The sequence below is a fragment of the Mesorhizobium sp. M0437 genome (assembly GCF_040321335.1).
Lineage (GTDB): Bacteria > Pseudomonadota > Alphaproteobacteria > Rhizobiales > Rhizobiaceae > Mesorhizobium.
In genome coordinates this window covers 1-44719 of the sequence record NZ_JAMYRK010000050.1, presented here as the reverse complement: position 1 = coordinate 44719, position 44719 = coordinate 1, and the positions used below count along the sequence as shown (strand labels likewise).

The window sequence follows — 44719 nt, the reverse complement described above, 5'->3', positions numbered from 1 at the left end:
GCCCCAAAAGTCTTGCCGGACAGCAAGCTCGGCGACGCCGTCTCCTACACCCTGAACCAATGGGGATATCTGACTCGTTACACCGAGGACGGCAGCATGCCGATCGACAACAATCTTCTCGAGCGTGACATCAGAATCTTTGCCACTGGCCGGAAAAGTTGGCTGTTCAGCGATACCGTCGACGGAGCCAGGGCCAGCGCCGTCATCTACAGCCTGATGTTGACCTGCCGCGCCTGTGGCGTCGAGCCGTTAGCGTGGCTGCGCCACATCCTCACTGAACTACCTCAGCGCCCCGAGAACGCAGCCATCGAGGATCTGCTGCCCTTCAACTTCGCCAAAGTAACAGCAGCCTGATCAGACCAGATACCGTTCCCGATTCGAAGGCCATCCGTCGAAAGCCCCCGCGTCAACGTGCAGCGAAAATAGCGCTTACGATTGAGAACGCCTTCGCCAAACTCAAGGCGCTGCTGCGAGCAAAGGCCGAGAGAACCATCAAGGCTCTGTGGGACGCGGTCGGCGCGGTCGTCGACCTCTTCACCCCAGCCGAATGTGCCAACTACTTCAAAGCCGCAGGATATGAACCGGATTAATACAGGACGTGCTCTAGGCATGCCCCCGGGAACCGGCCCGCTGTGGGTGCGCCTGAAGCTGCGGGACCGCGCTCGCAATACTGATCGTTCGGGGTTCGTGATACCCCGCAGTTGAAAAGCGCACCGGATGCTTTGGTGTGCAAAACGGCTGGATGCGATTCGGCCCTATTGCTGACTCTTCGATACTGATCTCAGTTTGTCATCACCCTATATCAATTCGCTGTTGGACAAGCATCATAACGCTCGTGAAATTGCGCCATCCTAATTTCCAAAAGGCGTGATTTCGATGGATGTAAGCCGGCTGAACGTAGATGAACTCTTTCAAAACAGTATCGTTTGGGATGCACATTGCGGAATGGACCCGCAGGTGCCGATCGACGTCAACTCCCTAGAACGTATCCGGAAGGCAGGGTTTACATATGTCAGCACCAACGTCGGTTACGACGTGTTGCCATGGCAAGAGACATTCCCGGTGATCGCCGGCTATCGTCGTTTCCTGAGCGAGAACACTGACAAGTACACCTTCGTCTCCAGCATCGCAGACGTCCTCGCCGCCAAACGAGATGGGAAGCTTGCGGTGTCCATGGATATCGAAGGCGTGTCCGCGCTAAACGGCACGACGGATCTCGTCGAAACCTACCACCGATTGGGCGTGCGCCAAATCAGCTTTGTCTACAACAAAGACAATGCCGGCGGCGGCGGCTGCCATGGCGAAAACACCGGAATTACTCATTTCGGTCGAGCGGTAATCAAAGAGATGAACCGTGTTGGCATGCTGGTAGATGGGACGCATTGCAGCGCTAGAATGTCGATCGACATGGCCGAAGCTTCATCGAAGCCGATCGTCATCAGTCACTCAAACAGCCGGGTACTACACGATCATCCACGAAATCTGTGGGACGAACAAGCGATTGCTTGCGCAAACACAGGCGGCGTGATCGGGATTACTGGAATTCGGCTATTCCTGGCAAAAGCAGGCGACAATACGTCTGACGTGGATCTTCTTGTGCGTAATATTGACTATTATTGCGAGCTAGTCGGCCCTCAACATGTAGGCATTGGAACCGATTTCGCAGAAGTCACGAATGCATTGGAAATTCGGTTCGAGAACGCCAAAGATTACTGGCCGCCGGAACACTACTCGAACGCATCTGGCCTTGGCTTCGTCGACATTGAAGTGTTCCCGAAACTCACTGCCGCCTTGTCGGCTCGCGGCTACTCGAACAAGGACATCAGTGGAATCCTTGGTGCCAATTTCCTGCGGGTCGCGGCGATGAATTGGCAATAGTGGGTTGGAATTCGACGGTCGCTGCAGAGACTATCACTCTGGCAATGTGGCGGCCGGAACAGATGAACTCCCACCGGTGGCCGGACAAACTCACCATGGCCAAATGAATGAGATACGCTGAGGACTCCGATCCCAAATGGCGAAAACTGCACCGGTCAAGAGCTACGATGTCGTGATAATCGGCGCCGGGATCGTTGGCTGTTCAACCGCGGCCTACCTGGCGAGGCGGGGCATCCGGGTAGCGGTTTTTGACCGAGGGCCAGTTGCCGGGGAACAATCCAGCCGGGCTTGGGGATTCATCCGCAAGCAAGGACGACACCCGGCTGAAATCCCGCTCGCCGCTGAGGCATCCGTGCTCTGGGACGAGATTACGGACGAATTCGGGTTTGATTCAACGCAGCGCGTCAAATCGGGCATCCTCATGCCCGCAGAAACGACCGAAGACGAAGCCTTATTAGAAGCAAGCTACCTGGACGCCCAGAAACACAACCTCACTTCAGAAATCCTGGATAGCAAGAGACTGGCGCAAAAGCTGCCCGAACTTTCCGGCAATTGGCGAAGCGCGCTCTACACACCCGATGACGGACATGGTGATCCCGAGGCATCGACGCGCACTTTCGCCCGCGCGGCACAGGCGGCGGGGGCGGAGTTTTTCAGCGATCAGGTAGTCACTGGCTTTGTCAGAGTGAACGGCAGAGTGTCTGGCATTCGAACTGAGAGGGGCGAGCAGTATTGTGACAAAGTGGTTGTAGCCAGCGGGATCGGCTCGCGAAAGCTTCTGATCAAACTAGGCTACAATCTTCCAATTCAGATCATCAGATCATCGGTAGGTCGAACTTCGACGATCAAGCCCTTTACCGAGATAGCTATGTGGGCGCCGACGGCTGCCTATCGACCCAGGCCGGACGGCTCCTTCATCATCGGCAACGGCTATCGGAACGCCGGAACTGACTACGATTTGACGCTCGAAGCGTTCACGAATCTCCGTTACTTCCTTCCTGCGCTTCGACAGAACCAAGGCCTCCTACGATTGGGTCTGGGACAAGATACGATCAGAAGCTTCAAAGATCTCTTGCCTGGCATTGGGAAATACAAGCCGCTTGCGGAGCCAGCAACGAACGTCAGAAAAGTGAAACAAAACTTCGCCGAGTTCCGAGCCCTTTTTCCGCATATTAGCGACTTGGTCCTGGTAGAAAGCTGGGCTGGGAGGATCGATCTTACGCCGGACTTGATACCCGTTATCGACCGCTTGCCAGGAAATGAGAACGTCTTCGCAGCTTGTGGCTTTAGCGGTCATGGCTTTGCGCTCGGACCGATTGTGGGCAAGCAAGTCAGTCAATGGATTATCGACGGAGCGCCATCTTTGGACTTAACGAGGTTCAAGTATTCTAGGTTTGCTGACGGCGATTTTGAATTGATCAAGGCGGCCTGAGGAATAAACGGGTAGGCACATCATTTGGCCCACCAAGTGTGGCTTAAAACTCGACTAGCAGGCAATGGCCTCGAGTGTTCGGACATTCGGCAATTGGTCGTGGGCCGGTATTTGGAGATGGAATCGACGCGGATTATCGCCGCAGAGGAGGCCGATGAGTATCGAGGGTTGCTTGGCAGATCTGCTGTCGTATAATCGTAAAGTTCAATTGACTCTCTGCCCAGCGCCTTGTGAAACGCTGAGCTTTTGGCAGGCGGATTTCGTGGTGCGATTTTCGTCGCGTACCCCCGCTGATCACGGGAATTAACAAATGCAGCAGGGGATCGAAGAGGGACACCCGATTAGGGTCGGGTTTCTCCTCCTCCCACAATTTTCCATGATGGCACTGGCGTCAGTGAGTGAGCCTCTCCGCGCCGCAAACAGGCTCTCCAACCGAAGTCTCTACGATTGGTGCCTTCTCTCGGAAGAGGGTGGGCTGATGAGTTCCAGCAGCGGCTTTGAGATACGGACGATTTCGATAGAAGATGTTCCTCATCTCGATCGCCTTTTTGTCGTCGCGAGTCTCGATATCGAGAGCAAGCGGCCAAAGTCCATCCTCCAGTTCCTGCGTAGACAAGCGGCGAGCGGAAAGCCTCTCGGTGCTCTGAGCAACGGGACGTTTCTACTCGCCCGCGCGGGGCTGTTGGCAGGCAAGCGCTGCACGCTCCATTGGGAGTCTCTTCCTCAATTTGCCGAGGAATTTCCGGAAATCGAGGTCACTCGCGAACTTTATGTCCGGGACCAAAACCGATGGACCTGCGCCGGGGGAACGGCTGCTATCGATTTGATGCTCGCCCAGATTTCCGGCGACTACGGAGCCAAGCTCGCTGCCGATGCTGCGGAGCAGTTTCTCCATACCCGCATTCGGGGTCCCGAAGAGCATCAGCGTATGGCGATCCAGTGGCGCTACGGCATCCATGATGCCCGTCTTGCAGCGGCGATTGCCACCATGGAGCGGAATCTCGAATACATCGTTCCTATCCATCAAGTCGCCAAGAGCAGTGACCTATCTATCCGTCAGCTGGAACGGCTCTGGCATCAGCACTTCGAGACGACCCCACAGCGATTCTACCTCGACGTGAGGCTGAATGAGGCGCGCCGACTGGCCAGGGAGAGTTCCGAAACCATCGCCGCAATCGCGCTTCGCTGCGGATTTGTTTCGGCGTCGCATCTTGGCGGTGCATATCGTCGCCGGTACGGCAACAGCCCTTCCGACGAGCGACGGAAATCCCACAGCGCCTGACCACAATCAACCTTAATTCCTCTGCCTCGGGTCGGCGCTTTACCAAGTCTTCAGGATCGCGAGTTTTTGAGAGTACTCCTCAGACTTTAGGTTCTAGCCTCCTCGTGTGTTCAGTACGACCGTGTCACCTCTAATGGGCAGAGGGAAGAGAAAAATTGGAGCGTTCAATTTCACCGACCGAGAGTTGGCCGCTGATCTTGACGCGCACGTTGGAGCATATCTGTATCTGGTTGGTCGGCATTCATGGCGATTTACGCGGGCGTACCGATCGGTGCCTCATCAACAGGAAGCCGCGTACTTGCTGACCGCTTACTCTACGTTGAGTGGCCGTCATGACGGTTCCGTCGGTCGCGCTGTTCGGTCTGTTCATTCCGATTCTGTCCCGAATTGGCTACGGTAACGGTTTCCAGCCGGCTGTCATGCGCTGGTGGTCTATCCGTAACTGCCGATTAATCGGAATACCTACACGACGGTAGTGCACGTCGACTTGCATTGCGGGAGGCCACAGTAGGAATTGATATGACCTTCATCGAGCGCCCGCGCAACGTCGAACTGCCGAGCGAAGCCCGCCCCCCGCTGCTTCCTCAGCCGAACGTGTCTGACGACTGTTCGAAAAGGAAAATAGAATCAGCTGAACTCGGCGAGCAACGCCTCGATCGGGTGCTTGAGCCTAACTCCGTCCATGATCGAGACCTGCGACCGGCAAGAAAATCCGTCAATCAGCAAGGGCGCCGCGTCGCGTCGTCGGACCTGAAACGCCCAACTTTGAGAATAGATACGTTCGGACAATTCCCGATGTTCAGCTTCGTGTCCGAAGATGCCAGCCATGCCGCAGCAGCCGGTCGCCTCGACCGTTAAATCGAGCCCGCACGAAGCGAAAACAGACCTCCATGCCGATAACGCGGCCGCGGCAGTGCTTCGCTCTGTACAATGGGGAATAAAACGGTGTGTGCGCATCCCAGCCCGATGCGGCAGCAGGTGGGAGTGCGAAATCAGCCATTCCTGGATCAATTGGACCTTCGGCAGCTTCTGTCTGGGCAATGCCGCCCGATATTCCGAGCGATAGGTCAGCGTCATCGACGGATCGACGCCGATTAGCGCCACGCCTGTATTCTCAAGCGCCAGAAGCAGGTCCGCATTCCGTTGCGCGACACGCGCAAAACGTCCCAGAAAACCGTGAACATGCAGGGCTTTGCCGTTCTGCCGGAGGGGTGCGATCCATGGTCGAATACCAATGAGCTTTAGAAAATCGATCAGAGCCAGTAATACCTGCGGATCGTAGTATGCGATGAAGGCGTCCGAGACGATCACGACGCTCAAAGCGCGTTCGTCCTCACCGATGGCCGACAGGGCCATGGGCGTTGCGATGGGGACCTCACGCGACCGCAACGCCCTGGAAAGCCGCAGTCGCGGCAGGTTAGGCGTTTGAACGAGACCGACTGCTCGCAACAGCCCGGAGCCGGAGACTGCATTGATGATCCCCGGAAACCGGGCCATGAAAGGCAACAGACCCTCCAGGTTCGCCACTACGTGATGACGCAGCGGGCGCAGATAGCGCCCGTAGTAGAGTTCGAAGAACTTGGCCCGGAACGTCGGCACATCCACCTTGATCGGACACTGACCGGAACAGGATTTGCAGGCGAGGCAGCCGGACATCGCCTCGTGGACCTGATGCGAAAAATCTTCGGGATGGCGACGCAACGTTGCCAGTAGGCGGCTTGCGAATCCACGCCAGGGAGGAGCCTTCCTTAACTTCTTTGCCTCCTCGAGCGGGTCGGCCCCTTCTGCGGCAAGACGGCGGAGCCATTCCCTCATGAGCTGCGCGCGTCCTTTCGGTGAATGGCGCCGCTCTCTCGTTCCTTTCCATGAAGGACACATGACCTCGTCCGGATTCCAGGAGAAACACGCACCGTTTCCATTGCAATGCAACGCCTCGTCGAAGCCCGCCCTGATCGAGGACGCTATCTGGCGGTCGTGTGACCCCTTGGTTGGCGGACCATCGATCCGCAGAAGCCGCTGGCCGGGCGGCGCGGCGATCTTACCGGGATTGAACTGGTTACCCGGGTCGAATGCCGTCTTCACTTCCTGAAGCAGCGGATAAAGGGGGCCAAAGACCTGCGGCGAGAATTCCGACCTCATACCTTTCCCATGTTCGCCCCAGAGCAGTCCGCCGAAGCGAAGCGTTAGCGCCACGACCTCCTCGGTGATCTCCCTGACCAGGCGCTCGGCGCCGTCCATTTTGATGTCGATGGCAGGGCGGACATGCAGCACGCCAGCATCCACGTGTCCGAACATGCCGTATTGCAGACCTCGCCGGTCCAACGCCGCGCGAAATTCCGCGATGTAATCGGCAAGGTGTTCGGGCGGGACCGCCGTATCCTCGACAAAGGCGATCGGGCGGCTGTCGCCCTTCATGTTGCCCAGAAGACCGACGGCCTTCTTGCGCATATCCCATATTCTCTGGACCTGCGATGCCCCTCGAGCGAGAGTGTATCCCCGCCGTCCCGATGCCCCCCCCTCACAATCAAGCTCGGCAGTGAGAGGAGCCAGCGCCGCCTCGACTACGGCGCCGCTCATTCCGACAAATTCGATCAGGTTGACCCCTCGAATAGGACCTGCTCCATCGTCGGGAAAGAACCCCTGTACATCCTCCCAGATGGGATCATCCTGCGCGAGCGCCAGCACCTTCGAATCGATGGTCTCGATCGACGCAGGAGCAAAACGCGTCAGGGCTTGCGCATGCCTGAGCGCCGCGTCGAAGGTGTCATAGCCTTGGACCACCAGCGCCTCATGCGTTGGAATTGGCATGACATTGAGAACCGCTTCCACCAAGAACCCCAGCGTTCCCTCCGATCCGCAAAGCACCGAATTCAGGTCGAACGAGCCGTCGTCCCGCCGGATATGCGCAAGGTCATAACCCGTCAGGCTGCGGTTCAGTTTCGGAAAACGGGCGGCGATCTCCGCCGCGTTCTCGCGATGCAGACCCGAAACGCGCCGATGGATGGAGCCGACGAGGTCGCCCCGAGCGCCGATACGCTCCAGTTCGGAAGCGTCCAGAGGAGCTGAGCGCCAAACGGCGCCATCGGAAAGAACCGTTGTCAGTTCCAGGACGTGGTTACTTGTTTTGCCGTAGAGGCACGAACCCTGGCCGCAGGCATCCGTGGAAATCATGCCACCTATGGTCGCGCGGTTCGACGTCGACAGTTCCGGCGCGAAGAACAGACCGTAGGGCTTTAGCGCCGCGTTCAACTGATCCTTGACCACGCCTGCCTGCACCCGCGCGGTGCGTTCTACAGGATCTATTTCGAGGATACGGTTCATGTGGCGGGAGAAATCGACGATCAGCCCGGAGTTCAATGACTGGCCGTTAGTTCCGGTGCCCCCGCCGCGCGGGGAAACAACAACCCCGGCAAATCGTGGATCGCGAAGGAGCTTGGAAATTCGCACCAGGTCATCGCAATCCCTGGGAAAAGCCACGGCCTCGGGCATCACCTGATAGATTGAATTGTCCGTGGCGAGCACAGTTCGGTCAGCGGCTCTCGACGTCAAGTCTCCGGCAAAACCCCGCGCCTGAAGCTCAACGAAGAAAGCGCCGTAAAGCGGCAGCGGATCAGGTGTAGAATTGAGGCTTGGGATCATGGCGATAGCGTGAGTCCGCACAGCCGGTAAGAAATGGCCGGCCGCGCGGGGCTGTTGGTGTCAGGCGGTACGGATCGCCCGATCGATCTGCTCGATCAGGTGGTGGAAGATCGGGTTTTCAACCTGGTTCTGCTGGCCGTGCATCATACCCTCGATGATGAGCGGCTTTTCACCAGCACGGCCCGGATAGACTTTGTGCAGGCGGATCGACTCCTCCGGCATGTGCAACGTGTTATCGGCGCCGTGCACGATGATGGCGGGCGGGAAGCCGGTCGCACCCTTGAGATCCTTCTCCGGATCGAAGTCCACATACTCCTTGTAGGACTTCGCCGTTGCATGGCTGCAACCCGGCCAACGATCGACGCCTCCGACCTCGGTATAACCGCCCAGTTGGCGCTCGACATATTCCTGCGTGTCAGGATCGAGCGGATAGTAGCCGAGCTTGGTTGCCCCGGTTCCGGTGTCGAACGGCGGGATCGCAGCATCGTCCGCGAGCGCCTTGATTGCGGCATCTGCACTCGACTTGTCTGCGCGCAAGTCCTGTAGGGCGGCGATGCGGGTATAGCTCATCGGAACCCAGAACGCGATCTGTTCCTGGCCGTGCTTGGCCAGCTCGGCGACAGCCGCAAGGCTGGCGACCGAACCCATCGCCCAAGATGCCACGGCAGGCATCGCCCCGAAATTCTGCCTCACCCATCGAACAGCGGCAAGGACCTCGTCCGTCTGGTCCACAAGGCTGACGTTCGTAACGGTCACCCCATCCTTCTTCGCAGTGTTGCGAACATCTTTGTTGGTGAAGAACCCAGCAACGTCGTAGGTCATCACGTGATAACCTCGCTCCGCCAGAGCCCGGCCAAATAGCTGACCGTACATGGAGACACCACCCGTGAAACCGGAGTTGAAGACCACCGGCGGCAGGCTCTTGTCCGGGGACGTCGGGCGAAACACCCTGCCGGCCAGGTTGATCGTCGCATCACTGAAGGCGACAGGAAAGGTAATGTCTTCGATGATGATGTCTGTCATGGCTTTGCTTTCTGCTGGATAGGGAAAAGGTCGTCCGCCGCCGCACTCAGCAATCGACGAACAGGAATGCCCGTGGCGAAGCTCACAGACGAGGCGAGTGCCTCGCAGAATTCGAGCGCCGACACGGAATTGTAATGGCTTGCAAAGCCAACACCTTCGTTGTCGGTTCCCACATGAGGAGCGTCGCTCGCGGACAACAGCACCCTGTCGGCGCTGACTGCCTTGATGATAGCCCGCACAAAGGGAACAACTTCGTCGACCTTGGTCGAGGTTCGATATCCAGGCCCCTTGAACCATACATTTCCTCTACGCCCGGCCTCCTGGAGCAGCGCGTGATAACTCGGCTCGTCTTCGCCGCGCTCGGGATGGCACGTTCCGAGGTGGTCGATGACGACCCGGATTTGGTCCGGAATCTGGCGAAGCACGCGTAAGTTGGTCTCTGCTTCCTTCGCATAGACATGGACATGCTGGTCAGTCCGGAGCCGGGCTAGGAGTGCCAGCCAGTCACTTCCGCCGTATGCGTGATCCGATATGCTCTCCGGCGGGGCATCGTGAAGCACGACTCTGATGCCCACGACCTGCGGATGGGAGAGTCTTTCGGCAGTGGCGTAGGTGGGGTCTGCCTTGATTGTTCCGACTAGCCGAACTTCATCGTAGCGACCTGGCCATTGCGCCCGCAGCGCTTCCATCTCCTCGAAGGAGGCGAAGACGTTGGAGGAATCCGGCAGGACGCTCAGATGGACGTTGTTCAGGAGCTTGGGCGCCACGCCGCTTTTCGCAAGTTGGGCCAGATAGTTGGAAAGCAAATGAGGAACCGGCAATGCAAAAGGAAGCCTTCCCGCGACGACCTCAAGATCTGAGGCAGTGAAGAAATGCACGTGGCCGTCCAAAGACATACCGTCAGCCGCCACGATCTTCCTCCTTTTTGTAGGAAGCAAAATAGCGTGACGAGCTGCGGCAAGGCCCTGTCTACTCGACGGCTTGTATCAAAAGTTCGCCACCGATGCGCCATTTGAAGACTGTAAGGTGATCCCGCGCACGCAGTGTCCGATCTAGTCGACGGTCCGGAGCGTAGACGTCACTAGGCGAGCTGGGTAACTCGTCGCCATATACCAAATCGGATCGCATTGTGCAGAGGACCGGAACCGCTTCCGTCGTTTGCTGCAGGGCGAAAAGACAATTCAGCGCCAGCTCTTCGGAACTTTACCCTCGTCGTTGAGGGCGATTGAGCGCCGGACTAGAAACAAGATGGCCACCGCCTGACGGTTGCCGCACCGTTCGGCGCCGATGTCATTTTCTCATCACGCTATATCAATTCGTTGTTGGACAGGCATCGTAAGGCGCGCCAAAACCGAGCAACAGCCACGAAGGCACGCACGATGGGGAACTACGATGAATGATGAAATGCGTTTTCTCAGTGAAGTGGTCGCGACAGGCAAGTTGTCTCGGCGTGAGTTTTTGGGTCGTGCGGCCACGATCGGTGTCAGCGCCGCCTTCGCAAACACTATGCTCGCGGCCGCAGCGCGCGCCGAGGGCCCGGTCAAGGGCGGCGTGCTAAAGGCCGGCATGCAGGGTGGCGCGGCCACCGACAGTCTTGATCCCGCGATCTTCGAGAGCCAGGTCGCCTATTTCTTTGGCCGCCAGTGGGGTGAACAGCTCGTGCAGATCGACGCCAAGCGCGAGCTCCAGCCCGCGCTCGCCGAGGAATGGGGCGCGTCAAAGGACGCGAAGACCTGGACCTTCAAAATCCGCAAGGGTGTCCAGTTCCATAACGGCAAGGAAATGACCCCGGCGGACGTGCTCGCCACCATGGAGCGCCATTCCGACGCCAATTCCAAGTCTGGCGCGCTTGGCATCATGCAGGGCATCGACAAGATTGCCGTGGACGGCCAGAACGTGGTCTTCACCCTCAAGGAAGCCAATGCCGACCTCCCGTTCCTGATGGACGATTACCACCTGATGATCCAGCCCAATGGCGGCAAGGACAATCCGACCGAAGGCATTGGCACCGGTCCTTACAAGGTCACCGTCAATGAAGCCGGCGTACGCCTCGGCGGCGAGAAGTTCGCCAACTACTGGCGCGACGACCGCGGCTTCGCGGACCAGATCGAGATCATCGTCATTAACGATGCCACTGCCCGCATGTCGGCGCTGCAGGGCGGCCAGGTCCACATGATCAACCGCGTCGAACCCAAGGTGGTCGAACTTATTAAGCGTGTCCCTGGGATCACCATCCGCAACATTAGTGGCCATGGCCACTATTTGTTCCTCGCCCATTGCAACACGGCCCCTTTCGACAACAACGACCTGCGGCTCGCGCTGAAATACGCCATCGACCGCGAAGAGCTCGTACAGAAGATCCTGAAGGGCTACGGCACCGTCGGCAACGACACGCCGATCAACAAGTCCTATCCGCTCTTCACGGAGATGGAGCAGCGCACGTTCGATCCCGACAAGGCGGCTTTCCACTACAAGAAGTCCGGGCACTCGGGATCGGTGCTCCTTCGCACTTCCGACGTCGCTTTCCCGGGTGCCGTCGACGCCGCTCAGCTCTACCAGCAGAGCGCGGCCAAGGCAGGCATTACGCTTGAGATCAAGCGCGAACCGGGCGACGGCTACTGGTCGGAAGTCTGGAACAAGCAACCCTTCTCTGCGTCCTATTGGGGAGGGCGTCCGACCCAAGACCAGATGTATTCCACGGCGTACTATTCCAAGGCTCAGTGGAACGATACCCGCTTCTTCAATGAGAAATTCGACAAGATGCTGTTCCAAGCGCGCGGTGAACTCGATGCCGGCAAACGCAAGAAAATCTATGCTGACATGGGTCAAATTGTGCGCGACGAAGGCGGAGCCATCGTTCCGATGTTCAACGACTTCATCGACGCCACCGGACCGCAGGTCGGCGGCTGGTATGAGGACGGCAACCAGGAAATGATGGGGGGCTACGCACTTTCCAAGTGCTGGCTCCAGACCTGAGACACGCCCCGCGTTCATGTCCTCTCCAATCGCGAAGCTTATTGCCCAGCGCGTTGCGCTGGGCATCTTGTTGTTGTTGGCCGTTACGGTCCTGATCTTCTCCGGCACCCAGATTCTGCCCGGCGACGTCGCGCAAGCCATTCTCGGACAATCGGCGACGCCGGAGTCGCTCGCCAATCTGCGCGAGCAGCTCGGGCTCAACCAGCCAGCCTATCTCAGGTATTTTCATTGGCTGGGCGGCGTGCTGACCGGCGATCTCGGCACGGCCATGTCGAGCGGGCAGGATATCGCCACGTCGATCAAGGGACGGCTGTGGAACACGCTGTTCCTCGCCTTCTGGGCGGCGATCGTCGCCGTGCCGCTGGCGATCATCCTCGGCCTGATCGCGGTACGCTACCGCAATGGCTGGGTCGACAAGCTGATCTCCGGGCTGGCGCTGGCCTCGACCTCCTTTCCCGAGTTCTTCATCGGCTACGTGCTGGTCTATTTCTTCGCCGTGAAATGGCAAATCTTCCCCGGCATCTCGACCGTCTATGACGGCATGCCTTTTGGCGAGCGCATGCAGGCAATCGCCCTGCCGGCGGCAGCGCTGACGCTGGTCGTGCTCGCCCACATGATGCGCATGACACGCGCGGCGATCCTCAATGTCATGCAGTCGGCCTATGTCGAGACGGCGGAACTGAAGGGCCTGTCGGCCTTCAACGTCATCCGCAAGCACGCCTTCCCCAATGCGATCGCGCCGATCATCAACGTCGTCATGCTCAACCTCGCTTACCTCATCGTCGGCGTCGTCGTGGTCGAGGTGATCTTCGTCTATCCGGGCATGGGACAGTATCTGGTCGACCACGTCACCAAGCGAGACGTGCCGGTGGTGCAGGCGGTCGGCCTGATCTTCGCCGCCGTCTATATCAGCCTGAACATCATTGCGGACATAGCGGCCATCGTCGCCAATCCGCGTCTCAGACACCCGAAATAGGGGGCGGATATGCTCGATATCAAACGCATCCCCATTCCCGCTCTGATCGGCATCGTGCTGACGGCATTGTTCGTCCTGGCGGCGGTCTTCGCCCCCTGGATCGCGCCGCACGGCAATGGCGAAATCGTCGGCGACGTCTGGGAACCGATGTCGGCTGCTCATTTGCTAGGCACCGACAATCTCGGCCGCGACCTGCTTTCGCGCATGATCTACGACGCCCGCATCACTTTGCTCATCGCGGTGCTGGCCACCGCGCTGTCATTCTCGCTCGGCGCCATCCTCGGCTTCTCGGCGGCCGTCTTCGGCGGCTGGTTCGACACGATCCTGTCGCGGCTGGTCGATCTGCTGATGTCGATCCCGACGCTGATCATGGGCCTGGTCGTGCTCTCCGTGCTGCCGACCAACCTGGTGACACTGATCCTGGTGATGGGCATTCTCGACTCGACGCGCGTCTACCGTCTGTCGCGCGCGGTGGCCGTCGACATCAACGTGATGGACTATGTCGAAGCGGCCAAACTGCGCGGTGAAGGCAGCGCCTGGATTATCTTCCGCGAGATCCTGCCCAATGCGCTGTCGCCGCTGGTCTCGGAACTCGGGCTGCGCTTCATCTATGCGGTTCTGTTCCTGTCGACACTGTCCTTCCTCGGCCTTGGCGTGCAGCCGCCGGACGCCGACTGGGGCGGCATGGTCAAGGAAAACAAGGACGGCATCGTCTTCGGCATAGGAGCGGCACTCATCCCGGCAATGGTTATTGTGCTATGGGATTTCCATCGGTGCGCCTCCTCTATGCCGGCCGACCGAGGACTGTGCTGAAGCCTGGTGTGCCGGTCAATAGGGGCGCGGCTTTTTTCTTTCACATGTGTCGCCATGGACCACGATGCGGTGGGCGTTGTGGACGTTGTCCGGCTTTTGCGAAATGCGCAGCAGAGCCAGGAACGAGCAGAACACGTAACCGCGGATCGCCTCATCTGAACTGTGATAGATTCAGGGTGCGCATCAGCGCCTGGGATTGTCAGGAATTCTGTGCGCGAGGCCGTTTTCGTCACTGGTTGACGAGCCTTTCACCGAAGACGACGCTGCAGATATGTTGGGTCGCCAGCATCGTTAAATATGATTCCCGAATGACTGTCCCGTATCACGCCCTCAAAGCGCGGGCCTTCTCCGTTCACAAGATGCCTCCCCTGCATTGTTGCGTACCGTTGGTCGGCAGACACATCATTGCGAGATCGTCAGAAGCCAATCCAGGCGCATCAAATCCGCTCTCAAAGCTGAACTCCAAAAGCCAATCATCTGCGCCCAATCAGGCTGTGCAACCCCGACCAGCTCCGCCCGTATTAGCGGCGCTCACCGTGTGCCCTTCACCACCCCAAACAAGAGCCCCTTTTGCGCGGAATGCGGGGGCCGAATACGCACTCATTGTCATACCGTATATTGTTGCGCATTTTGAATATTCTTAACGCCTACATGGCCGGACATCGCTTCAACAACATTGCTCAGAGGCCGATACGGCAAGCCTTTCTTCTCCGCCGACAGCGCGTGAGTCAGGTGACCACCGTAGCAACAGACTCCGTTACGCAGGCTTTCATGTTCAGTGATGGCCTGCAAGGATTCGAGACTGGCGATGTATCGAATGTAAGGGAAAGTTCCCGCTGTGAGCAGCCGGGTCGCGGTGTTAGCCACCATTGACGGAATATGATCGCAGTTGTAATGCACGACGTTTTCTTCGAAATACGAGTGGTAGAGCGAAGCAGAAGAAATACAGGTTTCGACCAAATCGCGATCACATGCAGTACAGTCGCACAAAATGCTGCCTCTCTGCATGGCTTTAACCATGCCTCTGTCGATCAGGTACTCCATTCTCCGCTTCGGAAGATCGGAGCGACGCACCGCACAATTGAGGACGATGTCCATCTCCTGCAGTGCCGCCGCGATGGTGCCCTGAGTGCGTGAAGGATCCTTGTTATTCATGACGATCAGTTTCGTGCCGGTTGCGCCGATGTAGTCGACGCCCTCGGTTTCGAAGCGCGCGTTGGCTTTGCAATTGAAATCCTCCTGGCCTCGAGCGACAACGGTCAAGGCAACCCCGAGGTCCGACAAGTATTTGAATGCGGACAGACCGATATTGCCGCATCCGATGATCAGGGCCTGCCCTCCGGGGAGAAGGTTCTCATTTCGCGGGCAGAACACTCCTTTTTCCTTTGAGCACAACTCCAACGCCCGCTGGGCGAAGAGATAACCTGTCAGTCGGCTCATAGGCTCAAGCAATGGATACTGGCCACCTTTTCCCACCCACTCGTAAGCAATCCCGAGAAACCCTCTACTGATGAGTTCAGAGATATCCCGAGGATCAATGTTCTCATCAAAATGCAGATACGTGAAGAGGATGTGATGCGGAGCATAGTCAGAATATTCTGAGCGCAGCGGTGCCTTCACCTTGAGGAGGAGCCGCGCCCGGGCGAGGACCTCATCTTTCGCCGCAACCTTTCCTCCGCATGCCAGATAATCCGCATCCGAGAATCCAGCCCCTTCCCCGGCACCGATTTCGACATAGATGTCGTGACCGAGGCGCGAAAGAGCTTGCGCCTGGATCGGCTGGAGTGCGACACGCCGCTCGTCTTCTTTGATTTCCTTCAAAACACCGATCTTCATCATTGAAAACTTCCCTTGCAGTCTTCGGTCACGCTGCACTCCAATCGGCTGCCGTGACTATGCCGTTCGAGTGTGGCCGCCGAGTTTTGGTGTGCCACTTTGTGCGCGCGGTCTGGCCCGCGGGCGTCGCCTTGACGCATGGTCGGTTCTTAGTATCAGACAATAGGCCGAGCCGCCGCGGAGCAAGAAGCAGGGACAACTGGGTCACCGATACGAATTAATCTCGGTCCGCGAGTTGTCGCTCGAGCCGCGGGCTGCACCTAGAGAGGATTAGAGGTTTTCCTAGCTCCCACGACGAGTTTTCTCGCGCCACCCAGGAAATACGCTCTCGTCGAGGGACCAAAGAAAACTGAACGGAAACTCCGATTGCGTACCTTCGAAGCTCCGAGGCAGTCATTCGTCCGCTGTCCATAATCTCTTCTCCACAGTCATTTTTGCGTTTGCTCTATGTTTACTGGAACACGGCGCTTTCGAGGTGGGGGACCGTCAAATCTCTACTCCATCCTCAGATGAGTATCAAGTTATGTTATGTTAAGGTCGATTTGCTAAAGTGTCGTGAAAGTGTATGCATTTCATAAAAAATCGTTAATATGAATTTCATTTCCGGGATCGCGGCCAGGCATTCGCGCGTCACGTCGTCGACGATGTTGAGCACGCGGAACCTCCGGCCACAGGCGAACTGATCATGCACCAAATCCAGCGACCAGCGCGCATTCGGCTTTGCCTCGACCAAGATCGGCGCCCGCGTGCCGACTGCTCGCCGTCTTGCCCGGCGCTTGCGCACCGTCAGACCTTCCTCGCGATAGAGACGGTAGATACGGTTGACCCCAGATGCCTCGCCCTCGCGCCTGAGCAGGATGAACAGCCGCCGGTAGGGGCCAATTACGCCATCGGCACCCGAAGAGGGTGCCTGGCAGGAGACGGGAACACGAGAGTGGTCCCGGTCGGGTGTAAGTAAACCGGATATCGCGCGCATCACCTAGAATAGCAGGAACTCGCCGCAACAGTTAGCCGGATTTCAGCAGCCAATAGGGGCACCGCTCCCGCGATTATCCCATGTAATGGGCCCTTTCGCTGCGGTGTCAGTTCCCCGCACTCGCATCTTGCGCGGGGCAATGGCCTTCTCCATCCAACCAATTTCCATCTCCGGGACCGAGGACAGCAACAGGTCCGTATAGTCCTCGAACGGCGGCGTCAGCACCTTACTCTTCGGCCCATACCGCACCACTTCACCGCGATACATCACCGCGATCGAATCGGCGACCGACTTCACCGTCGCGAGATCGTGGGTGATGAACAGATAGGCTACCTGCTCGATCTGCTGCAGGTCCAGCAGCAGCTTGAGCATGCTGTTGGCCACCAGCGGATCGAGCGCCGAAGTCACCTCGTCGCAGATAATCAGCTTGGGCTTGGCCGCCAGCCCGAGAGCTCCGCCGGATAGCGGTCGATAAACCCCGTTCCGATCTCGATTTCTTCGAGCAGTTCCCTGGCACACCGGTCGCGTTCGGCGCCGCGCAGGCCAAAAATAGAAAGTCAACGGCCGGCCCACGATTGTGCCCACGGTATGGCGCGGGTTCATCGCGACATCGGCCATCATCTGAAGGTGCCGGAGGTCTTCCTTCGTACGGCCGCCGAGCCTGTTCGAAAGCTTGCGCCCCTCGGGGGTGATCTCTCCCAGCTGCGGCGGCCAACAGGCCGGTTATCGCCCGCGCCAGGGTCGACTTGCCGGAGCCGGACTCGCCGACGACGGCCAATGTCTGGCCGGGATGCATGTCGACCGACACGTTCTTCAACACTTTCATAAAGCCGTTTCCGTAGGCCGCCGTCACGTTCTTCACCGGCAGGATCGGCTTCGGTGTGGGAATCTTATCCTGATGCTCGATATGGTGCACGGCGACGAGCGCCTGAGTATAGGCCTCTTTCGGAGACGGTGGCCTCGATGCGCAGGTTGCGGATGTCGAGCAACAGGCCGGGTTTCGCTTTGCTGTCGGCCATCACCCGCGTCCTCCCTTCAGGCTTGCCGTGCGGTTGAGGATCCAGTCGGCGACAAGGTTGACGGATATGGCAAGGGCGGCGATCGCCCCTCATCCGCAGAAATAAAAACAGCTCGCGATGTTGTGGAGGATGCATGTTCAAAGAGACCGAGGCATATCTGATGTTCAATGGATCATCAAGGCCAAGCCCCCCGCGTCGTTGCCGAGGTGCTGTACGACACGGCCGACCCGCGTATTGTCAGGCCAAATGCTGCCCACCGGACCTAAAGTAATTTATCGAGCTAGGGTTACGAGGTTCCGCGTTGATCGAAGCATGTTCAGTTCCGACAACCGCTTGGATTTGTCCCAAACGCATTACGGAAACACTTTGAAAAATGCGAGGCAGATGCAAAACCACAGGCGATTGCGATCTCGACTATCGGCAGTTCCGTCTGTTCAATCAAACGCTTTGGCACGTGCCAACCTGAGATGCAGATAATAGCGCATTGGTGATAAAGAGACCGCTTGGCGGAACAGCCGTTCGACCTGGCGTTGGGATCGGCCGACGCATTCGCGATATCTCGGAGGGGCAGGGGATCCTCGATATGCTCCTCCATCATCCGAATGACTTCAGCGATCGGCTTGCTAACACCGGTCTGGTTTGCGTTGATGGCCCATTGTCTGTCGGATGCTGAGCGCCAATGCCAAGCAGTCGTGTGCCGACATACAGCTAACGCGGTTTCTTTCCCGAGTTGTTCGCTGATGAGATCCATCACAAGATCAAAGGACGCGAACTCACCGGCACAGGTGACCAACAAGAATCTTTGACAAAAAGCTCGTCGTCGGAAAGCTCGGAAAGGATGATCTGATCATCAGCCATGTCGTTTCGATTCAAAAGGAGGTCGGCCCCCCATTTATGGCGCACCGACCAGGGTTCTAGCGGCGCCCTCGACGCCATGATTAGGGCTTCCGCAACAACCGCATTGATCTGGTGCTTGTTCGCTATCGGAACTTGACGGGACGTCTAAAGGCGGGAGAGCACCGACAACCTCGGTGCCCAATCCCGAAACTGTCAGGGCTCGCCGGATCCGATTTCTTCCTTCCGGTGTGCGATGTACGTATCAAGCTCCTCGCGCACCGCAACGTCCATCACCGGCCTGCTGCCAAAGATCGGTGGCCCGTTCGAGCGCATCCTTGCCGCCGGCTTCCTCCCAGGCGCCGTGATTTTGCCAGTTGGAAAGCATCGGTTGGTAAAAGGCGGTCGTGTAGCGCGACATGGTGTGCTCGGCGCCGAAGAAATGGCCGCCGGCCGGCACCGATTTGATGGCTTCGAAGCCAAGGTCATCCTCCTGGAATGGCAGCGGCCGCAGGAACTCCATCATGTTCTGCAAGATCTCGACATCGAGCACGAGCTTTTCGTAGGACGCCGTCAGCCCGCCCTCCAGCCAGCCCGCCGCGTGATAGATCAGATTGGCGCCGCCGAGCACCGCGCCCCAGGTCGCCATTTCGGTTTCGTAGGCGGCCTGCAGGTCGACGATATTGGAGGCATTCGCATTGGAGGTGCGGTAGGGTAGATTGTAGCGCCGTGCCAACTGCCCGGCGATGATGTTGGCCTTGGCGTTCTCCGGTGTGCCGAAGGCCGGCGCGCCCGACTTCATGTCGACGTTGGAGGTGAAGGCGCCGTACATCACAGGTGTGCCTGGATTGACCAGCTGCGTCAGCACCACGCCGAACAACGCTTCGGCGTTTTGCTGGCAAAGCGCTGCCGCCAATGTTACCGGCGTCATCGCGCCCATCAGCGTGAACGCGTTACCGTCACCGGCTGGCCGTGCTCGGCCATGGCGATCAACCCTTCAGCCATGGCGTCGTCGAACAGGCGCGGCGAGTTGATCGAGATGATCGTCGTCACGCCGGGTGAGGCCCGCATCTCCTCGACGCTGATGCCGCGCGCGATGGCCATCATGTTGATGCCATCCATCGCCCGGGCGCGGCCGATCGCCGTGCAGTGGAAGGAGAGGTCGCTCAGCGTCAGATTGGCGTAATAGGTGTCGAGATGGCGCGCATTGGCCGGCAGCTCCATTGGCGCCACCACCTGGTTGCCGATGATGTGGATGGCGTTGAAGTGGTGCGCCAGCCGGATGAAATTCTGGCAATCGGGCAGGTTGCCCTGGCGGCCATTGATGCGGTCATGGACATTGGGCGGACCGGCGACCAGCCCGAACACGAGTGACTTGCCGCCGAGATGCACCCGCTTTTCAGGATTGCGGCTGGTCAGCGTGAAGAACGATGGAACCGCCCGCAGCGCCTCGGTGACCAGGCTTTCGTCGATCCTGATGGTCTTTTCCTCGCGGTCGACAATGGCACCCGCGGCGGCGAACAGATCCACCACCTTTTCGCTCATCACGCGGATGCCGAGCTCCGACAGGATGCGCATCGAGGTGTCGTGCAGCCGCTGCATCCGCACTTCATCGAGAAGCTGCATTGGCGGATAGGGGTTTTCGACATGTTGCCAGGGCAGCTGCGCGATGCCGCCGCCGCTGCGTCCCAGCTTCGACCTGCGGCCACCGCCGCGCCTGTCCTGGTTCATTGCCGAATTTCCCTTTCCTTTCCAATACGCGAAGCCGACAGTGTCCAATTGACAGGAAGGATGGGCGGCTCAGAATGGCTAACCGTGAAATTCCGCGCAGTGGCGTCAACATCTGCCACCAACATTCCTTCGCGCTATGCATCAGTAAACTATGACCAAAGTGAACGCGCTCTTCACACGATAAGAACGCCGCCAATGAGCAAGAAAAACAATGTCATTGCGTGGGAACCTATTGCGGCCAATGTGGGCAAGGACCTAATGTGTGCCGAGAAGGGGACAACATGAAGCCACCTCCGCCGCTCAACTATATAAGATCCTTCGAATGCGCCGCACGGCATCTGAGTTTCACCGAAGCTGCAAACGAACTCGGCTATACGCAGGCCGCAATCAGCAACCACGTGCGCGCGCTCGAGCAATATCTCGGACGCCAACTCTTCCTTCGCCATCCGCGCAGCCTCGAACTGACGGAAATCGGCGAGGCTTTTCTGCCAACCCTGCGCCAGGGGCTTAGCCAGATCGATTTCGCAACGGAATCAGTGCTCGCTGCTGTTCGCAACAAAACGGTGGTCATCTCATGCCCCACCAGCCTTGCTGAGAACTGGCTTGCACGGTGCATAGCCAGCTTCAGCAAGCAAAACCCGGAAATCGAGGTCCTGCTGCATGGCACGATCTGGGAGGAGCGTGCCGAGCAGGTCGCAGATTTCATCATTACGATTAGGCGCTACGACAATCGACCGGAGGGTGCGCTGCAGCTTTGGAAAGACCGGCTTGTACTACTCTGCGCGCCACATTTCCTCGAGGGGCCGGATGGCTTTAAGGTGCCACAGCACGTGCTGGAGGCCAATTGGATTTCGGTCCATGGGCGTCAGGAGCAGTGGCAGCGCATGGCGGCAGCACTACGCATCGATGCGGCCGCGAACGACAAGCGGCTGTCCACCAATTCCACCAACATAGCACTCGAACTCGCAGCCAACGGGGCGGGCTGCGTAGTCACTACGCTTTCTCTCGCACGTACCTATATGGAGCGCGGACTGCTGGTCGAGCCATTCGAGACGCAGGTCGCGAGCCCCTGGAACTACTATTTATCCGAGGGCCAGACATCCAAGGGCGCTGTGGTCAAGAGGGTGCGGGAGTGGATACTCTCGGAAGCCCAAACCTTCATGCCTGCAGTGCTTCCGGCGAGCCAGATAGACCCCATCGTCGATTTTTGAGGAGTCAATGACCTTGTTTTATTTGGTCATGGGAGGGTCAAGCTATGCGCGCCGGTGCTTCCCGGACTTTTGCGATTTCTTTAAGTTGATTTGGATGAGCGTCCGCTGAGTTGGATGCGGTCATCATCTAGGGGCTCACGTAGTGCGTACTCATGCTCAAGCCGTCGTCATCGGCGGTGGTCTGATCGGCTGCTCGATCCTCTATCACCTTGCCAAGTTCGGCTGGACGGATGTCGTCCTTCTGGAGCGCAGCGAACTGACCTCCGGCTCCACCTGGCACGCGGCGGCCAACATTCACGGCCTGCATGATTCCACCAACATCAGCCGCCTCCAGCACTACACCATGGCGCTCTACAAGGAACTGGAAGCCGAGACCGGCCAGGGCTGCGGCATCTTTCAGCCGGGCTCGCTCTATCTCGCCCAGACCGAAGCGCGCGAGCATCAGTTACGGCTCCAGGAAGCCAAGGCGCGACGCTACAAGATGAATTTTTACGAGGTCGCGCGCGACGAGGCGGAGCGGCTGCACCCGCTGGTCGACTTCGACGGCATACGCTGCATCATGTACGAGCCGGAAGGCGGCAATGTCGACCCGTCCGGCGTCACCGCTGCATATGCCGCAGGCGCCCGCCAACGCGGCGCCGAGATACATCGTTTCACGCCGGTCACCGCCACCGAGGCTCAGCCTGATGGCAGCTGGATCGTGCGCACGCCGAAGGGCGACATCCACACGCAATGGGTCGTCAATGCCGCCGGCCTGTGGGGTCGCGAGGTCGCCGCCATGGCTGGCCTGCAACTGCCATTGATCCCGACCGAGCACCAGTATTTCGTCACCGAGACGATCCCGGAAATCGCCGCCATGGGCCGCCGCTTGCCCTCGGTCGCCGATCGCGACGGCGAATATTATCTGCGCCAGGAAGGGCTCGGGCTGCTCATCGGCGCCTACGAGCGCAAGATGAAGTTCTGGGCCGAGGAAGGCACGCCGCTGGACTTCGGCCATGAACTGTTTCCTGACGATCTTGATCGCATCGAGGAAAACATGCTGCGCGCGATTGCGCGCGTCCCCACCGTCGGCACCGCCGGCATCAAAAAGGTGATCAACGGTCCGATGATCTGGTCGCCGGACAGCGCGGTCCTGTTCGGACCCGTGCCCGAACTCAGCAACTATTTCTGCTGCAACGGCATCATTCCCGGCTTTTCGCAGTCGGGCGGCATGGGCAAGCTGGCGGCCGAATGGATGATCGAGGGTGAGCCTTCGCTCGACATGTTTGCCTGGGACATGGCGCGCTTCGGCCACTGGGCCGGCAAGGCCTTCACCAAGGCTCGCGTCCAGGACCAGTACAGCCATCGTTTCAAGATCCATTTCCCCAACGAGGAACGCGCTGCCGGGAGGCCCGTGCGGACCCGGCCGGCCCATGAGATGCAAAAGGGGATGAACGCCGTTTTCGGTCTCAACTTCGGCTGGGAGCACCCGCTGTGGTTCGCTGCCGAGGGCGAGCCGCGCGAGGAGACGATCGGCTTCACGCGCCAGAACTGGTGGGGACCGGTGGGCCGCGAGGCGCGCATGCTACGCGAACGCGCCGGCATCATCGACATCTCCAATTTCGCCAAATACGAGGTCAAGGGCGCTGGTGCCGAGGCCTGGCTGAATGCGGTCTTTGCCAATCGCATACCGGTGAAGGTCGGCTACTCCTGCCTCACGCCGCTGATCGGCAGGCGCGGCGGCATTGCCGGCGACTTCACCGTGACGAGGCTGGCGGCGGACGAGTTCCTGGTTATCGGCTCGGGTATGGCCGAGCGTTTCCATCAACGTTTCTTCAAGTCGGTGCCGTTGCCGGAAGGCACGACCTTCCGGTCGCGCACCGAGGAACTGGGCGGCTTCAATGTTGCCGGTCCGAATTCGCGTGAACTGCTGTCTCGCCTTACCAACGAAGACCTGTCGAACACCGCCTTCCCCTTCATGCGCTCCCGGCGCATGGTCGTCGGCGGGGTCGATGTCGTGGCCTTGCGCGTGTCCTTCACCGGCGACCTCGGCTGGGAGTTGCACTGCAAGGCAGCCGACCAGGTCAATGTCTATAACGCGCTGCTCAATGCCGGCGCGGACCTCTGCGCCGGACCGGTCGGCTCGCGTGCGTTGATGTCGCTTCGCATTGAGAAGGGTTACGGTAGCTGGAGCCGTGAATATTCGCCGGAATACTGGCCGCAGGAAAGCGGCCTCGACCGTCTGATCAAGCTGGACAAGGGCGACTTCCTCAATAAGGACGCCTATCAGAAGATCGCCTCGGAGACGCCGCGCCACAAGCTGGCGATCCTGTCGATCGATGCCCTAGATGCTGATGCCACCGGCGGCGAGCCGATTTTCTTGCCCGACGGCACGCCAGTCGGCCAGGTCTCCTCGGGTGCCTTCGGCTATTCCGTCAATATGTCGCTGGCGCTCTGCTACATCAAGGCCGGGACCGCCAAGGCAGGCGACAAGGTGAGCGTCGCGATCCTCGGCCGGCCGCACGACGCGGTCATTCTGGAAAAGCCACCGTTCGATGCCGAGGGCGCGAGGCTCAGGGCGTAATTCCGACGCTGCCAAGGGAGCGAGGAGCATTTACATGGACGCGGTCGAATTCATTCACGGAGTTGAACCCGACACCATCCCGTCAGATGTCAAACGGCATGCGAAGCGCTTCTTGCTCGATCTGATCGGCGTCGCCGCAGCCGGATCGAAGCTCGACGCAAGCCGGATCATGCGCGAGACGGCGCTCCAACTTTTCGCCGCGCCGCAGCAAGGCAGTCGCCTCTTCTTCGACGGTCGCTCGGCGAGCATTGCCGGCGCTGCGCTCGCGAATGCCATGACGATCGATAGCTTCGATGCCCATGATGGGCATCCGCTGACAAAGGGGCATGCCGGCTGCGGTGTGTTGGCGGGGCTACTGGCATTCTTAGAATCCAGAATGCCAGAGAATGCCAAGCCTCGCTCGGGTGCCGACATGCTCGCCGACCTGATAGTAGGATACGAAATCGCAATCCGTTCGGGCATCGCGCTACACGGTACCGTTGCCGATTACCACACGTCAGGCGCTTGGGTCGCGCTGGGTGTGGCAGCCGTGGGCGTCCGGATCATGGGGCTGCCCCATGGACAGACCCGGCACGCACTTGGCATTGCCGAATATAACGGGCCTCGCAGCCAAATGATGCGCTGCATCGAACATCCAACCATGGTGAAGGACGGCTCCGGTTGGGGTGCGATGGTTGGCGCAACCGCCGCGGTACTTGCCGGAAAGGGGTTCACCGGCGCGCCGGCCATCACCACCGAGCGCGAGGACGTATCGGAATGGTGGAGCGACCTCGGCATCCGCTGGCGACTTTCGGAACAATACATCAAGGCTTACCCCGTCTGCCGCTGGGCGCAGCCGGCCATGGAGGCAGCCGCAGCCCTTCGCCGGGGCCACTCTTTCAACCTTGACGCGATCGAAGGCGTAACGATAAGAATCTTTCGCGAGGCGAGCAAGCTAGCTGCACGCAGCCCGAGAACGACCGAGGAAGCGCAATACAGCCTACCTTTCCCCGTCGCGGCGCTGCTAGTGCGAGGGCAGGTCGGCCCGGCGGAGATCGATGGTGCTGCGCTACGTGATCCAGAGCTTCTCCGCCTGTCGAACCTCATCACGCTCGTCGAGGCGTCCGAGTACTCGAGCCGCTTTCCGGCCGAGCGATGGGCCGATGCTACGATCGTGTTGAAAAACGGCGAACGCTTGGTCTCGCAGCCCGCTGTTGCACGTGGGAGCGCAGAAAATCCGCTGTCGGATCAGGAAATAAGCGCAAAGTTCCATATGCTGATGCGTGCTTCGGGTCAACAAAGTCGAGCGGCAGAGATCGAGGATATGGTGATGTCGATCGACAAGTTGACGGCGAGCGCGCATCTCGTCGACAGCATCATGGCGCGCTGAGTTCGCGCTTCCAGCCGCTTCGAGAACGGAAAGAAGGGAGGTCATTTTGGTGACGGACTCATCGATATCCGACCCACGCTTCTTACATGAGCGATAGATCGGCGATTTTCCGATACAGGACCTGCCGCTTTCATTCCATATCTGCGAGCGCCGCTCGCGGTTGCGCCGGTCGAGAGGGTCGCGAGATGATCTTCTTCTTTTCGGGGCGGCCGAGGATGTTGTTGTAGTGCCAAACTAGTGTCCTGATTCTGAAGTTCGTTTCATTTAGGCGTTTGCCGCGAAAGTGCGGAGGCAGAAACATTGGATGCTGGCCAGGATGTCGTCAGCAGACTTGGTCTATCGGAAGGGTTTTGGGTCGACATTGGTGGCCTTGATATAAGCGTGGATAGCCTTTTCGAGCTCGGCGACCGAGTGGAACACGCGTCGTTTGAGGGCGCGTTCGGTCAACAGCGCGAAGAAGAATCGACCTGATTGATCCATGATGCCGATGTCGGAGTGAAGTGAACGTGCCAGCGCGGGCGCTTGGCGAACCGATGGCGGATCAGCTTGGCTTCGTGTGTGCCGTGGTCGTCCATGACGACGTGAATGTCGAGATCGGTGGTACGTTGCGCTCGATCTCGTCAAGAAACTTGCGGAGCTCCGAAGCCCGGTGCCGGGGCATGCATTTGCCGACAATGGTTCCAGCCTTCACGTCAAGCGCCGGGAACAGCGAGGTCGTTCCGTGCCGCTTATAATCGTGTGTGCGCCGTTCAGGCCGCATCAGCAGCAGAGGTTACGTGCGGTCGAGCGCCTGCACCTGGGATTTCTCGTCGACACACAGCACCAGAGCACGCTCGGGCGGTGACAGGTACCGTATGCCGCTGAAAAGACGCTCGAGATTCCTGATACTCAGACCGGAGGTGCGGGCGATCCAGCCGGTGCTCAAAGGTTTCTCGAAGTTGCGTATCATGGGTCCGACTGCCTGCGCCAGTTGCGGAGGCAGCGTGTCGAGGCCGACCGAACTGCCCGATCGCTGTTCGACATTGCCTGTCCTGATACGCTCGACCTGAAACTGATTGGCGATAGACGGTGCCAGAACCGGGCCGTGTGCCTGCGTGATGATGTGCAGGATCATGTCAAGAAAGGCGGTTCCGCCTGCGCACGTGTACCTGTTCCTGTCGATGACATAGAGCTGATTACTTATTTAATGAACGGAAATTCCTCACGGAAAGCCGGCTGCCCTTCCCAGTGCAGGGGGCATCGCGCATCGGTGAGCAGCCCTGCGCGGGTAAGAAAAACGGTGCCCATGGACAGCGGACCCATATGGCACCTATCGCGTGCCCGCCTTTTTCAAAATGACATTCAACCGGGTCTGGTCTTTCGCGACGAACGTCATGGGGCAGACGAACAGGTAATCGGGTGTATCGGAAGTGTGCCGAAGCGCTCGTCACAATTACGCAGAGATTCCGTTGGAGGCATGGGCTACTGCCCCATCTTCCGAAGAGAAGCGCGCAAGCGAGCTTGAAGGCCGGGTCGCTGCGCAGCCGGTCGAGATGGTTTGGCATCCTCGTAGCCGCAGGCGATCGCAAAGATGCGGGCGCGCACAATGTCGGCCATGGCGTGCGTCACCCGCGCTGGATCGCGCGGATCGGGGATCGCGGCGGCCAGCCTGTCGGCCAGTTGCAGGCGTCGCTCGGCCGCGGCCAAAAGCATGACGCCACCATCCGAGGTGATGCGTCCGCCGTCAAACGCAGCTGTGATCTTCTTGCGTCCAACGGCTGGAAATGAGAGCGGCAGCAACGTATCGTCGGTCATGGCGGGTGTGGCTCGCGAGAGGCGGTGGCAGGGTTGGATTAGACAACCGAATCCTACGCCAAATCAATCGTTTAAGCTACATCCGGCCCAATTTGGAAGGGGCCCCAATTAGCGGAAGGAGTGAATTCGATGGATGTAAGCCGGTTGAACATAGATGACCTATTCCAAAACAGTATCATTTGGGATGCACATTGCGGGATTGACCCGCAGGTACCACTAGACGTGAGCTCTTTGGAACGCATCCGGAAGGCTGGGTTTACATATGTTAGCACCAATGTTGGTTACGACGTGTTACCTTGGCAACAGGCATTTCCGGTGATCGGCGCCTATCGGCGTTGGCTGGGCGAAAACAGTGACAAATACATCCTCGTGTCCAACGTTGGAGACGTTCTCTCCGCCAAACGAGACGGGAAGCTTGCAGTGTCCATGGATATTGAGGGCGTGTCCGCGCTAAACGGGACAACGGATCTTGTTGAGGTTTACCATCGGTTAGGCGTGCGTCAAATCAGCTTTGTCTACAATAAAGACAACGAGGGAGGAGGTGGCTGCCACGGCCACAACACAGGGCTAACTCCCTTTGGTCGGGATGTTATCAAAGAGATGAACCGTGTAGGCATGCTTGTGGACGGATCTCATTGTAGCGCCAAGATGTCGATCGACATGGCTGAAGCCTCTTCCAAGCCGATTGTCATTACTCACGCAAACAGCCGGGTGCTGCATGACCACCCGCGGAACATCTGGGATGAACAAGCCATTGCCTGTGCCAGTACAGGCGGTGTGATTGGTGTCACAGGAATTCGAATCTACCTGGCAAAAGCAGGAGACAATAAGTCGTCGGACCTCGATCTTCTCGTGCGTCATATCGATTATCTTTGTCAGCTGGTTGGCCCGCAACACGTGGGCATCGGAACCGACTTCGCAGAAATCACGGACGCGTTGGCATCTCGGTTTGAGATGGCCAAAGATTACTGGCCGCCGGAACATTATCCAAGTGGATCCGACCTAGGGTTCATCGACATTGAAGAATTCCCAAAACTCACCGCAGCCTTGTCGGCTCGTGGCTACTCGAACGAGGTCGTTAGCGGTATCCTCGGAGCCAATTTCATGAGGGTAGCGGCGATGAACTGGGAATAGCACGCTGGAATTCGGCTGCCGCTGCCGGAGACTTTATCGCAGAAAATATATCTTTGGTCGGAGCAAATAGCCTCCGGCCCGTGATGAACAAAACAACCCGGGAGCCTATTACGATTGGCTCTGGGGCTGATACCATCCGAAGCTTCAAAGATGTGTTGTCCGGGGATCGGAGATATGATGCACTTGCCGAGCCAGCAAACGAGCCTAGGCAAAGTTCGACAAAGCTTCGCTGAATTCCAAGCTCTGTTTCCATGCGAATGGAACGGCATTTGGAAATGAATCAAAGCGGTTCCTGCACGCAGCGCTGAGGCGGAGCGTATCAAGTTAGCCGACCACAGGGTCAAGGCCTACGTCCGTCGTGGGAGGAGAAGGACGCGGCCGACGCCGCCGCGATCTGAGAGACTGTGCAAGGCTCGGAAATAGTGACTGACGAAACAGTGGATCAGCATACCGTTGTGTGCGCAAGATCTGATCTGGGCCGGCTGCAACAGCAGTTCACTTGCGAAAGGCCGGGAGCTTCTCCAGCCGGGCGTTCTCGTCTTCCAGAGCCTTCAGGTCGACCGGCGTCGGACACGTCCATCCCCCCGAACTTGGCCTTGAACTAGTAGAAGGTCGCATGCTTGCGGCAAACATCAACCGTCTTTGCGCCGGCCTCCTGCTACTCAGCATCTCGATATGTGCTCTCCGTCAACCGCGAGGGTCGCATCGTCTGTCTCCTTTTATCGACGGACTCTACCCAAATCTGGAGGAAGTTCAGGGTCTCAGGCCAGCTGGAAAACAAGCGGCCCGAGGCCCTGAAGTGAAGCCATGACGATCCTCAAGCAGAAGAACATCATGGCCTCGGCCATGGTCCACGACAATTGTAAACGTAATTCATGTTAACGGTTGTGCCAATCTATACACATTCATGACACTTTTAAAAATAGACCTTCACATAACATAACTTGATGATCATATGAGGATGGAGTAGAGATCTGATGGCGCCCACCTGCCGAAAGCCGCCGTACAAATGCAGATGACCGTGGAGCGATGTCGCGCCCCATGTAAACCCTGGGAATTTAAAAATGGGCAACAATTTACAGTATTTCAATGACCGCGTAATCGGGCCCCGGATTTGGCATAAGGAACCCCGGTTTGGAGTAGTGAAGGGCACGCCGGTAAGCGCCCAATATCAGGCGGAGCTGGTCGGGGTTGCAAAGCCTGATCGGGTGCGGTTGATTGGCTTTTGGACTTCAGCTAGCGGGCTCGAAGCATCAGGATTGGTTTCTCGAAGATCTTGCAATAATGTGCCTGTCGAGCAGCGCTGCACCATGATGCAGGGATGCATCTTGTGAGCGGTGAAGGCCGGCGCTTCGGGGGCGTGATATGGGACAGTCATTCGGGAATCATATTTGACGACGCTGTCGAGCCAACGTATCTGCAGCGCTACATTGATTCTGGAGTGACATTGTTGACCCTCAATGTCGGTTCCGATGTCAGTCCGTGGTCCGAATGCATCAAGAATTTGTCGGTCTACCGAGCGGCTGTTGCAGCCCGCCCACACCAATGCATTATTGTCCGAAGTGAAAAGGATATCCGGCAGGCCAAGACAGATGGCAAGCTAGCTATTGTGTTTGACATTGAAGGGATGAGTGCCCTCAATGGCTCCTTAGAGATGTTGAGCCTCTACTATGATCTTGGGGTTCGGCAGATGACTCTTACATACAATAGGAACAACGGAGCCGCAGCCGGATGTCATGACGAAGACCAAGGCCTCACCAATTTCGGCAGAAATATTGTTGAGAAGATGAACAGGATAGGAATGGTGATCGACTGTTCCCACGTTTCATACAACTCCTCGATGGAGGCAATTCAGATATCAGAAAACCCCGTGATATTCTCTCACTCAAATTGCAAGTCAGTTTACGGTCATGAACGTAACATCTCTGATGAGCAGATAATAGCTTGCGCCGCAAAGGGCGGAGTGAGCGGTGTAACCGGTCTAGGTATCTTTTTGGGAACGGGTGACGCCAGCGTTGAAGCCTTGGTCAGACACATTGATCACAAAGCGGATTTGGTTGGCCCCAAACACGTTGGTATTGGGCTGGATTACTTTCCAGACTGCAAAGACCTGGTGCTCTCATGGAACACGGTTTATTGGCCGAGTTCGCAATATCCAAATGGGCCAAATCTCGGGTTCATGGACCCAGAAGCATTTCCGCAAATCGCCGACACTCTGAGTATGCGCGGATACTCGGACAGAGACGTGAGGGGGATAATGGGAGAAAATTTCCTTCGTGTCGCAAACCACGTCTGGAAGTGAGCATTGTGGCTAAGCACAGTGGATGCTGACCCTAGCAGGCTTCGATGATTGGGGTCGTTGAGGTCAAGCTCCTCCTGATATTTTTCCGGACCATGTCGCCCCGCGGGTCACTCGCTTCGCAGTCGACCTTAGGCCGCCGCACGATGGGGTCAGTAGAGCGAGGCCGTCTCAATCTGCTTGAGAGAGTTCGTCCCGGGATGATGCCTGCTAACGAGATCGCCTTGCCCATCGTCCCCACGGGAACGGCTTGGCGACGTTTATACTCCACGCTCTGAGGCACGACTATTTCTTGCTGAGCCCAGATGCGCCTCTCCGACCAGATCGAGGAAATCCCAGACATCCATTTCGACGATACTCCAGCTACCGGCAAAGGCCTTGGCGATGGCTGGAACCTTGGCCATGTCACCTGGTCCCAGCGATGATCTTCGGCGGCAGCGAAGGTGTCAGTAGCAAGGGAATGGCGGTGATCTCATTGGATTTGTCGGCCACCGCCAATTGCCCCAGCACGAGGCTGTGGGTTGTCGCATAAGCCGAGACGAGGTGTAGCGCCGCCTGTCCGCGCCCGCGATCGTGGCTGCGGCGCGAGGTCTTGCCATCGATGGCGATCTGACCGACCGCTTCGGGCAGACGCTCGCCGACGAAGGCCAGAAAGCAGGAGGCGAACAGGTCCGGCCCGATCCGGTTCATCACCACCCGCAGCCAGTCGGCGCAGGGAATGCCGAAATGGTAGGGCTGCAGACGCCGCAGGAAGTCGAGATGCCGGCTCCCCCACAGAACGATGTCGTCGTAGTCGTCGCAGGCCGCCATCGTGCCACAGACCACCAAAAGTAGCACCTCGCTGAGCGGATACATCACCTTGCACGGCTGGCGGGTGTCCTTGATGGCCGAAAAATGCTCCAAAAGGCTCTTGCGGCGCGCGGCTACGTCTTGGCTCATGGCTTCCTCTCGAATCATAGGAAGCCTCTTGAATCACGCCAACCTACGCCGTGCCACAAATTACAGCTCGTCGTTAACCTGAACTCGTTGCCCTGCCTCACGCATAAGATCTTTGCCATCGATCCCGGAATCGTACATTTTGGCCGCTCGATGCGTTAGCAGTTCGGCCGCGTCGATTTTCCAGCTCATCTGCGCAATCATGTCCCAGATCAACTGCTTCTGACCAAGCTTTTGGCCGAAACTGACCCGTGCCTGTGCGTGCTGAGACGCGATTTCGAAGGCGGCGCGCGCCACGCCCAAACCGGAACCGCCGAGGATCACCCGTTCGAAATTGAAAGCGCAAAGCATTATATTGAAACCGCAATTCACCTCGCCCAACAAGTTCTCCTCGGGCACGCGCACCTCATCCATCGCGACTTCGCCGACGATTGATCCGCGTCGCCCCATGAAGTCGTACAGCCTTGGGAAGCTCATACCCTTGACGCCTGCGGGAATCAGAACCGCCGTTAAAGGGGTACGTAGGGATCGGTAACACCCCAGACGATATAGACGTCTGCCTTTGAGGCGTTCGAAGCGTAACGCTTAAGGCCGGATACTACCCATTCGCTGGTTCCTTCATCGAAGCGGATCCTAGTCTCCATGCCCGCACTATCCGAGCCAACTGTGGGCTCGGTCATGCAAATTGATCCTAAGGATTGACCCTCAAGAATTGGCATCAGGTAGCGCTCGCGCAAAGCCTCTTGGGCAAATCGGTGGATGGGGTACGCACAGGACAATGCGGTGGCAACGGTGGTCTCGAAGGGCGTAGTTCAGGAAGGCCGCTTCTTCAGAAACGATTACCGCATGAGTAAGGCCCGGCTTCGGCAACGCACCGCGATAGAGATCCGGAAACATCAGCTTCAAGTAACCGGTCTCGCCTAAGGCGCCGATGATCGCAAGTTGAGCGCCGAAATCCTGATCACGCTCAATTGCATCAACTTTCGGTGCAAGCTCACGTGACATGAAGGCGCGCACTTCTGCGCGAAATGAGCGATCCTCCTCCGCTAAAAAAATCACGCATCGGTCACAGTCTCACAAAAACCCACCAGCATCGGCGGCGCAGCGGTGGCTTGCAGTCTTCCGAAATGATCAGACGGATGATGTGCCAACAAAGGTGATGTTCCATAGTTCATAGAGTTGCTCGCCGATAACTTACTCTCACAAGCACGACCGAGGGGATCGATACGGCTTGCCCGTATCGTAGATCGCCGTCATGGCTGTTATTCGGCTTCGTCAGTTCCTTGCACAAATCCGTCATGCGATAAGGCCTATCACGACGAAGCTTGGATGGAGGGCGCCGGATACCTCGCCTTTGAAAGCTTTGCTGAAATGTCCCAGGCTCGAATATCGGCACCGATCTGCGATCGTCTCGACCGCCTCGGTCGATGCTATGATGATCCCTCGCGCGGCAAGCAATCTTGCAAGTGGAATGCCGAAAGCGGCATTCCTAAGCTGATTGACACCGTTCAAGTTAGCGGTTCGAAATGCCGATCGTGGATGCGACAGCAGCGATCTTGGTTTGGGCTTGCCGCAATCTTGCTGCTGCGCCTGCTTAGGACAAGCTCGCGTCCAACTTCCTGGCATGGTCCAAGTTTTGGCCGCCGAGTTGTTGGCTTCGTCTTCTTTTTGAGTGATCATTCTTCACTTCCAATGTCCACTCCAAGCTTTGCAGCCTTGCGAGTTCCGCGTAAGGGATGTGGCAGCGGATTGTGTGGGCTGACTGGGCCTCGGTGAGTTCGGGCTCCTGCGTCTCGCAGATGGCGCCGATCTTGCGCGGGCAGCGCGTGTGGAAGACGCAGCCAGAGGGCGGATTGGCGGCACTCGGGATTTCGCCGTCGAGCCGAATGCGCGCCGTCTCAGTCTGGTCGAGCTTGGGCACGGCCGACAACAGCGCTTCGGTATAGGGGTGATGCGGTCCGGAGAAGACCTCCTCCGATGGCCCTATCTCCATGATGCGACCGAGATAGAGCACGGCGATTTTGTCGGAGAGGTAGCGCACCACGCCAAGGTCGTGCGAGATGAAGATGTAGCTGACATCCTCCTTGGACTGCAGGTCGGCGAGCAGGTTGAGGATGGCCGCCTGGACGGAGACGTCGAGCGCCGAGGTCGGTTCGTCGCAGACGACGATGCGCGGATCGCCGGCGAAGGCGCGTGCAATAGCGACGCGCTGCTTGAGCCCGCCGGACAGTTGGCGCGGCTTAACGGCCAGATGTCGGTCGGTGAGGCGTACCGAGCGGACGAGGTCGTCGAGGCGCGCCTCCAGCGCCTTGCCGGAGAGGCCGGCCAGCCGCTTCAAGGCGCGGCAAAGGATGTGGCGGACCGAATGCGAGCGATTGAGTGCCGAGTCCGGGTTCTGGAAGACGATCTGCAGCGCCTTGATCTGCTCGGCGCTGCGGTTTTCCAGCCGCGGCGCCAGCGCCTTGCCTTCGAGTTCGATCATGCCGCCCTCATCTGGTGGCACCAGGCCGAGCAGCAGCCTGGCGAAAGTCGTCTTGCCGCTGCCGGATTCGCCGACCAGCCCAAGCGTTTCGCCGGGCCGCAGATCGAGCGACACGTCCTTCACCGCCCGTACGGCGTTACCATAGGTCTTGTTTAGCCCGGCGACGCGTAGCACCGGCACGGCTGTCGCCTTCGGCGCAAGCGGCGCCACATCGCTCGGTGTCGCGCGCGGCAGCGCCTGCGCCTTGTCGTGATGGAAGAAACGCGCCCAGCGTTTTCCGCGCTCGTCGCTCAGATCATAGAGCGGCGGCAACTCGCTGCGGCAGCGGTCGTCGGCGAGCGCGCAGCGGTCGGCGAAGGCGCAGCCCTTGATGTCAGCACCAATGCCGGGCAGGAAACCCGGAATGGTGTCGAGCCGACCCTGGTCCTTGCGCTGGCCACCGCGCGGCAGGCAGCGCAGCAGCGCCACCGTATAGGGATGGCGGGGATCGTTGAACACGACCTCGGTCGGCCCTTCCTCGACCAGCATGCCGGCATAGAGCACGCCGACACGGTCGCACATGTTGGAGACGACGGCGAGGTTGTGGCTGATGAACAGGATCGAGGCCGACAGCTCGCGCCGCAATTGCGCGATCAGGTCGAGCACCTCGGCTTCGACCGTTGCGTCAAGGCCGGTCGTCGGCTCGTCGAGGATCAGCATCGACGGGTCGTTGGCCAGCGCCATGGCGATCGCCACGCGCTGCTGCATGCCGCCCGAAAGCTGGTGCGGATAGCGCTGCATGACGCTGGCCGAATCCGAGATTCGCACAAGGTTCAGCATGGCGGTCGCCTTGTCGGCGGCCGCCTGTCCTGAAACGCCGGCGAGCTCGAAGATCTCGGTGAGCTGGCGGCCGATGCGCAGCGACGGGTTCAGTGCCTTGCCGGGATCCTGATAGACCATCGACACGCTATCAGCGCGGGCACGCCGCAGCGCCTCGGCGTCGAGCTTCATGATGTCCTTGCCGTCGAGCGCGATCGAGCCGCCGGTGATCGAGCCGTTGCGCGGCAGATAGCGCACCACCGACAGCGCCACGGTCGACTTGCCGCAGCCGGATTCGCCGACAAGCCCGTAGGCTTCGCCGGCCTTGATGGTCAGGTTGACGTCGCGTAGCACCGCGCGGTTGCGTCGGCCAACGCGATAGGCGACCGAAAGGTCCTTCAGTTCGAGCGCGTTGGCGGCTTGCCTGGGTTCAGTCATTGAACGCTCCATGCACACCGTCGGCCATCAGGTTGACGCCGATGACCAAGGAGGCGATGGCTAAAGCGTCGAACAGCGCCGTCCACCAGAAGCCGCCGCCGATCATGCCGTAATTGGAGGAGATCGACAGGCCCCAGTCGGGCGAGGGCGGCTGGATGCCGAAGCCCATGAAGGAGAGCGTGGCGACGGCGAAGATGGCATAGCCGAGCCGCACGGTGGTCTCGACCAGGATCGGCGGGATGACGTTGGGCAGGATCTCGACGAACATCGTAAGCAGCGCACTCTCGTGCCTGAGCTGGGCGGCGGCGACATAGTCGAGTTCACGCTCGGCCAGCACCGCCGAGCGCACGGTGCGGGCGATGATCGGCGCGAAGCTCAGCCCAATGACGACGATGACGGTGGTCTTGGAGGTGCCGAGCGCGACGATGGCAAGCAGCGCGATGATCACCACCGGTATCGCCATGAAGGCTTCCAGAACGCGGCTGATGACATCGTCGACGATACCGCGGAAATAACCGATGACGAGGCCGAGCGCGGTGCCGGCGATGGTCGCAAGGATGGTTGCCAGCGGCGCCACGGTCAGGATGTCGCGCGAGCCGACAATGACGCGCGAGAACACGTCGCGGCCGAGCTGGTCGGTGCCGAACCAGTGATCGGCCGCTGGCGGCGTAAGCGCGTTGATGATGTTGCTTGCCAGCGGGTCATAGGGGACGAAGTACTGGCCGAACAGCGCGCAGACGACCCAGAACAGCAGGATGGCAAGCCCGGTGAGGAAGGTGCCGGACCTCGCCAGCGAATGCAGCACCTCGCCCCAGGGGCTGCGCTGCGCGGTGTCGGCTGCGGAGGGCGCCGGCATGCCGACGGGCGTGTCTGCTACGATCATTGCTCTGCTCCCAACCGGATGCGCGGATTGAGCACGGAATAGAGGAAGTCGGCGACCAAGGTGGCCACCGCATAGACGATGCCGATGGTGAGAATGCCGGCCTCGAGCATCGGAAAATCCTTGCCGCGCGCGGCGGTGAAGATCAGCGAGCCGATGCCCTGGTAGCGGAACAGCGTCTCGATGACCACGAGGCCGCCGATGAGATAGCCGGTCTGGGTGGCGATCACGGTGATGGTCGGCAGCAGCGCGTTGCGCAGCACGTGGCGCCAGACCACCGTGCGCCACGGCAGGCCCTTGAGCACCGCGGTGCGCGTATAGTCGGAATCGAGCGCCTCGATCATGCCGGACCGCGCCATGCGGGCGATATAGCCGAACAGCACCAGGAACAGGGGCAGCGAGGGCAGGATCAGGTAATAGAGCTGGGTGAAGAAGCCGGCATCTTTTGGCCATGCGGCCGAGATCGGCAGCCAGCGCAGCCAGACGCCGAAGATCAGGATCAGGATGATGCCGGTGACGAACTCCGGCAGCACCGTCACCGACAGGCCGCCAAGGCTGATGATGCGGTCGAGCGGCCGGTTGAGGTTGAGCGCGGCGATGACGCCGCCCAGGATGCCGATCGGCACCACCAGCACGAAGGCGATCAGCGCCAGCTTCATCGAGTTGCCCAAAGCATCGATGACAAACGGCGCCACCGGCGCGCGGAAGACGTAGGACGTTCCCATGTCGCCATGCAGGAAGTTCCAGATCCAGCTTCCGTACTGGACGAGCAGCGGCCGGTCGACGCCAAGCGAATGGTTGAGCGCGTCGACCGCGCGCTGGTCGGCGAACGGCCCCAATATGGCGCGCCCGACATTGCCCGGCAGCACCTGGCCGCCAAGGAACACCATGACACTAAGCAGGAATAGCGTGATCAGCGACAGGGACACACGCCGGGCAAAGAAGCAGAGAATGGCTATGGCTCCTTATGAAGCCAGCCCCCACGTGGGGGCTGGCCGTTAGAGTTTGACTTTTCGCTTAGGCCTTCGATGCCTTCTCGAGGAACAACTGCCCCATGGCGGACGGCTGCACCCCAGTCACGCCCTTCGCCGTCCCTGTCAGGTAATCGGCGAAATAAGTAAACAGGACAGGCGTTTCCTCGAGCAACAGCTCCTGGATCTTGCCGGCCGTGGCCTTCTGCGCCTCAAGATCAAGCGCCGCGATGTAGCTGTCAACCAGCATGTCGTATTTCTCGTTCTTGAAGTGCGCGGAGTTCCAGGTGCCGTCGCTCTTCAGGGGTGCTGCAAGAAACACATTCGGCACCCCTCGATGACCGTAGCCGGTGATGCCCATGACCGAATCCAGCCAGGGCGATTTGCCGAACACTGCGTCTCCGTAATAGGCGCCTTCATCGAGGATGTTGAGATCGAGTTCGATGCCGATTTCCTTGACCCAGTTCTGGATGAGCTGGGCGTATGCGGGGATTTCCTGAAAGCTCATGGCGGTCAGCGTCACCTTGAAGCCCTTGCCGGCGCCGGCAGCTTCCATCAGCTGCTTGGCCTGGGCGATGTCCCGCTTACGCGGCGGCACGCTCGTATCGGTTGACGGATAGACAGGCGCGAACGGGCTATCATTGCCCATCGAGGCGCGACCCTTCAACAGGCCTGCCACCACCTTGTCGCGATCGATTGAGAGCGCAATGGCGCGACGCACGCGCGGGTCCTTGAACGGGTCGGAATCACAGCGCATGTGCACTTGCCGGTTCGTCGTCGCCTTCAGACTGATGATTTCTACGTTCGGATCGTTGAGCAGGCCAATGCTGGTCAGACCCGACAGCTGATTGATGATGTCTACCTGGCCGCCCTGCAGTCCCAGGATCTGCGGCTGGATGTCTGCGAAGAAAGTGAACTCGGTGCGATCAGGCAACGCCTTCTCGCCCCAGTAGTCCTCGTTGCGCACAAAGGAAGCGCCGACCTTGGGCGTGTAGTTTTCCCGCTTGAACGGCCCGGTACCGTCGAAGCTTTTTTCATAGTCGCCCTTGTAGCTGGCTGGTAGAATGATGGCGTTGTAATTGTCGGACGAGACCATATAGGGGAAGTTGCCGTTCGGCGCGTCGAGGTGGAACTCGACTGTGTAATCGTCGATTTTTTTGGTCGCGCCCTTCTGCAGAACGCCCTTGAAGACTGACAGCGCATTGGACGAGCCGGCCGGATCGGCGAGCCGGTCGAAGGTAGCCACCACGTCGTCGGCCCTCATCTCGCCGCCGCTGTGGAATTTAACTCCTTTGCGCAGCTTGAAGGTCCATACGGTGCCTTTGTCATTCGGCTTCCAACTTTCGGCCAGGACGGGCCGCAGCACGAGGTCGGGGCCATCGATACAGAGGAACTCCCCCACCTGCTGAACCATCAAGTAGCCGCCGCCGTCTGCATTGGTGACCGGGTCGATGGCCCCTGCAGGCGCGTAGCAGGCAACGCGGATGGTGGCGCCTGGCGCGCCCTGCGCCCGGGCAAGCGATGGCGCGGCGCCGAAACCCGCGGCCATGCCGATGCGGCCGAGCAGCGGCAGTGACAGGCCGAGCAGGCTGCCGTGACGCACGAAGTCGCGGCGGCTGACGCGGCCGTCGACAAGACCATCTATGAGGTGGCTTTCGAGCGGCGCACGATCGCGCCGGATAAGATCGAGAATGCGGTAGTTCGTTTTCACGTGTGATGACCTCCCTTGCTATGATGCCTAGCCAGCATGTTTGGCGCGGCGAACGGCTTGACGCCAGCGAACACCTCGATCCGATCTCGCGTTGCTGAAATACTCTCCCGCTCGACCTTCGCGTTCGCCGGCTTCGCACGCCCCAGCCAACCTCCGGCGTCTGCCCTGCCTCCGCAGCCTCCACGGCCAAACTATGGCAAAACAGAGGACGGTCTTCACACGATAAGAACGCGGCCAATGACCAAGAAAAATGCAGTCACTCACGGGCAGTTTCGCGATTGACAGAATGACAGGACGTGAGCATCCTGTCAAAAATCTAACTTCCGAAGGGAGCGAACAATGATTGATCTGAGGCGGGTCAGGGAACTCTTCGATGCTCGGTTGCCTGGTTACAGCTTGCCGCAAGAATTCTATACCGATCCCGAGATCTTCGAATTCGATTTGGAAGCCGTCCACGCGCGCTCTTGGATTTTTATCGGGTTAGAGGCGGAGATCCGCTCGGCCGGTAGTTACCTGGCAACGACGATCGGCCGCAGTCCGATCATTGTAGTGCGTGATCGTGACGGGACGCTGCGAGGCTTTTACAACACCTGTCGCCATCGTGGCGCCCAAATTTGTGAGACTGGCCATGGCTGCAAGCCCGTGCTCGTCTGTCCATATCATCAGTGGAGCTACCGACTCGACGGCTCACTGCAAGGGACGCCCAGAATGCACGAGAGCTTCGATCCTGCGGGCATTCATCTTTTGCCCATTCATGTCGAGACTGTCGCCGGGACTGTGTATGTCTGCCTTGCGGACGAGCCGCCGCCCTTTGAGAAGTTCAGGAACGAGGTCGAGCCACTGCTGGCTCCCAGTCGCCTCATAGATGCCAAGCTTGTTTATGAAAAAACGGTCATGGAGCGTGCGAACTGGAAACTCGCTATGGAAAACGCGAGCGAATGCTATCATTGCGCCGTGGGCCATCCGAGCCTTACCGCTTCGGCCTACCCGCTCGCAACGCGCCGAGATCTTGACCGCTGGAATATGGCTTGCGATGAATTCACCAGCCGCATGACAGCTGCTGGCGTGCCGAGTGGTCAAGTTGACGGCGACTGGTTCACAGCTTTCCGTTTTCCACTCAAGGAAGGCTGCGTTTCCCTAACGATGGATGGTAAGCCCTCTGTCAGGAAGCTGTTCACCGAGAATATTGGGTGGATGCGGTGGTCGCTACATTCAAGTGCTTATGCTCATGCCCTCTGCGACTACACGGCCACGTTCAGCGCAATTCCGATAGGGGTGCAAGAGACAGCGATTACGTGGAAGATCTACGTGCATAAGGACGCGCAAGAGGGCGTTGATTACACTCTAGACAGCCTGACTTCACTTTGGGATAAGACAAACTTCGAAGATCGGGACCTCGCCGAGATGAATCAGCGCGGCGTAAATGGGAAAGGATACCTTCCGGGTCCGTACTCGCAAGAGGCCGAGTCGTACGCCTTAAATTTTGTCGATTGGTATTGTGCCCAGGTGCGAGCGCATCTCGACTCGCAGACTAAGAAAGCGGGCAGCACGTTGCGCAGCGTTATGGCATAACCTTCATAAGCGTGAGGAGAAGTGTGACTGCGATACAGTACGAATTGACGCTTCGCGTGGAATCAGTAACCCGCGAAGCGGAGGGTGTTGTAAGCCTCACCCTCGTCAATGCCGACGGATCCGCGTTGCCGTCCTGGGAGCCAGGTTCCCACATCGGCATTATAGTCCCAAGTGGCCGCTGTGCGCAGTACTCGCTCTGCGGCCCTCTGACCGCGGCTTATTGGCAAATTGCCGTCCTGTTGCAGAAAGACGGTCGTGGAGCGTCGCGTCACATCCACGAGAGCCTAAAACCTGGTGAGATCCTTGCCGCCAGTGGACCTCGCAACAATTTTGCTTTGCTACCGGCAAGGCGCTATCTTTTCATCGCCGGTGGGATCGGCATTACGCCCATGCTGCCGATGATCGAATCCGTCGAACAAGCCGGTGTGCCTTGGCAGTTAATCTACGGCGGTCGCGACTTAGCCAGTATGGCGTTTGTCGGGAAACTCAGAGATCACAACTCCCGTGTAGTCATTCTTCCCCAAGACAGGTTTGGCCTCGTTCCCGTGGCGGAGCTTGCCGATTCTCTGCCCGAGGGATGCCGTGTGTATTGCTGCGGTCCCGAGCCGTTGCTGATGGTAGTTCAGGAGGTGCTCTCCTCAAGAGGATTGCCCGAGGCCCATGTCGAGCGATTCCAAGTCGCGCCAGGCTGGACCGACAAGAGCCGAAATCAATCATTCATGGTGCATCTCGCCCGGAGCGGTCGGTCGATCGAGATTGGCGCCCAAGAAAGCATCGTCGAGGGGCTGGCCAAGCACGGAGTCGTTATTACTACGTCTTGCGAGGAAGGTTTCTGCGGCACCTGCAAAACCCGGGTTCTGGCGGGGCAGGTCGAGCATCGCGATTGTTTTCTTACGGAAGACGAGAAGGCGCGGCAGGATTCGATCCTCCCGTGCGTGTCGCGGGCTACGCGGCAGAGTCTTACCTTGGACCTATGATTGCCGGCAAAGCCTATGTCGCCCACCGCAGGGTGGTTTCTATCGCCCATGCATCGCAGTGGCTGCCGCGGTGCTCTCCAATAGTTCGCGATAAAGGATCGCCGGCTCCGCAATCGTGACCGTCTTTCAACCAACTGTATTACAATGACATTACCTTTGCACTATGGGACGATACAGTCTCAAATTTCCACACTCCCGTCAATTCAGACCGCACCCAGAGGGCACCCAGAGGCCGGCTGCTCCGGCTGCCATTCTGATTGAAAACGACCCGGGGCAAAGTTTTGACGGCCTTTTCTTGATTGTCACTGCATCTTCAGCGGTGCTTCGGTGCTTCTGAAGTTCCGCTTGATGACCCATGAGGAGCGGCCGCGTTATATATTGGATTGAGGGGACGCCGCGCTTCCATCTATCCAGCCGCCGTACATTGGCAGCTTTACAGGATTGGCTGCCCCAACAACAATCATGTCGTAGCGACGAAATGCCGACCTTCGGCGGAGTTCCGCGCGTAGAGAACTTTGGCTTCAGCACGTCAACTCCGCGAAACCAGATACTGGTCCTCCGCTGGAACCTCTTCGCTTTTTAATCCGTGTGAAATCGTAAATCGGCTTGGCGCGCCAGCCTCGCAATGCACACTACTAACCTCGGCCTCGATGCCCGGCAGAGGAAGACAACATCGTAAGGCGGTTTAACTTCCGACAACAGCCAGATCGGTGCTGTCGTTCAGATGGTCACAGATTTACTGTCAACCTGTAAGCTTCCAAAATTGCAGCATGGATCGTGCGCGACGTTAAGGCGTCGCCGATCCGGTGCAGCGTGAATCCATCGCCAATTTGCCGCGGCTGAGGCAACCATTCCGCCATTGCGTCAACATCCGTCATTCCCTTGTTGAGCGAACGCTCGCTCAGGTCAAAAAAAAGCTCCGCTACGGGCATCGTTCCCGTCTCCAAAACTACCTGATCAGTGGTGATGTCTTGCCGGGCGTTTGTGAGTTGATGGATCAGCGTTGCGACAAGCCGGTTGCCCTCTCTACGTATGTCGCCAAGCTTCAGGTATGGAAGTGTCGTGACGCCCTGCGCCGCCAGCCGCTTGTGAAAGATTATCCTATCGGGGTACCCCATCTCAGTTGCGGCATAGGCGTCGGCCGTGGCTAACGTAACAATGTGCCTGTTGCCCGAGAGATGATCGGCCGTGGCAACGGCTTCGTGGCGACCGGTGTGGTCGCAGATCAGCACGTGTTTTTCGGGACGAACATCCCCTGAGAGGAGATCCCAACTTGAAACTGCAAGGTTGGCGCCGGGGAGGTGGGCGCCAGGGAGGTCACCACCGGCTGGTATGCCACCCGTCGCGACAAAGACATGATGGGGATTTTCAGCCAGTACGTCGACTGCTTCCGCGAATACGTTGCACCGTACGTCCACACCAAGCCTTTCTAGTTCGCTCACCCGCCAATCAACAATGGAAATTAGATCCCTCCGCCAAGATGTTTTGGCGGCTAGCAAGATTTGCCCGCCAAGACGCGGGGCGGCTTCGAATAAAACTACGTTGTGCCCGCGTTCGGCTGCGACGCGCGCTGCTTCCATTCCTGCCGGACCGGCGCCAATGACGACGACTTTCTTACCCGGCGTCGCGCCGGCGGATACGGTCATCGGCAGCAATGTCTCGCGGCCCGAAGCGGGGTTGTGGATGCAGTGCGGTTTTTTGTAGATGCAATGCGATGCCCCGATGCAAGGGCGGATCCGATCCTCTTCGCCGCGGACAATCTTTTTGACGATCTCGGGGTCAGCAATATGGGCGCGGGTCATAGCCACCATGTCGAGCATGCCTTCACGGACCGCGTGGCGTGCAGTAGCAACATCAGTCACTCGCGCCGCATGGAATACCGGCACTCCGATCTCTCGACGAAACCGGCCAACCAGGTCGAGGAAGGGCGCTAGAGGGCGGCTCATGCCAGGCATGTTTTCTTCAACGAGGGTCAGCTCCGTATCCATTCTGCCGACCATGCAGTTAAAGAAATCAACCGCTCCTTCTTGCTTCAAGATCGTAGCTATTTCTAGAACCTCGTCGAACCTCAACCCGCCGTCACCCTCATCCAGCGACAATCTCATACCGACGACGAATTTCTCGCCGACTTGGCGGCGAATTTCTTCGTGAACCATGAGTGCGAAGCGAACACGGTTCTTGATGCTCCCCCCGAAGTCGTCGTCGCGCAGATTGGTTCGCGGCGAAAGGAACTGGCCGATCAGATGTCCCCCGGCCAAGGTCTCCAGACCATCAAGCAAGCCTTCGCGGCAGCGCCGAGCTGCTTGGCCGAATGCGCGCACGACTCGATCGATGTCGCACCGATCCATTTGCCGAGGAAAATTGCGCTGCAGTTCTTCACGTACCGGCGATGGTGCAATCATCGGCAACCATGCCCCGGTTTGAGCATCGCCGCGACGACCGAGATGGGTGATTTGGCACATAAGTGCAGCACCATGCTGATGAATGCGCTCAGCGAACTGTTGGAAATAGGGAATGATCCGGTCAGTTCCGGCGTCCAACTGGCGAAACGTTGTAGGGGAATCCGGCGCGATGTTGGAACTGCCTCCGAACATGGTCAGCGCCAGGCCGCCCTTAGCCTTTTCTTCATGATAACGCTGATACCGCAGATCCGGCATACTGTCGTCGTCCATGGCTGAGGCATGAGCCGAACTCATCACTCGATTTTTCAACGTCAGACCACGAATTGTCAGAGGCTGCAGAAGCGGATCCTTTGTTGTTTGCTGAATAGCTGTCATGGACGTCACTCGAAGCTCCCGGGCAAGACTGCGAGGTGTCGCTTTATAAAATCAACTAAAGCATCGCTAAAGACTCGACGATTTAGAAGGGCCATATCGTCCTCCCTTATTCGCGTTCGTATCCGCATGGCAGCGCAACTCGGTCGCCCTCAAGTTGACAGAATGACAAGCGCGTGACATATTGTCAAGCGGCTTGAACTTGAAGGTAGGGCATCTGATTTGATGGTGCTTTTTTAGCGACCGAGGCGCGCGTACGGCATGTTAACGCTTGATCCAAACACGGTGACTGTCGATGATGGCGCACCGCGATGGCCGCACGCGACGGGTTTGCAATCTGTATAGGTGCCAATGATGAAACGTAAGTCGAGCAATGGGGCGCATCAGCTAGGCGA

Annotated in this window: 28 protein-coding genes and 8 pseudogenes; 15 read left to right on the top strand and 21 right to left on the bottom strand. The window is 58.7% G+C overall.

Going from position 1 to position 44719, the window contains the following annotated elements; translation table 11 throughout:
* From NKI72_RS25195 to NKI72_RS25175, 5 genes and pseudogenes are all read left to right on the top strand, one after another.
* On the top strand, positions 1-354 hold a 354-nt coding region (locus tag NKI72_RS25195; protein WP_352851118.1), incomplete at its 5' end, for an IS66 family transposase.
* Positions 355-434: 80 nt separating this feature from the next.
* Positions 435-590 (top strand): annotated as a pseudogene (locus NKI72_RS25190) (IS630 family transposase); the annotation flags it as partial.
* Positions 591-876: 286 nt separating this feature from the next.
* On the top strand, positions 877-1878 hold the full coding sequence (locus NKI72_RS25185) for a dipeptidase (RefSeq protein WP_352851117.1): 1002 nt from the start codon (positions 877-879) through the stop codon (positions 1876-1878).
* A gap of 136 nt (positions 1879-2014) precedes the next feature.
* The gene (locus NKI72_RS25180; protein ID WP_352851115.1) at positions 2015-3310 is read left to right on the top strand and encodes an NAD(P)/FAD-dependent oxidoreductase; all 1296 of its coding nucleotides are present in this window, start codon (positions 2015-2017) and stop codon (positions 3308-3310) included.
* 478 nt (positions 3311-3788) lie between these two features.
* Positions 3789-4592 (top strand): GlxA family transcriptional regulator, encoded by an 804-nt coding sequence (locus tag NKI72_RS25175; protein ID WP_352851114.1) that lies wholly within the window; start codon positions 3789-3791, stop codon positions 4590-4592.
* Positions 4593-5219: 627 nt separating this feature from the next.
* Here NKI72_RS25175 and ydiJ read toward each other — a convergent pair.
* The 3 genes from ydiJ to NKI72_RS25160 are packed head-to-tail and all read right to left on the bottom strand — an operon-like array spanning position 5220 to position 10165.
* On the bottom strand, positions 5220-8231 hold the full coding sequence (gene ydiJ, locus NKI72_RS25170) for a D-2-hydroxyglutarate dehydrogenase YdiJ (protein ID WP_352851113.1): 3012 nt from the start codon (positions 8229-8231) through the stop codon (positions 5220-5222).
* Positions 8232-8291: 60 nt separating this feature from the next.
* Positions 8292-9254: an alpha/beta hydrolase family protein gene (locus tag NKI72_RS25165; protein ID WP_352851112.1), complete on the bottom strand. Its 963-nt coding sequence runs from the start codon at positions 9252-9254 to the stop codon at positions 8292-8294.
* The gene (locus tag NKI72_RS25160) at positions 9251-10165 is read right to left on the bottom strand and encodes an amidohydrolase family protein (protein ID WP_352851111.1); all 915 of its coding nucleotides are present in this window, start codon (positions 10163-10165) and stop codon (positions 9251-9253) included. The genes NKI72_RS25165 and NKI72_RS25160 overlap by 4 nt, the downstream gene beginning before the upstream one ends.
* A 481-nt stretch (positions 10166-10646) precedes the next feature.
* Between NKI72_RS25160 and NKI72_RS25155 the strand changes: the two genes are divergently transcribed.
* Genes NKI72_RS25155 through NKI72_RS25145 form a run of 3 tightly spaced genes read left to right on the top strand, consistent with a single transcriptional unit; the run spans position 10647 to position 14019 of the window.
* Positions 10647-12230 (top strand): ABC transporter substrate-binding protein, encoded by a 1584-nt coding sequence (locus NKI72_RS25155; protein ID WP_352851110.1) that lies wholly within the window; start codon positions 10647-10649, stop codon positions 12228-12230.
* Positions 12231-12246: 16 nt separating this feature from the next.
* Positions 12247-13206 (top strand): ABC transporter permease, encoded by a 960-nt coding sequence (locus NKI72_RS25150; protein WP_352851109.1) that lies wholly within the window; start codon positions 12247-12249, stop codon positions 13204-13206.
* Between the two features lie 9 nt (positions 13207-13215).
* Positions 13216-14019 (top strand): ABC transporter permease, encoded by an 804-nt coding sequence (locus NKI72_RS25145; RefSeq protein WP_352851108.1) that lies wholly within the window; start codon positions 13216-13218, stop codon positions 14017-14019.
* Positions 14020-14625: 606 nt separating this feature from the next.
* Here NKI72_RS25145 and NKI72_RS25140 read toward each other — a convergent pair.
* From NKI72_RS25140 to NKI72_RS25115, 6 genes and pseudogenes are all read right to left on the bottom strand, one after another.
* Positions 14626-15858 (bottom strand): hypothetical protein, encoded by a 1233-nt coding sequence (locus NKI72_RS25140; RefSeq protein ID WP_352851106.1) that lies wholly within the window; start codon positions 15856-15858, stop codon positions 14626-14628.
* A gap of 598 nt (positions 15859-16456) precedes the next feature.
* A pseudogene (locus tag NKI72_RS25135) lies at positions 16457-16729 on the bottom strand (IS3 family transposase); the annotation flags it as partial.
* Between the two features lie 210 nt (positions 16730-16939).
* Positions 16940-17783, bottom strand: a pseudogene (locus NKI72_RS25130) (ABC transporter ATP-binding protein); the annotation flags it as partial.
* Positions 17784-17849: 66 nt separating this feature from the next.
* A pseudogene (locus NKI72_RS25125) lies at positions 17850-17936 on the bottom strand (ABC transporter permease); the annotation flags it as partial.
* A 230-nt stretch (positions 17937-18166) separates the two neighbouring features.
* Positions 18167-18601 carry a helix-turn-helix domain-containing protein gene (locus NKI72_RS25120; RefSeq protein WP_352851104.1) on the bottom strand — a complete coding sequence of 145 codons (435 nt, stop codon included), beginning with the start codon at positions 18599-18601 and terminating at the stop codon, positions 18167-18169.
* Positions 18602-18900: 299 nt separating this feature from the next.
* Positions 18901-20415: pseudogene (locus tag NKI72_RS25115) on the bottom strand (trimethylamine methyltransferase family protein).
* A gap of 281 nt (positions 20416-20696) precedes the next feature.
* Here NKI72_RS25115 and NKI72_RS25110 point away from each other — a divergent pair.
* The 3 genes from NKI72_RS25110 (at position 20697) to NKI72_RS25100 (ending at position 25558) form a co-directional block, all read left to right on the top strand.
* Positions 20697-21626 carry a LysR substrate-binding domain-containing protein gene (locus NKI72_RS25110; RefSeq protein WP_352851102.1) on the top strand — a complete coding sequence of 310 codons (930 nt, stop codon included), beginning with the start codon at positions 20697-20699 and terminating at the stop codon, positions 21624-21626.
* A gap of 142 nt (positions 21627-21768) precedes the next feature.
* The gene (locus NKI72_RS25105) at positions 21769-24189 is read left to right on the top strand and encodes a GcvT family protein (RefSeq protein ID WP_352851101.1); all 2421 of its coding nucleotides are present in this window, start codon (positions 21769-21771) and stop codon (positions 24187-24189) included.
* 34 nt (positions 24190-24223) lie between these two features.
* Positions 24224-25558 carry an MmgE/PrpD family protein gene (locus NKI72_RS25100; RefSeq protein WP_352851100.1) on the top strand — a complete coding sequence of 445 codons (1335 nt, stop codon included), beginning with the start codon at positions 24224-24226 and terminating at the stop codon, positions 25556-25558.
* Positions 25559-25897: 339 nt separating this feature from the next.
* Here NKI72_RS25100 and NKI72_RS25095 read toward each other — a convergent pair.
* Both NKI72_RS25095 and NKI72_RS25090 read right to left on the bottom strand, forming a co-directional pair.
* A pseudogene (locus NKI72_RS25095) lies at positions 25898-26408 on the bottom strand (IS630 family transposase); the annotation flags it as partial.
* Positions 26409-27039: 631 nt separating this feature from the next.
* Positions 27040-27352 (bottom strand): annotated as a pseudogene (locus NKI72_RS25090) (transposase); the annotation flags it as partial.
* A gap of 129 nt (positions 27353-27481) precedes the next feature.
* On the opposite strand from NKI72_RS25090, the gene NKI72_RS25085 reads away from it, so the two are divergent.
* Positions 27482-28486: a dipeptidase gene (locus NKI72_RS25085; protein ID WP_352851099.1), complete on the top strand. Its 1005-nt coding sequence runs from the start codon at positions 27482-27484 to the stop codon at positions 28484-28486.
* A 1330-nt stretch (positions 28487-29816) separates the two neighbouring features.
* Entirely contained in the window at positions 29817-30788 is a 972-nt protein-coding gene (locus NKI72_RS25080; RefSeq protein WP_352851097.1) for a dipeptidase, read from the top strand.
* Positions 30789-31045: 257 nt separating this feature from the next.
* Here the strand turns inward: NKI72_RS25080 and NKI72_RS25075 are convergent, their stop codons facing one another.
* The 9 genes and pseudogenes from NKI72_RS25075 to NKI72_RS25035 form a co-directional block, all read right to left on the bottom strand.
* Positions 31046-31189 carry a hypothetical protein gene (locus NKI72_RS25075; RefSeq protein WP_352851122.1) on the bottom strand — a complete coding sequence of 48 codons (144 nt, stop codon included), beginning with the start codon at positions 31187-31189 and terminating at the stop codon, positions 31046-31048.
* A gap of 43 nt (positions 31190-31232) precedes the next feature.
* A pseudogene (locus NKI72_RS25070) lies at positions 31233-31724 on the bottom strand (ISAs1 family transposase); the annotation flags it as partial.
* A 60-nt stretch (positions 31725-31784) separates the two neighbouring features.
* A complete protein-coding gene (locus tag NKI72_RS25065) occupies positions 31785-32198 on the bottom strand; it encodes an acyl-CoA dehydrogenase family protein (protein WP_352851096.1) in 414 nt (137 codons plus the stop codon).
* Between the two features lie 32 nt (positions 32199-32230).
* Complete coding sequence (locus NKI72_RS25060) at positions 32231-32401, bottom strand: acyl-CoA dehydrogenase family protein (protein ID WP_352851094.1); 171 nt, start codon at positions 32399-32401, stop codon at positions 32231-32233.
* Between the two features lie 25 nt (positions 32402-32426).
* On the bottom strand, positions 32427-32780 hold the full coding sequence (locus NKI72_RS25055; protein WP_352851093.1) for an acyl-CoA dehydrogenase family protein: 354 nt from the start codon (positions 32778-32780) through the stop codon (positions 32427-32429).
* Positions 32781-33315: 535 nt separating this feature from the next.
* The gene (locus tag NKI72_RS25050) at positions 33316-35439 is read right to left on the bottom strand and encodes an ABC transporter ATP-binding protein (RefSeq protein ID WP_352851092.1); all 2124 of its coding nucleotides are present in this window, start codon (positions 35437-35439) and stop codon (positions 33316-33318) included.
* On the bottom strand, positions 35432-36295 hold the full coding sequence (locus NKI72_RS25045) for an ABC transporter permease (protein WP_352851121.1): 864 nt from the start codon (positions 36293-36295) through the stop codon (positions 35432-35434). Before NKI72_RS25045 ends, NKI72_RS25050 begins: the two co-directional genes overlap by 8 nt.
* 23 nt (positions 36296-36318) lie before the next feature.
* A complete protein-coding gene (locus tag NKI72_RS25040; RefSeq protein ID WP_502908993.1) occupies positions 36319-37278 on the bottom strand; it encodes an ABC transporter permease in 960 nt (319 codons plus the stop codon).
* A gap of 58 nt (positions 37279-37336) precedes the next feature.
* The gene (locus NKI72_RS25035; protein ID WP_352851091.1) at positions 37337-39001 is read right to left on the bottom strand and encodes an ABC transporter substrate-binding protein; all 1665 of its coding nucleotides are present in this window, start codon (positions 38999-39001) and stop codon (positions 37337-37339) included.
* A gap of 339 nt (positions 39002-39340) precedes the next feature.
* Here NKI72_RS25035 and NKI72_RS25030 point away from each other — a divergent pair, with 339 nt between their 5' ends.
* Complete coding sequence (locus NKI72_RS25030) at positions 39341-40573, top strand: aromatic ring-hydroxylating oxygenase subunit alpha (protein ID WP_352851090.1); 1233 nt, start codon at positions 39341-39343, stop codon at positions 40571-40573.
* Positions 40574-40596: 23 nt separating this feature from the next.
* The gene (locus NKI72_RS25025) at positions 40597-41550 is read left to right on the top strand and encodes a PDR/VanB family oxidoreductase (protein WP_352851089.1); all 954 of its coding nucleotides are present in this window, start codon (positions 40597-40599) and stop codon (positions 41548-41550) included.
* Positions 41551-42278: 728 nt separating this feature from the next.
* Here NKI72_RS25025 and NKI72_RS25020 read toward each other — a convergent pair.
* Complete coding sequence (locus NKI72_RS25020; RefSeq protein WP_352851119.1) at positions 42279-44327, bottom strand: oxidoreductase; 2049 nt, start codon at positions 44325-44327, stop codon at positions 42279-42281.
* Between the last annotated feature and the right edge of the window lie 392 nt (positions 44328-44719).

Excerpts from the sequence above, each read along its gene's own strand:
- NKI72_RS25145 (WP_352851108.1), top strand. The coding sequence starts at position 13,216 with ATGCTCGATATCAAACGCATCCCCATTCCCGCTCTGATCGGCATCGTG.
- NKI72_RS25110 (WP_352851102.1), top strand. The coding sequence starts at position 20,697 with ATGAAGCCACCTCCGCCGCTCAACTATATAAGATCCTTCGAATGCGCC.
- NKI72_RS25185 (WP_352851117.1), top strand. The coding sequence starts at position 877 with ATGGATGTAAGCCGGCTGAACGTAGATGAACTCTTTCAAAACAGTATC.
- NKI72_RS25120 (WP_352851104.1), bottom strand. The coding sequence starts at position 18,601 with ATGGATCTCATCAGCGAACAACTCGGGAAAGAAACCGCGTTAGCTGTA.
- NKI72_RS25165 (WP_352851112.1), bottom strand. The coding sequence starts at position 9,254 with ATGACAGACATCATCATCGAAGACATTACCTTTCCTGTCGCCTTCAGT.
- NKI72_RS25045 (WP_352851121.1), bottom strand. The coding sequence starts at position 36,295 with ATGCCGGCGCCCTCCGCAGCCGACACCGCGCAGCGCAGCCCCTGGGGC.
- NKI72_RS25060 (WP_352851094.1), bottom strand. The coding sequence starts at position 32,401 with ATGACCGAGCCCACAGTTGGCTCGGATAGTGCGGGCATGGAGACTAGG.
- NKI72_RS25085 (WP_352851099.1), top strand. The coding sequence starts at position 27,482 with ATGGATGTAAGCCGGTTGAACATAGATGACCTATTCCAAAACAGTATC.
- NKI72_RS25020 (WP_352851119.1), bottom strand. The coding sequence starts at position 44,327 with ATGACAGCTATTCAGCAAACAACAAAGGATCCGCTTCTGCAGCCTCTG.
- NKI72_RS25155 (WP_352851110.1), top strand. The coding sequence starts at position 10,647 with ATGAATGATGAAATGCGTTTTCTCAGTGAAGTGGTCGCGACAGGCAAG.
- NKI72_RS25175 (WP_352851114.1), top strand. The coding sequence starts at position 3,789 with ATGAGTTCCAGCAGCGGCTTTGAGATACGGACGATTTCGATAGAAGAT.
- NKI72_RS25075 (WP_352851122.1), bottom strand. The coding sequence starts at position 31,189 with ATGGCCAAGGTTCCAGCCATCGCCAAGGCCTTTGCCGGTAGCTGGAGT.
- NKI72_RS25050 (WP_352851092.1), bottom strand. The coding sequence starts at position 35,439 with ATGACTGAACCCAGGCAAGCCGCCAACGCGCTCGAACTGAAGGACCTT.
- NKI72_RS25140 (WP_352851106.1), bottom strand. The coding sequence starts at position 15,858 with ATGATGAAGATCGGTGTTTTGAAGGAAATCAAAGAAGACGAGCGGCGT.
- NKI72_RS25100 (WP_352851100.1), top strand. The coding sequence starts at position 24,224 with ATGGACGCGGTCGAATTCATTCACGGAGTTGAACCCGACACCATCCCG.
- NKI72_RS25150 (WP_352851109.1), top strand. The coding sequence starts at position 12,247 with ATGTCCTCTCCAATCGCGAAGCTTATTGCCCAGCGCGTTGCGCTGGGC.
- NKI72_RS25030 (WP_352851090.1), top strand. The coding sequence starts at position 39,341 with ATGATTGATCTGAGGCGGGTCAGGGAACTCTTCGATGCTCGGTTGCCT.
- NKI72_RS25065 (WP_352851096.1), bottom strand. The coding sequence starts at position 32,198 with ATGAGCTTCCCAAGGCTGTACGACTTCATGGGGCGACGCGGATCAATC.
- ydiJ (WP_352851113.1), bottom strand. The coding sequence starts at position 8,231 with ATGATCCCAAGCCTCAATTCTACACCTGATCCGCTGCCGCTTTACGGC.
- NKI72_RS25180 (WP_352851115.1), top strand. The coding sequence starts at position 2,015 with ATGGCGAAAACTGCACCGGTCAAGAGCTACGATGTCGTGATAATCGGC.